The sequence below is a fragment of the Bradyrhizobium sp. AUGA SZCCT0431 genome, from assembly GCF_018131065.1.
GTDB lineage: Bacteria > Pseudomonadota > Alphaproteobacteria > Rhizobiales > Xanthobacteraceae > Bradyrhizobium.
The window spans coordinates 53854-109015 of record NZ_JAFCLR010000002.1 but is presented as its reverse complement, the minus strand read 5'-3'; the positions used below and the strand labels follow the sequence as shown (position 1 = coordinate 109015).

The 55162-nt window shown below is 63.0% G+C and carries 59 protein-coding genes (2 of these 59 running past the window's edge); 23 read left to right on the top strand and 36 right to left on the bottom strand.

Annotated elements, in window-relative coordinates:
• A protein-coding gene (locus JQ567_RS02235) for a tetratricopeptide repeat protein (protein WP_212437289.1) crosses the window boundary here: on the top strand, positions 1-520 show its 3' portion. It extends 308 nt beyond the left edge of the window; 520 of the gene's 828 nt are visible here — the last part of the coding sequence; its start codon lies off the left edge, out of view; it ends in the stop codon at positions 518-520.
• A gap of 210 nt (positions 521-730) precedes the next feature.
• On the opposite strand, the gene JQ567_RS02230 is transcribed toward JQ567_RS02235, so the two are convergent.
• On the bottom strand, positions 731-1210 hold the full coding sequence (locus tag JQ567_RS02230; RefSeq protein ID WP_212437288.1) for a hypothetical protein: 480 nt from the start codon (positions 1208-1210) through the stop codon (positions 731-733).
• A gap of 155 nt (positions 1211-1365) precedes the next feature.
• On the opposite strand from JQ567_RS02230, the gene JQ567_RS02225 reads away from it, so the two are divergent.
• On the top strand, positions 1366-2070 hold the full coding sequence (locus JQ567_RS02225) for a hypothetical protein (protein WP_212437287.1): 705 nt from the start codon (positions 1366-1368) through the stop codon (positions 2068-2070).
• A gap of 82 nt (positions 2071-2152) precedes the next feature.
• Complete coding sequence (locus JQ567_RS02220; protein WP_212437286.1) at positions 2153-3775, top strand: ABC-F family ATP-binding cassette domain-containing protein; 1623 nt, start codon at positions 2153-2155, stop codon at positions 3773-3775.
• A 44-nt stretch (positions 3776-3819) separates the two neighbouring features.
• Here the strand turns inward: JQ567_RS02220 and JQ567_RS02215 are convergent, their stop codons facing one another.
• Both JQ567_RS02215 and JQ567_RS02210 read right to left on the bottom strand, forming a co-directional pair.
• Positions 3820-4356, bottom strand: a complete 537-nt coding sequence (locus JQ567_RS02215) for an REP-associated tyrosine transposase (RefSeq protein WP_212437285.1) — start codon at positions 4354-4356, stop codon at positions 3820-3822.
• Between the two features lie 47 nt (positions 4357-4403).
• Positions 4404-5381, bottom strand: a complete 978-nt coding sequence (locus JQ567_RS02210) for a glycerophosphodiester phosphodiesterase family protein (RefSeq protein ID WP_212437284.1) — start codon at positions 5379-5381, stop codon at positions 4404-4406.
• Between the two features lie 161 nt (positions 5382-5542).
• Here JQ567_RS02210 and JQ567_RS02205 point away from each other — a divergent pair, with 161 nt between their 5' ends.
• Entirely contained in the window at positions 5543-6418 is an 876-nt protein-coding gene (locus tag JQ567_RS02205; RefSeq protein WP_212437283.1) for an MBL fold metallo-hydrolase, read from the top strand.
• 84 nt (positions 6419-6502) lie between these two features.
• Positions 6503-6886, top strand: a complete 384-nt coding sequence (locus tag JQ567_RS02200; RefSeq protein ID WP_212437282.1) for a cupin — start codon at positions 6503-6505, stop codon at positions 6884-6886.
• 8 nt (positions 6887-6894) lie between these two features.
• Here JQ567_RS02200 and JQ567_RS02195 read toward each other — a convergent pair whose 3' ends face one another.
• The 4 genes from JQ567_RS02195 to JQ567_RS02180 all read right to left on the bottom strand — a co-directional run bounded on the left by JQ567_RS02195 (position 6895) and on the right by JQ567_RS02180 (position 12849).
• Entirely contained in the window at positions 6895-7524 is a 630-nt protein-coding gene (locus JQ567_RS02195) for a DapH/DapD/GlmU-related protein (RefSeq protein ID WP_212437281.1), read from the bottom strand.
• Between the two features lie 125 nt (positions 7525-7649).
• Positions 7650-9731: a methyl-accepting chemotaxis protein gene (locus tag JQ567_RS02190; RefSeq protein ID WP_212437280.1), complete on the bottom strand. Its 2082-nt coding sequence runs from the start codon at positions 9729-9731 to the stop codon at positions 7650-7652.
• 299 nt (positions 9732-10030) lie between these two features.
• The gene (locus JQ567_RS02185; protein ID WP_212437279.1) at positions 10031-10270 is read right to left on the bottom strand and encodes a hypothetical protein; all 240 of its coding nucleotides are present in this window, start codon (positions 10268-10270) and stop codon (positions 10031-10033) included.
• Positions 10271-10386: 116 nt separating this feature from the next.
• On the bottom strand, positions 10387-12849 hold the full coding sequence (locus tag JQ567_RS02180) for a heavy metal translocating P-type ATPase (protein WP_212437278.1): 2463 nt from the start codon (positions 12847-12849) through the stop codon (positions 10387-10389).
• 50 nt (positions 12850-12899) lie between these two features.
• Between JQ567_RS02180 and JQ567_RS02175 the strand changes: the two genes are divergently transcribed.
• Positions 12900-13175: a metal-sensitive transcriptional regulator gene (locus JQ567_RS02175; protein ID WP_192739747.1), complete on the top strand. Its 276-nt coding sequence runs from the start codon at positions 12900-12902 to the stop codon at positions 13173-13175.
• Positions 13176-13187: 12 nt separating this feature from the next.
• Here JQ567_RS02175 and JQ567_RS02170 read toward each other — a convergent pair whose 3' ends face one another.
• From JQ567_RS02170 to JQ567_RS02160, 3 genes are all read right to left on the bottom strand, one after another.
• Positions 13188-13619 carry a hypothetical protein gene (locus JQ567_RS02170; protein ID WP_212437277.1) on the bottom strand — a complete coding sequence of 144 codons (432 nt, stop codon included), beginning with the start codon at positions 13617-13619 and terminating at the stop codon, positions 13188-13190.
• A gap of 190 nt (positions 13620-13809) precedes the next feature.
• On the bottom strand, positions 13810-14190 hold the full coding sequence (locus JQ567_RS02165; protein WP_212437426.1) for a hypothetical protein: 381 nt from the start codon (positions 14188-14190) through the stop codon (positions 13810-13812).
• 114 nt (positions 14191-14304) lie between these two features.
• Positions 14305-15909, bottom strand: coding sequence for an AMP-binding protein (locus JQ567_RS02160; RefSeq protein WP_212437276.1), 1605 nt, complete (start codon positions 15907-15909; stop codon positions 14305-14307).
• A 202-nt stretch (positions 15910-16111) separates the two neighbouring features.
• On the opposite strand from JQ567_RS02160, the gene JQ567_RS02155 reads away from it, so the two are divergent.
• The 4 genes from JQ567_RS02155 to JQ567_RS02140 all read left to right on the top strand — a co-directional run bounded on the left by JQ567_RS02155 (position 16112) and on the right by JQ567_RS02140 (position 18068).
• Positions 16112-16900: an SDR family NAD(P)-dependent oxidoreductase gene (locus JQ567_RS02155; RefSeq protein ID WP_212437425.1), complete on the top strand. Its 789-nt coding sequence runs from the start codon at positions 16112-16114 to the stop codon at positions 16898-16900.
• A 121-nt stretch (positions 16901-17021) separates the two neighbouring features.
• A complete protein-coding gene (locus JQ567_RS02150; protein ID WP_212437275.1) occupies positions 17022-17207 on the top strand; it encodes a hypothetical protein in 186 nt (61 codons plus the stop codon).
• Positions 17208-17276: 69 nt separating this feature from the next.
• Positions 17277-17417: a hypothetical protein gene (locus JQ567_RS02145; RefSeq protein WP_212437274.1), complete on the top strand. Its 141-nt coding sequence runs from the start codon at positions 17277-17279 to the stop codon at positions 17415-17417.
• A 60-nt stretch (positions 17418-17477) separates the two neighbouring features.
• The gene (locus JQ567_RS02140) at positions 17478-18068 is read left to right on the top strand and encodes an NADPH-dependent FMN reductase (protein ID WP_212262147.1); all 591 of its coding nucleotides are present in this window, start codon (positions 17478-17480) and stop codon (positions 18066-18068) included.
• A gap of 9 nt (positions 18069-18077) precedes the next feature.
• Here JQ567_RS02140 and JQ567_RS02135 read toward each other — a convergent pair whose 3' ends face one another.
• From JQ567_RS02135 to JQ567_RS02125, 3 genes are all read right to left on the bottom strand, one after another.
• Entirely contained in the window at positions 18078-18254 is a 177-nt protein-coding gene (locus tag JQ567_RS02135; protein ID WP_212437273.1) for a hypothetical protein, read from the bottom strand.
• An 8-nt stretch (positions 18255-18262) separates the two neighbouring features.
• Entirely contained in the window at positions 18263-18496 is a 234-nt protein-coding gene (locus tag JQ567_RS02130) for a DUF6894 family protein (protein WP_212437272.1), read from the bottom strand.
• Positions 18497-18902: 406 nt separating this feature from the next.
• Positions 18903-19085 (bottom strand): hypothetical protein, encoded by a 183-nt coding sequence (locus tag JQ567_RS02125; protein ID WP_212437271.1) that lies wholly within the window; start codon positions 19083-19085, stop codon positions 18903-18905.
• Positions 19086-19333: 248 nt separating this feature from the next.
• Between JQ567_RS02125 and JQ567_RS02120 the strand changes: the two genes are divergently transcribed.
• The 3 genes from JQ567_RS02120 to JQ567_RS02110 all read left to right on the top strand — a co-directional run bounded on the left by JQ567_RS02120 (position 19334) and on the right by JQ567_RS02110 (position 22071).
• Positions 19334-20740, top strand: coding sequence for an adenylate/guanylate cyclase domain-containing protein (locus JQ567_RS02120; RefSeq protein ID WP_212437270.1), 1407 nt, complete (start codon positions 19334-19336; stop codon positions 20738-20740).
• A 155-nt stretch (positions 20741-20895) separates the two neighbouring features.
• Positions 20896-21282 (top strand): YodC family protein, encoded by a 387-nt coding sequence (locus tag JQ567_RS02115; protein ID WP_212437269.1) that lies wholly within the window; start codon positions 20896-20898, stop codon positions 21280-21282.
• Between the two features lie 198 nt (positions 21283-21480).
• Positions 21481-22071 carry a septal ring lytic transglycosylase RlpA family protein gene (locus JQ567_RS02110; RefSeq protein WP_212437268.1) on the top strand — a complete coding sequence of 197 codons (591 nt, stop codon included), beginning with the start codon at positions 21481-21483 and terminating at the stop codon, positions 22069-22071.
• Between the two features lie 27 nt (positions 22072-22098).
• On the opposite strand, the gene JQ567_RS02105 is transcribed toward JQ567_RS02110, so the two are convergent.
• From JQ567_RS02105 to JQ567_RS02095, 3 genes are read right to left on the bottom strand one after another with little or no spacing between them, the layout of a single operon-like run.
• Positions 22099-22671, bottom strand: coding sequence for a histidine phosphatase family protein (locus JQ567_RS02105; protein ID WP_212437267.1), 573 nt, complete (start codon positions 22669-22671; stop codon positions 22099-22101).
• Between the two features lie 13 nt (positions 22672-22684).
• Positions 22685-23173, bottom strand: coding sequence for a DUF6644 family protein (locus JQ567_RS02100; protein WP_212437266.1), 489 nt, complete (start codon positions 23171-23173; stop codon positions 22685-22687).
• 6 nt (positions 23174-23179) lie between these two features.
• On the bottom strand, positions 23180-23536 hold the full coding sequence (locus tag JQ567_RS02095; protein ID WP_212437265.1) for a DUF6152 family protein: 357 nt from the start codon (positions 23534-23536) through the stop codon (positions 23180-23182).
• Positions 23537-23750: 214 nt separating this feature from the next.
• On the opposite strand from JQ567_RS02095, the gene JQ567_RS02090 reads away from it, so the two are divergent.
• Positions 23751-24815 carry an AI-2E family transporter gene (locus JQ567_RS02090; RefSeq protein ID WP_212437264.1) on the top strand — a complete coding sequence of 355 codons (1065 nt, stop codon included), beginning with the start codon at positions 23751-23753 and terminating at the stop codon, positions 24813-24815.
• Between the two features lie 423 nt (positions 24816-25238).
• Positions 25239-26213 (top strand): hypothetical protein, encoded by a 975-nt coding sequence (locus JQ567_RS02085; protein WP_212437263.1) that lies wholly within the window; start codon positions 25239-25241, stop codon positions 26211-26213.
• A 13-nt stretch (positions 26214-26226) separates the two neighbouring features.
• Here the strand turns inward: JQ567_RS02085 and JQ567_RS02080 are convergent, their stop codons facing one another.
• The 7 genes from JQ567_RS02080 to JQ567_RS02050 form a co-directional block, all read right to left on the bottom strand.
• Entirely contained in the window at positions 26227-27138 is a 912-nt protein-coding gene (locus JQ567_RS02080) for a ketopantoate reductase family protein (RefSeq protein ID WP_212437262.1), read from the bottom strand.
• Positions 27139-27145: 7 nt separating this feature from the next.
• Complete coding sequence (locus JQ567_RS02075) at positions 27146-27748, bottom strand: pyridoxamine 5'-phosphate oxidase family protein (RefSeq protein WP_212437261.1); 603 nt, start codon at positions 27746-27748, stop codon at positions 27146-27148.
• Positions 27749-27786: 38 nt separating this feature from the next.
• Positions 27787-28869 carry a helix-turn-helix transcriptional regulator gene (locus tag JQ567_RS02070; RefSeq protein ID WP_212437260.1) on the bottom strand — a complete coding sequence of 361 codons (1083 nt, stop codon included), beginning with the start codon at positions 28867-28869 and terminating at the stop codon, positions 27787-27789.
• Positions 28870-28994: 125 nt separating this feature from the next.
• Positions 28995-30059, bottom strand: a complete 1065-nt coding sequence (gene hisC / locus JQ567_RS02065) for a histidinol-phosphate transaminase (RefSeq protein WP_212437259.1) — start codon at positions 30057-30059, stop codon at positions 28995-28997.
• 132 nt (positions 30060-30191) lie between these two features.
• Positions 30192-30344, bottom strand: coding sequence for a bacteriocin (locus JQ567_RS02060; protein ID WP_212437258.1), 153 nt, complete (start codon positions 30342-30344; stop codon positions 30192-30194).
• Positions 30345-30466: 122 nt separating this feature from the next.
• Positions 30467-31324, bottom strand: coding sequence for a pyridoxal kinase PdxY (gene pdxY, locus JQ567_RS02055; protein ID WP_212437257.1), 858 nt, complete (start codon positions 31322-31324; stop codon positions 30467-30469).
• 766 nt (positions 31325-32090) lie between these two features.
• Positions 32091-32381, bottom strand: coding sequence for a hypothetical protein (locus JQ567_RS02050; protein ID WP_212437256.1), 291 nt, complete (start codon positions 32379-32381; stop codon positions 32091-32093).
• Between the two features lie 369 nt (positions 32382-32750).
• Here JQ567_RS02050 and JQ567_RS02045 point away from each other — a divergent pair, with 369 nt between their 5' ends.
• A complete protein-coding gene (locus JQ567_RS02045) occupies positions 32751-33812 on the top strand; it encodes a dipeptidase (protein WP_212437255.1) in 1062 nt (353 codons plus the stop codon).
• Between the two features lie 703 nt (positions 33813-34515).
• Here the strand turns inward: JQ567_RS02045 and JQ567_RS02040 are convergent.
• The 4 genes from JQ567_RS02040 to JQ567_RS02025 form a co-directional block, all read right to left on the bottom strand.
• Positions 34516-35133 carry a GyrI-like domain-containing protein gene (locus tag JQ567_RS02040; protein WP_212437254.1) on the bottom strand — a complete coding sequence of 206 codons (618 nt, stop codon included), beginning with the start codon at positions 35131-35133 and terminating at the stop codon, positions 34516-34518.
• A 223-nt stretch (positions 35134-35356) separates the two neighbouring features.
• Positions 35357-35572 (bottom strand): hypothetical protein, encoded by a 216-nt coding sequence (locus JQ567_RS02035; RefSeq protein WP_212262085.1) that lies wholly within the window; start codon positions 35570-35572, stop codon positions 35357-35359.
• A gap of 293 nt (positions 35573-35865) precedes the next feature.
• Positions 35866-36699, bottom strand: coding sequence for a hypothetical protein (locus JQ567_RS02030; protein WP_212437253.1), 834 nt, complete (start codon positions 36697-36699; stop codon positions 35866-35868).
• Positions 36700-36963: 264 nt separating this feature from the next.
• Positions 36964-37308, bottom strand: coding sequence for a tRNA-binding protein (locus JQ567_RS02025; RefSeq protein ID WP_212437252.1), 345 nt, complete (start codon positions 37306-37308; stop codon positions 36964-36966).
• Between the two features lie 251 nt (positions 37309-37559).
• Here JQ567_RS02025 and JQ567_RS02020 point away from each other — a divergent pair, with 251 nt between their 5' ends.
• From JQ567_RS02020 to JQ567_RS01995, 6 genes are all read left to right on the top strand, one after another.
• Complete coding sequence (locus JQ567_RS02020) at positions 37560-37829, top strand: hypothetical protein (RefSeq protein WP_212437251.1); 270 nt, start codon at positions 37560-37562, stop codon at positions 37827-37829.
• A gap of 878 nt (positions 37830-38707) precedes the next feature.
• Positions 38708-39085, top strand: a complete 378-nt coding sequence (locus tag JQ567_RS02015; RefSeq protein WP_212437250.1) for a helix-turn-helix transcriptional regulator — start codon at positions 38708-38710, stop codon at positions 39083-39085.
• The gene (locus JQ567_RS02010; protein WP_212437249.1) at positions 39078-39605 is read left to right on the top strand and encodes an arsenate reductase ArsC; all 528 of its coding nucleotides are present in this window, start codon (positions 39078-39080) and stop codon (positions 39603-39605) included. The genes JQ567_RS02015 and JQ567_RS02010 overlap by 8 nt, the downstream gene beginning before the upstream one ends.
• Positions 39605-40303: an MIP/aquaporin family protein gene (locus JQ567_RS02005; protein WP_212437248.1), complete on the top strand. Its 699-nt coding sequence runs from the start codon at positions 39605-39607 to the stop codon at positions 40301-40303. Before JQ567_RS02010 ends, JQ567_RS02005 begins: the two co-directional genes overlap by 1 nt.
• A complete protein-coding gene (arsC, locus tag JQ567_RS02000; protein WP_212437247.1) occupies positions 40300-40707 on the top strand; it encodes an arsenate reductase (glutaredoxin) in 408 nt (135 codons plus the stop codon). Before JQ567_RS02005 ends, arsC begins: the two co-directional genes overlap by 4 nt.
• A 49-nt stretch (positions 40708-40756) precedes the next feature.
• Complete coding sequence (locus tag JQ567_RS01995; RefSeq protein WP_212437246.1) at positions 40757-42016, top strand: adenylate/guanylate cyclase domain-containing protein; 1260 nt, start codon at positions 40757-40759, stop codon at positions 42014-42016.
• 93 nt (positions 42017-42109) lie between these two features.
• Here JQ567_RS01995 and JQ567_RS01990 read toward each other — a convergent pair whose 3' ends face one another.
• The 6 genes from JQ567_RS01990 to JQ567_RS01965 form a co-directional block, all read right to left on the bottom strand.
• Positions 42110-43327, bottom strand: a complete 1218-nt coding sequence (locus tag JQ567_RS01990) for a multidrug effflux MFS transporter (RefSeq protein WP_212437245.1) — start codon at positions 43325-43327, stop codon at positions 42110-42112.
• Positions 43328-43555: 228 nt separating this feature from the next.
• Complete coding sequence (locus JQ567_RS01985) at positions 43556-44809, bottom strand: MFS transporter (RefSeq protein ID WP_212437244.1); 1254 nt, start codon at positions 44807-44809, stop codon at positions 43556-43558.
• A 214-nt stretch (positions 44810-45023) separates the two neighbouring features.
• The gene (locus tag JQ567_RS01980) at positions 45024-47093 is read right to left on the bottom strand and encodes a peroxidase family protein (protein WP_212437243.1); all 2070 of its coding nucleotides are present in this window, start codon (positions 47091-47093) and stop codon (positions 45024-45026) included.
• 188 nt (positions 47094-47281) lie between these two features.
• Positions 47282-49048: a flotillin family protein gene (locus JQ567_RS01975; RefSeq protein ID WP_212437242.1), complete on the bottom strand. Its 1767-nt coding sequence runs from the start codon at positions 49046-49048 to the stop codon at positions 47282-47284.
• Between the two features lies 1 nt (position 49049).
• Positions 49050-49712, bottom strand: coding sequence for an OB-fold-containig protein (locus tag JQ567_RS01970; protein WP_249165174.1), 663 nt, complete (start codon positions 49710-49712; stop codon positions 49050-49052).
• Positions 49709-50839 (bottom strand): PspA/IM30 family protein, encoded by a 1131-nt coding sequence (locus JQ567_RS01965; protein WP_212437241.1) that lies wholly within the window; start codon positions 50837-50839, stop codon positions 49709-49711. The genes JQ567_RS01970 and JQ567_RS01965 overlap by 4 nt, the downstream gene beginning before the upstream one ends.
• A gap of 121 nt (positions 50840-50960) precedes the next feature.
• On the opposite strand from JQ567_RS01965, the gene JQ567_RS01960 reads away from it, so the two are divergent.
• Positions 50961-52358, top strand: coding sequence for an Nramp family divalent metal transporter (locus tag JQ567_RS01960; RefSeq protein ID WP_212437240.1), 1398 nt, complete (start codon positions 50961-50963; stop codon positions 52356-52358).
• A 108-nt stretch (positions 52359-52466) separates the two neighbouring features.
• Here JQ567_RS01960 and JQ567_RS01955 read toward each other — a convergent pair whose 3' ends face one another.
• The 3 genes from JQ567_RS01955 to hemB form a co-directional block, all read right to left on the bottom strand.
• Positions 52467-53243: an arginyltransferase gene (locus tag JQ567_RS01955; protein WP_212437239.1), complete on the bottom strand. Its 777-nt coding sequence runs from the start codon at positions 53241-53243 to the stop codon at positions 52467-52469.
• Between the two features lie 159 nt (positions 53244-53402).
• Positions 53403-53954, bottom strand: coding sequence for an RDD family protein (locus JQ567_RS01950; RefSeq protein ID WP_212437238.1), 552 nt, complete (start codon positions 53952-53954; stop codon positions 53403-53405).
• 315 nt (positions 53955-54269) lie between these two features.
• On the bottom strand, positions 54270-55162 hold the 3' portion of the coding sequence (hemB, locus tag JQ567_RS01945; protein ID WP_212437237.1) for a porphobilinogen synthase. 169 nt of this gene lie beyond the right edge of the window; the window shows 893 of its 1062 coding nt (coding positions 170-1062); its start codon lies beyond the right edge, outside the window; it ends in the stop codon at positions 54270-54272.

Here is a 55162-nt window from a genome sequence, read left to right as displayed (position 1 = left end):
CTCGACCTCGGCCATGGTCGAACTCGGTGTGCTCTACGGAACCGGTGCCGGCGTTGCGCGGGACGAGGCGCAGGCGCGCAAGCTGTTCGAGCGCGCTGCCCAGGCCGGCAATCCGCGTGGCATCAGCAATCTCGCAGCCCTTGGCGGCGGCGCGGGCGGACCGGCCGACCCGGCGCGGGCGCGCGATTTGCTGTCGAAGGGCGCCGAGACCAATGCGGAGGCGCAATATCAGCTCGGCATGATGCTGGCGGAAGGCGATGGCGGCGCCAAGGACGATGTTGCCGCGCGGGCGTTGTTTGAAAAGGCGGCGGCGCAAAATCATCCTGGTGCGCTGGAGCGCATGGGCGCGTTCGCACAGCAAGGCCGCGGCGGCGCCAAGGATTCCAACGCCGCCAAAGCCTACTACGAGCGTGCCGCCGCACTCGGCGATGAAGATGCCAAGAAGGCATTGGAGCGGCTGCGATGTCCCTACACAATCAAGGACAAGCGCGGCAACGTGGTGACCAATCTGTGCTTCTGAATTGCGGCGTGACGTTGGTGTGTCTCGCCACCCAAACAGTCGTCATACTCCGCCACCGGGTCTCGCCTGCGGCGAGCCCGATGACAGGCTCCAGCGGAGTATCCAGTACGCCGCGGCCTCTCGGCTCTTGCACCAACGTCACTGGAATACTGGATCACCCGCCCCCCGTGCGCAATTGCGCACTCAGGCGGGTGATGACAGGAGGGCGGACTACTTCATGTAATAGCTGATGTAGTATCGCGCCCGCTGATAGGTCAGTTCCAGATATCCGGGATAATCTCTTGCCGCCAGTTCGACCGCACGCTTGTAGCGTGCGCCGAACTCGCCCTTGATCTTGTCGAAGTAACCAAAACAGGCATCGTCGAATCTCACCGCGGCAATGATGGCCTGCTTCACTTCCGCTTCATCCATACCGGGATGGGTGAGTTGCAAGCGGTCGAAGGTCAGACCGTCTTCGGGATGATCGTGCTCGAATTTGACCTCGATCGAATTTTCCCCCGACGGCCGCGACCGGAACACGTCACGCACGTTCGGCGGCATCGCGCGCCACGCGAGCAAGTCGAGCTTGGAGCACTCCCGCCACAGCAAATAGGCCGCGTCCTTCAACGGCAGCTCGCTGGCCTCGGCGATGGTTCGGGCAATGGTCTCTTCATCTTCGGTCATCGGTATCACCGCTATGGATTTGCTCATTGGTCGGCTGCAGCGGCCAGCCGGTTCACGGCGGCGGTGCCGGCTGCGTGAGGTATGACACGGAAGGCCCAAAGCCTGCGCTGAAACGACCGCTGGTGCCGCTTCTCCGCTGGTGCTATGCCCCCGCGATGATTCAATAAAGCTGGAAATCTCCCTTGCTGGATGGGCTTTACAAGGCTGAGTACGGCGTGAACGACGCGTTCGGCCGCAGCATCATGTGCATGCATGAGGGCAAGCTTTTGGGCGGCAATTCCGCCTTTGCGCATCTGGGGACCTACCAGGAAAAGGACGGGGAGATTCTCGGCGAGGTCATCACCCAGCGTCACAATGAGGACCCGCATTACAAGCCGCTGATGGACACCGACGTCGCCGCGATCAGCGTGCGGGGCACGACGGACGGCAACAAGATCCGCTTCGAAGGCAGTGCCGCGCCGCGGCCTGGCGCGTTGTTCTGGGCCAATCTGACCCGGCTCGACGACGAGGCATTGCCGCCTGTCGGTGAAGTCGGGCCAGGCGGCATCGTCAACGGGCTCTATTCGATTCACATCCGCGCGCTCGACGGCGTCGATGCCGGGCTGTCAGGCGTCATGCTGCTGATGAACGGCCGCATCCTCGGCGGCGATGCGTTCTTCTATTATCTCGGTTCCTACAGCTCCGCCGATGGCCGCTGGAAAGGCGAGATCCTCAACCAGGAGCACACGCCCGCGAAGGGCGAAAATCCGGTGTTTGGCGGCCATGAGGTTGGCATCGGCTTTGCGGGCACCTGCGACGGTGAGGGCGCGGAACTGGAAGCCACCGCGCTCGCTGGAAAGCGCAGCCTGCGCCTGGCCGCCACCTTGAAGCTGATGCGGGCGGCCTAGCGGTATTATTGCCCCGGAATAGGCTTTCCCCTGCGCCCTACATGGAATAAGAGCGGCCAACAATTTTCATGTTTGGGCAACAATGATCCGTCTCGATAACGTCAGTAAGCAGGTCGGCCACCAGATCCTCTTCATCGAAGCTTCGGCAGCCCTGCAAAAGGGCGAGAAGATCGGCCTTGTCGGCCCGAACGGGGCTGGAAAGACCACGCTTTTCCGGATGATCTCAGGTCAGGAACTGCCCGACGAGGGTCAGGTGTCGCTCGATCGCGGCATTACCATCGGCTATTTCAGTCAGGATGTCGGCGAGATGGCAGGCCGCAGCGCGGTTGCCGAGGTGATGGACGGCGCAGGCCCCGTCAGCGTCGTGGCCGCCGAACTCAGGGCGCTCGAAACCGCGATGGCCGATCCGGACCAGGCGGATGAGATGGAAGACATCATCGCCCGCTATGGCGAGGTACAGCACCGCTTTGAGGAACTCGACGGCTATGCGCTGGACGGCCGGGCCCGCGAAGCGCTTTCGGGCCTCGGGTTCAGCCAGGAAATGATGGATGGCGACGTCGGCGCGCTGTCGGGCGGCTGGAAGATGCGCGTGGCGCTGGCGCGCATTCTATTGATGCGGCCGGATGTGATGCTGCTGGACGAACCGAGCAACCATCTCGATCTGGAAAGCCTGATCTGGCTGGAGCAGTTTCTGCGCGGCTATGAAGGCGCGCTGCTGATGACCTCGCACGACCGCGAGTTCATCAACCGCATCATCAACAAGGTGGTCGAGATCGACGGCGGCACGCTGACGACTTTTTCCGGCAATTACGAATTCTACGAACAGCAGCGTGCGCTGAACGAGAAGCAGCAGCAGGCGCAGTTCGAGCGCCAGCAGGCGATGCTGGCCAAGGAGATCAAGTTCATCGAACGCTTCAAGGCGCGTGCCTCGCACGCGGCCCAGGTGCAGAGCCGCGTGAAGAAGCTCGACAAGATCGAACGCGTCGAGCCGCCGAAGCGGCGCCAGACGGTCGCGTTCGACTTCCTGCCGGCGCCGCGTTCTGGCGAGGACGTCGTCAGCCTGAAGAACGTCCACAAGGGTTATGGCAGCCGCAGCATCTATGAAGGGCTCGACTTCATGATCCGCCGCCGCGAGCGCTGGTGCGTGATGGGCATCAACGGCGCCGGCAAGTCGACGTTGCTGAAACTGGTGGCGGGCTCGACCGAGCCTGATGACGGCACCGTCGTGGTCGGCGGCAGCGTCAAGATGGGCTATTTCGCCCAGCACGCGATGGATCTGCTCGACGGCGAACGCACCGTCTTCCAGTGGCTGGAAGATTGCTTCCCGCAGGCAGGCCAGGGCTCATTGCGCGCGCTGGCCGGCTGCTTCGGATTTTCCGGCGACGATGTCGAGAAAAAATGCCGGGTGCTGTCGGGCGGCGAGAAGGCGCGGCTGGTGATGGCGCAGATGCTGTTCGACCCGCCGAATTTTCTGGTGCTGGACGAGCCGACCAACCATCTGGATCTCGCGACCAAGGAGATGCTGATCAACGCGCTCTCCGAATTCGAGGGCACCATGCTGTTCGTCTCGCATGATCGCCACTTCCTGGCGGCGCTCTCCAACCGCGTGCTGGAATTGACGCCCGAAGGCATCCACCAGTTTGGCGGCGGCTATACGGAATACGTTACGCGTACCGGCCACGAGGCGCCGGGCCTGCGGAGCTGATGCTCGGAAATTCGTAGCCCGGATGGAGCGAAGCGCAATCCGGGTCAGTCTCCGCGCTCGCCGAAGTTTCTGTGATCCGCGCGGCCGTCCCCACCCCAATCGGGGGCCAATATCCCGGTACGGATATATCGATGCAGCGAGGAAAACGGCCATTCAGACGGCGTTGCGACCAATCGATGCTTAACCGGATTGTAATGGATGTAATCCACGCAACGTTCGAAATCACGATCGTCGCGAATTGTGTGTTCCCAGAAGCGTTTTTGCCAAAGTGAATATTCGCCGCGATGATCGCTTGAAACAGGCACGCCGGCCGCGACGATGCTTCGCGTGAAGCGACCCTTGATCCGACGCAATCGGTTCGAAAAGTCCGCATCATCGGGCGGCAATGTCAGGATCGTGTGCAAGTGATCGGGAAGAATGACGATGGCATCTATCGAAAACGGCCGTTCGCTGCGCGTCTCCCGGAACGCAGCGCGCAGCGATGCTACGTGGTCGACCAGCGCCGACGATCTTCGATCATCCAGCGTCAAGGTGAAGAAGAACGTCCCACCTGGGATGAAATTGCGTCGATAACGGACCATTCTGGCAGTCTACCCCGGATTTCGCTTCGCTTCATCCGGGCTACGAACTATCTCCGTCGCGCCAGCGGGGCGATTGTTTCGATTTCGTTGGTCCAGATCCCGCCGGAGTATTTATCGGGCAGCCGTTGCAAGAGCTCAGGCGTGTCAATGCCGGACGAAAACTCGCCGCCGCTGTAGGGGCCCAGCACGAAGACCGCGCTGTTCGCGGCGTCCATGCGGTTCAGGAATCGGTCCGGCCAGCCCCACAGCCACGGCGCGACATTGATCGGCACCAGGACCATCGCATTTGCGCACGCCCGCGGTACCATGCCGGTCCAGCCGTAGCCGATGTAGCTGACAAGACAGCTCTTGATGGCCGCGCGCGAAATCGTCCTGATGTCCGGCACCAGCCGCCGGACCGCTTCGATCGGCTCGTCGCCGCCATAGACCATGATGAGGCGGCGGCGCTCGGCGGGGAGGGCTCTCAGCACGGCCGCCAGCTTCTCGCCTTCGGACCGATCGCGGCTCTTCACATTGACCAGCAAGCGCTTGTCCGGGAAGGTCGCGAGCGTCTCGCCCAGCGTTGGCATCTGGCCGATACCCTTGCCGCGGAATGGAAAGGTCTTGCCGTTGTCGGCCGTGTAGCCGTAACCGATATCGCGCAATTTCAGCTCGGCCATCGCATGTTCGCGGGTCACCCCGCGTCCATCGGTGCGGCAGTCGAGCGTCCAGTCGTGAAATACCGCAAACTCTCCATCGGTTGTGGGATGGACGTCAATCTCGACAATATCGGCGCCGGCCGCAAACCCTGATCGCATCGAACGAATGGTATTCTCCAGATAGTCATGCGTCGGCGGCAACATCCGTGCCGCCGTGCAGGTGTCGTTCTTCAAATCGCGTTCGTCGAAGCGCTGCGCCACGCCCCGGTGTGCGAGAAGGACGGGAGGGCCTTCGCGATTCGCGGTCAGGAGATTGGTGTTGTTGATGTAGATGCAAGCGGCGATCGCAGCGATTGCTGCGGCGACGTACTTTGTCTTCCTGCCCAATATTACACCTCTTTTGAGATGTGCTGCTAAGCAGTATTTCTGTTCGATTTGCGGCGACGGAAAGCGACAGGACCAGCCAAACGCATTGGGGGCACGCGTACACGCTGGCTTGAACCATCAGTGTCTGCCCGATACGCTTCTTGCAAAAATCGGGGGAAACGATGCGGCAGATCAGGATCGGCGACATCACCATCGACGCGGTGATCGAGCGCGAGGGGCCGTGGCGGCGGCCGCAGGATTTCTTTCCGGCCTATGACGAGGCGGTCTTCAGGCAGCATCTGCCTGATATGGAGCCGGAATTCTTCGACGCGGCATCCGGCAAGATGTTCATCACCTACCAGACTTTTGTGGTCCGTACGCCGCGCCATACCATCCTGGTCGACACCTGCACCGGCGAGGACAAGGGCCACCCGCCGCCGTTCGATTTCCCGGGCAAGGAGCGCTGGCGCAAGGAACTGTTCGCGCTCGGCGTCAGCTTCGAGCAGGTCGATTACGTGTTCTGCACCCATCTACACATCGACCACACCGGCTGGAACACCACGCTGCGCGACGGGCGCTGGGTGCCGACATTCCCGAATGCGAAATACATATTTCACAAGAGGGAATACGCGGTGTGGGAAGCCGAATACGCCAGGGGAGCCGAGCCGCCCGGCAAGGTGTTTCGCGACAACTGCCTGCCCATTGTCGAGGCCGGGCAGGCGCTATTGGTCGATGACGACTACGCGCTGGACGATACCGTCACGCTGACGCCGACGCCGGGGCATTCACCCTGCCATTGCTGCGTCAACATCTTCTCGAAAGGACAGCGCGCGGTGGTGGCCGGCGACTTGATGCATCATGCGATTCAGTGCCGCGAGCCCGACTGGTCGCCCGGCGTCGACTGGGACCCAAAACAGTCGGCGGTGTCGCGCCGCACGTTCTTTGCCTCCGTCGCCGGCACCGATACGCTGATCCTGCCGGTTCATTTCCCGAACCCGACGGTCGGCCTGATCACGGCCGATGGCGATCGCTTCGATTATCGTTTCAAACGGGATTAGCGCTATTGACTGATCGCTCACCGAATGGCGACTTCGTGCGCCATGTCGGGTTCGACGACTAGACCAGCAACACAGGACAGCATCATGGATCAGCGCGACCCAAGGACCGGAAAGGAACACCGGGAGTTCTTCAACATAGATCTCTCCTCGGGCTGGGAAACGATCGCGCCGGGTATCGAAGCGAAGACGCTGGCTGGATCGCTCGATGAAGCGGCCGGCAAGGGGCATCTCAATCGCCTTGCGCGCTGGGCGCCGAATGCCGAGATCGATGCCGTGCGCGCGCACGCGTTTTACGAGGAGGTCGTGGTTCTGCGAGGAACGTTGCTTGTTGCCTCGCAGGAGCCGCCCCATCGCTTCGAGGCGTTCCACGCTCCGGCTTTCGCCTGCCGTCCTCCGCATGCCAAACACGGCCCCTTCAAGGCAGGTCCGGAAGGCTGTTTGCTGCTTGAAACATCGTTTTTCTATTAGGGCTGGGATTAACTCCAGCGCGCGCAGAATCCCTCGACGTCGCCGGTCTGGAATTCCGGCAGGCGCTGAAAGATGGTCTCTGCGGGCCAATCCCACCACGCCATTCGTGAGAGTTGCGCAGCGATATCGCGGTTGAAACGCTCTCGGATCTGCTTGGCCGGAACACCGCCCACGATGGTGTAGGGCGCCACATCACGGGTAACCACGGCGCCGGCCGCCAGCACAGCGCCGTCGCCCACCGTAACGCCCGGCATCACAATGACGGCGTGACCGATCCAGACATCGTTCCCGATCACGACGCGGTCGGCGCGGCGCTGCCGGAAGAAGCCGTGGTCGCGCTGCGCATCCGCCGAGTAATATTCGGGGCAATAGGTGAAGCGATGCTGTGACGGGCGGTCGAGAGGATGGTTCGGCGCCCCGATGCGCACCTGCGCCGCGATTGCACAAAATTTTCCGATCTCTGCGTCCGCGACCATGCAGCCCGGGCCGAGATAAGAGTAATCGCCGAGCTCTGTGTATTCGATGGCGGTATCGCCGAGAACCTCGCAGCAACGGCCGACGGTGACCTCGCGCAATTTGACTGTGGGCTCAATGACGGTTTCGGCGAGCTTCGGGCGCGGGGGAGCCGGTTGATGCATGTGGACTGCTCGTTCTGAAGCAAGCGGCCTCGTGCCGCGACCGTCATCTACCACAGCAGGCAGGCGGCGGCGCGAGAAGGTTCGGACTGCCAAGCATGCGCTGCCTGCAACGATCCCCGCCTGACTTAGGCGGCGCGAACCTCGCTGAGGAAGCGGTTGACCTGGCCGGCGAGGTCCTTGGACTGCGACGACAATTGCTCGGCTGCGCCCAGCACCTGGGTGGCGGCTGAACCGGTCTCGTCGGCCGCCCGCTGCACGCCGGAGATGTTGGCGTTGACTTCCTGGGTGCCGCGCGCAGCCTCCTGGACGCTGCGGGAAATCTCCTGCGTCGCCGAACCCTGTTCCTCGATAGCCGAGGCAATCGCAATGCCGATCTGGTCGATCTCGGCGATGACGTTGGCGACGTTCTGAATGGCCGTCACCGTCTCGTCGCTCGCGGCCTGAATGGCGGCGATCTGTTCGGAGATTTCGGTGGTCGCTTTCGCGGTCTGGCCGGCCAGCGATTTGACCTCGGAAGCGACGACCGCAAAGCCGCGGCCGGCATCGCCGGCGCGCGCGGCCTCGATGGTGGCGTTGAGGGCGAGCAGGTTGGTCTGGGCCGCGATGCTCTGGATCAGCGTCACGACGTCGCCGATCTTCTGCGCGCCTTCAGCCAGCGAACGGGCGGTGTCGCCGGTGCGGCGCGCATTGTCGACGGCGCGGGCCGCGATCTCGGTGGACTGCGCGACCTGGCGGCCGATCTCCGAAATCGAGGAGGTGAGTTCTTCCGTGGCGCTCGCAACGGTCTGGACGTTGGTCGAGGTCTGTTCGGAGGCGGCGGCCACGACACCGGCCTGACGGTTGGTGGCGGCGGCGGTCGAGGACATCGAGCGGGCAGTGTCTTCCATCACGGATGAAGCTGACGACAATCCGCCGACGAGTTCGCTGACCTTGGCTTCGAACGAGCGGGTGAGTTCATCGAGCACCTGGACGCGCCGCATCTTGACGTCGTTCTCGGCGGCCTTTTCCGCCGACAGGCGTTCCGCCTCGATCATGTTGTCCTTGAAGACGCGCACGGCGGCCGCCATCGCGCCGATCTCGTCGTCACGCTCGGCGCCCGAGATTTCGTCTGAAACGTTGCCGCCGGCAAGACGCGTCATGGTGGCGGTAAGGTCGACGATCGGTTTGCAGACGCGGCGGCGTACCATCAGGATCAGGCCGGCGCTGGCGCCGATAACGGCGATCAGGCCTGCGAGCGCGATGATGAAGCTGAGGCGCGCCGAGGAGTAGGCGGCGCCCAGGACCTCCTCGGCATTGTCGTAGAACGCGTCGCGCAGCGTAATGACCGCGCCGAGGCCCTTCTGCGATTCCGCGAAGAACACATCGACGTCGTGCTCGTATTTGCCGCTGATCGCGCCGTCCTTGACGAGCTTCAGCTCCTTGCCGAACCGATCGACATAGGCCTCGTTCATCTTGCCGAGGGCGGCTGCCACATTGGCTGGCGTTGCGGGATTGCCGCGCAAGTCCTGCAGCGACATCAGGATCTGGTCGGCGCGGCCTTGCGCGCGGCTAAGTTCCATTTTCTCGGCGTCGGTCGCGACGCGGTTGGCGCCGACCAGGTTCTTGTGCAGGCTGGCGTTGTAGCCGCCGACATCGCGCAGCGCCCAGGTGATGTTCGCGTAGGTCGCCTGGCGATAGGCGTCGCCGTCGAGCAGAGCCATGCGGCGGACCTGTTCTTCGAGCAACGCGGTGATGGCGGCGTTGAAGGCCGCGTTATCGGCGACGATCTTTCTGGCGGCGTCCTTGCGGGCCTCCGCGGGGCCGGCGATCGCCTTGTCGATGGATTCGCGCAGGGCATTGAACTTCGCGTTCAGCGCATCGATGCCGCTGCCGACGGACGCGCCATCGTCGAGCGCGCCGGGCAGCGCCTTGCGGATTGCGTTCATCTTCGCCAACGCGCCGTTGGTATCCTTGCGGTATTTGTCGAGGTCGGTGAGCATCTTCGGCTCCACCACCGCCGGCCCATACAGGATGTTGGTGGAGAAGCCGCGTTCGGGGTTCATGTAGCGCGGGATGTCGCCGACGGCCCGCACCACTTCGAGCCGGCTCTGGGCGACGGACACCTTGTCCATTGTCTGGTATTTCGTGACGGCCACATAGACGGCAAGGCCACCGCCCACGGCGGAAAGCGAGACGATGGCGGCGGTCAGGAGGGTACCGATTTTCATGGGATTTGGGCCATTCACGATGGTATGGGAGTGCTGGCCTCCATCCTAAGTGGTGCGCATTAATCTTGGGTTACGGTGCGGGCAGGGGCCTGCCGTGTGCGTTCAGCGTGGCGGGAGCGAGTAGGTGAGATGGCCGGTCCACCAGCCATCGTGGCTGGACTCGATCTCCTCGTCGTCCCGGCGAAGGCCGGGACCCATATGCCGCGGCCGCTATCTTGAAAGGCACGGTTCGACGACTTTGCCTAACCACGAAACCCTGTGGTTATGGGTCCCGGCCTTCGCCGGGACGACGGATAGGTTCAGCGGTCCTCTTCGTCCGTCTTTCGCGGCGAGGATTTGCGCGATGGGGTGGGCGCGCCGAGTTCCTGGCAGGGCAGTTCGGTCCATGATCCATCTGATGTCTGCTGGTAGGAATGGCAGGACGATGACGCCGGCTGCTCGCTGGTCTTCGGCGTGTCGGCGTTTTTGGCAAGCCCGGGTACTGCCGCCGCGAGCAGGGCGGCTGTCGTCGCCACAAAGATCGCGTGTCCTAACCGCATGGAAATTCTCCTTTTTGAAAATGAAGTTCCTTTCGTAGCGGACATTGTGGAATTTTTTGGACGGGCGTTGCGTGCGCGATAGTTTGATTAACGATCTCCAAATCATGCGCGCTCGTTCACAGCTGCGTGACGCGCAACCGCAGGGCATTGCCGACGACGCTGACCGACGACAGCGCCATGGCCGCGGCGGCAATGATCGGCGACAGCAGGATGCCGAAACCGGGATAGAAGATACCCGCGGCAATCGGGATGCCGGCGGCGTTGTAGATGAAGGCGAAAAACAGGTTCTGCCGGATGTTGCGCATGGTGGCCTGCGACAGTTTTCGTGCGCGGACGATGCCGCCAAGGTCACCCTTCAAGAGCGTGATGCCGGCACTTTCCATCGCCACATCGGTGCCGGTTCCCATGGCGATACCGACTTCGGCTGCCGCCAGCGCCGGGGCGTCGTTGACGCCATCGCCGGCCATGGCGACGATCCGCCCCGCCTTCTGCAGCCTGGCGACCACCGCGCTCTTCTGATCCGGAAGCACTTCGGCCTCGACGTCTGATATGCCGAGCTGCCGCGCGACCGCTTGCGCGGTGGTCCTGTTGTCGCCGGTCAGCATGATGACCTTGATGCCTTCTTCCGCCAACACCTGCAACGCCGCTTGTGTTGAAGCCTTGACGGGATCGGCGATGGCGAACAATCCGGCAAGTTTGCCGTCCACCGCGATATTGATGACAGTGGCGCCATCGGCGCGCATGCGGTCGGCATCAGAATCCAGCGTATGGGTATCGACGCCAAGCGAACTGAGGAACCTCGAATTGCCGAGCAGAACCGATTTGCCGTCGACCTTGCCGGTCGCACCTTTGCCTGTCGGCGAGTCGAACGCCTCGACCTTGCCGAGTTCCAGTCGACGTTCCCTTGCGGACCGCACTATGGCGTCGGCGAGCGGATGCTCGCTGGCAAGCTCGACGCTGGCGGCAAGCCGCAGGATTTCGTTCTCGTCGAATCCCGAGGTCGCCACGATTGCTGTAACCTTCGGCTTGCCTTCGGTCAGCGTGCCGGTCTTGTCGACCACCAGCGTGTCGACCCTTTCCATGCGCTCCAGGGCTTCGGCGTTCTTGATCAGCACGCCGGCCTGCGCGCCGCGCCCGACGCCGACCATGATCGACATCGGCGTCGCAAGGCCGAGCGCGCAGGGGCAGGCGATGATAAGCACGCTCACGGCGGCGACGAGACCGAACGCCATGCGCGGCTCCGGCCCGAAATATGACCAAACGCCGAAGGCGATCAGCGCCACGGCAATGACCGTGGGCACAAACCAGCCCGCAACCTGATCGGCGAGCCGCTGGATCGGTGCGCGCGAGCGCTGCGCATCCGCCACCATCTTGACGATCTGGGACAATAGCGTGTCGCGGCCGACTTTCTCCGCGCACATCACGAACCCGCCGGACTGGTTCAGCGTGCCGGCGATCGCCTTGGCCCCGGGCTCCTTGGTGACCGGCATGGATTCGCCTGTTACCAGTGATTCATCGAGCGAGGAGCGGCCTTCGAGAATGACGCCATCGACCGGCACTTTTTCGCCGGGACGGACGCGCAACATGTCCCCGACCGCGAGGCTGTCGATTTCGACTTCATGGTCGGCGCCGTCCTCGCTGATGCGGCGCGCGGTCTTCGGCGCCAGTTGCAGCAGGGCCTTGATGGCGCCCGACGTCGCTTCTCGGGCGCGCAGCTCCAGCACCTGGCCGAGCAGGACGAGCACGGTGATGACGGCCGCGGACTCGAAATAGACCGCGACCGCGCCGCCATGGCCGCGGAAGGTGGCCGGGAAAATTTGCGGGGCGATGGTGCCGACCAGGCTGTAGAGATACGCGACCCCGGTGCCGACAGCGATCAGCGTGAACATGTTGAGATTGCGCGTCAGCAGCGATTGCCAGCCGCGCACAAAGAAGGGCCAGCCGGCCCAAATGACAACAGGCGTCGCGAACGCGAGTTGAATCCAGTTTGACAGCGCCGGGTCGACGAGGCCGTGACCACCGACCAGATGCCCACCCATCTCCAGCACCATCGGTGGCACCGACAGCACGAGGCCAATCCAGAAGCGCCGCGTCATGTCGGCGAGTTCGGGGTTGGGCGGCGTATCGAGGCTCGCAACCTCCGGCTCCAGCGCCATGCCGCAGATCGGGCAACTTCCGGGCCCGACCTTGCGGATTTCGGGATGCATCGGGCAGGTGTAGATCGTGCCGTCGTCGGCGCCTTGGGGGACGTCGGGCTTCGCCGATGATTTCTCGAGATACTTCCTTGGATCGGCGGCGAATTTGGTTTTGCAGCCCGCCGAGCAAAAGTGAAAGGTCTTCTCCTCGTGGTCGAAGCGATGCTTGCTGGTGGCGGGATCGACCGTCATTCCGCAGACGGGATCGAGTACCTTGGCAGCGGCGTGGTGATCATGATGGCTGTTGTGCCCGTGGTCGGTGTGGGCGTGATGATCGTGGCCAGCGCAACACGACTTGGAAGTTGCGCCGTCCGGATTGGCCTTTGTGTCCGAGGTCTTGCTTTCCGGATTCTTGCTTGCCGGATTCTTGTCGTGGTGGCTCATCGCGAATGCAGTCCCTTGCAACCCATACCCTGTAGGGGTATATAGGCCGCATGAGAAAAGACATCAAGGCATCCTGTCAAAAACGTCTGAGCCGCATCGAGGGCCAGGTCCGCGGCCTGTCCAGGATGGTGGACGAGGACCGCTACTGCATCGATATCGTGACGCAGATATCGGCGGTGCGCGCCGCGCTCCGGCGCGTCGAGGAAGAGGTGTTGAAGGATCATGTCTCGCATTGCGTCGAGCACGCGATTGCGAGCGGTGACAAGACGGATCAGCGCCAGAAGATATCGGAGTTGATGGCGGTCATCGGCCGGTCTGACCGATAAGACGCGATCGTGTCACCCCCGGCGACGTGCAATCGCGCCGGCAACGGTCTGCATGGTGATTCCCAAGACCCAGCCGACCATGATCATCCAGGTCCAGGCGAGGTGCGGATCGTGACGGAGCACGATCACGCTGACGGAGGCAAAGGCTGCGGCGGCGGCGAGGAACGTGCCGACCGCGCTGAGCAATTCCGGCGCGTCGATCTTGCCATCCCAATGCCCGTCCGACGGCTTACCATTGGTGTAGAAGGGACGTTGCGGGGTGTCGATGCCCAGATAGAATCCGACTGCGCCGCCGAGCATCATCAAAAGCAGGAAAGCCTGTGACGTGAACTGCGCGATGCTGGTGCCGACGAGTGCAGCCACAAACAATCCGCTTGCAGCCCCGGCCATCGCAAGGCCAAGGCGCTCCAGGATGTGCGCGGTCTTTCTGACGCGGGTTCGCATGCTGGCTCCCGCAGACTGTGAGCAGGGAGGTTAGGCCGTTTTTGTACCGGTTGAAAGACGTCTACAAGTTGAAAGACGTCTACAAGGAGAAGTGATACGCGCCGACGGATCCGCGTAAACGGTGGCTACGGATACGCGTGATGCGCCAGCCCGGTGAATCAGGCCGCGCCACCGTCCTGCGAAACGGTTGCTAGTTCTTGGCGCGGATAAAGCCTGCAAGCCTGCCCTTCTGGGTCTCGCACCAGGTCGTCATGCCGACGCGCCTCTGGTCGAGGTCCGTCGTCCTCGTCGCGATGGCGACCTCCTGCAAGAGCCCGTCATCCGGGCGCTCACCCATTTTTCCGCCGGTATGCACGTACGCAATCGCCTTTCGGACTTGCTCGGTGGTGCCATCCGGCTGCTGCATCTCCTGGGCCTTCTGCACCAGATCCTGATAGACGACATCAGTGCCGGGGCATTCCACCTTGGCCGCGAACGCCTGCAACACCATCGTTACATATTCCGAGCGAGGGCCGGCATGCGCCGTCGTCGCAACGAGAACCAAACCAACAAGCAACGCAGCACCGCGCATCATGACCTCTCCCTGACACTTTTCCTTACGCTTTTCCGGTTTTGGGCTTTTCCGGTTTTGGCGAGGCTAGCGCCGACGGCAGCCCGGCACAACCTTCGAAAAGCGTCCGGCGCATCAAAGCGCCGTCAGCTCGCCCTTTGCCCAGATCTCGCGCAACTTGAACTTCTGGATCTTGCCGGAGCCCGTCAGTGGAAACGCCTCGACCACGAACCAGTGCTTTGGCGTCTTGTGCGGAGCCAGTGAGGCCCGCATGTAGGCTGACAGTTCCTCCTTGTCGATCACGGCACCTTGCGCCGGGCGGATAAAGGCGGCGACTTCCTCGCCCCATTTTTCGTGCGGCAGTCCGACCACGGCGATCTCGCTGATCTTGGGATGGCGGAACAGCAGTTCCTCGAGTTCGCGCGGATAGATGTTCTCGCCGCCGCGGATGATCATGTCCTTGAGCCGGCCCTCGACGGTGCAGTAGCCGCGGGCGTCCATCGCGCAGAGGTCGCCGGTATGCAGCCAGCCATCGGCGTCGATGGAAGCGGCCGTGGCGTCCGGCATCTCGAAATAGCCGAGCATGACGTGGTAGCCGCGCGTGCAGAACTCGCCGATCTCGCCGATCGGCACGGTCTTGCCGGTGTCGGGATTGACGATCTTGTTCTCCATGTTCGGCAGCGGCAGGCCGATAGTGCCGGCCTTGTCCTCGATGGTGTCTGACGTCCTGGTCATCGCCGCCACCGGCGAGCATTCGGTCTGGCCGAACACGATGGTGAAGGGCGCGCCGAGTTCTTTTTCGAACCGCGTCACCAGTGCGGCCGGCACGGTCGAACCGCCCGAGCAGATGGCCTTGACCGACGACAGGTCTGTCGTGGCGAAGGAGGGATGCTCCAGCATCGCCACCAGCATGGTGGGAACGCCGACCATGGCGTTGCCGCGATAGGTCGCAAACATTTCCAACACGAGGCCAGGCTCGAACGCTTCGATCAGCACCTGGGTTGCCGCGCGCGACACCGCGCCGAGCACGCAGCAAACGCATCCGCCGGTGTGGAACAGCGGCATCGTGCTGATGAAGACGTCGCCGGGCTCGACCCCCATCTGCACGGCGGTATCGGCGCCGTTGTTGGCAAGCCCGCGGTGATGCAGCAGCGCGCCTTTCGGAAATCCCGTGGTGCCTGACGTGTACTGGATCATGACCGGATCGGTCGGCTTGACGTCCGGCAGCGCGATACTGTGGTCGTCGCCGGTGGCGATGAAGGAAGCCCAGTCGTCGAACGAGATGATCTCGCGCAATTCCGGGCAGCGGGCGGCGACCTCCCGCACCGTTTCCAGCATCGGATTGCCGCGGAACGCCGGCACCACGAAGACGCCGGCCGCGCGAGACTGCTTCAGCACGTATTCGACCTCGTTGGCGCGAAAACCCGGATTGACGGTGACCAGCACCATCCCGGCCATCGCGGTGCCGAACTCCATCATCACCCATTCCGGCAAATTATACGCCCAGACGGCGACCCGTTCGCCCGGCTTGAAGCGGCGGAGCAGGGCGCGCGCCGTGCGCTGCGCCTCGGTGTGAAGCTCCGCATACGTCCACTGGCGGCGCGCAGCGGGGTCGGGGACACCCGCAATCAGCGCGAGCCGGTCCGGCGCCGACCGCGCGGCCTGCTCCAGCAACTGGCCGAGCGTGACGTCGCGGACGGTGGTGGAAACACCTGCGACGTGAGATTCCTTCAAGGCCATTGTCTCTCCCATGGGTCTTTGCCGGTATGATGCCGATTTGCGGCAATTGACCGGACTATGGCATCCGCCGCTTGTGTTTTGCAGCCGGGTTCCGAAAGAAATTGTGGTTCTTTCCGGTTGATACGGTTCGTTGCGCTGGGCGTATTGGCGCAGACCGGTGCGCCGACTTATGCTTGATCGCGATACCGTCTGGGAGAACGCCATGAGCCTGCTCGGCAATCCATTCGACCCCGCACGCGAGGCGGCACTGGTGACGGGCGCCGGCAACGGCATTGGCCGGGCCATCGCGCAGGCGCTGGTCGGCGAGGGCGTGCGGACCGTATTCGCCGATATCAGCGAGGAGCGGGTCGCGGCCGCGATCAAGGCTTCGCCGCGGCCGGAACTGGCCGTGCCGTGGGTCGGCGATCTCGCCAACGCCGCCGCGCGAGAAGCGCTGCTGAAGGACGCGCAATCCGCCGTCGGGCGGGTGACCCATTTCGTGCACAGCGCCTCGCCGCCGCGGCGCGAGGCCGATCATGCCATGGCCGTCAGCACCGAGACCTGGGCGCAGATGCATGCGGTCAATCTCGAGGCCGGCTTTCACCTTTCGCGCGAACTGGCGCGGGGGCTGATCGCGGCGAAACAGCCCGGCTCGTTCCTGCTGCTGACCTCGCTGCACGCCGGCACGCCGCGCAATCTGCCGCATTATTCGACCGCAAAGGCCGGGATGGCGATGCTGGTGAAGGAGCTCGCAAAAACGTTCGGCCGCTACGGCATCCGCGTCAACGCGCTGGTGCCCGGCGCGATTGCCGCCGGCGGTTTTGTTGCCGATCCGTCGCTGGCAAAACACATTCCGCTCGGCCGTCTCGGGGAAGCCAGCGACCTCGCGCCGCTGGCGCTGGCGGTGCTCTCGAACCGGGTATCGGCCTATGTCACGGGCTCGGCGATCACGATCGATGGCGGCTTGTCGCTGACCAACTGGTTTGAGCCGCCGGAGCTCGGAGAAATGTGAGGCGGAACCCGGATGAGGGGTGCCCGGCGTGGAACGAGCAGGCCGGTTCGGCGCTTCTCACAACAGGCCGCAGCCCTGCAGGGGAACCGGTTCCTGCGGCGCCAACCTCAGGGAGCGCGACATGACATTCGAGATGCAAATCCACACCATCGCGCGGCAGATGCTCGAGAAGCATGGCCCGGCGGCGATTGCCCAGGCGGCGCAGAATGCGATTGCCTGTGAGCGCAAGGGCGAAGCCGAGGAGGCCAGCGAGTGGCGCCATATCGAAGACGCCATGAAGATGATGCGGGGACCGCATCAGAGCTGACGGTGCCCCGCGTTCGGTCCCGGCGGATGACGGCAGTGAACCCTTTTCCATCCACCGCGACCAAAGGGCATGGAAAACATATCTCAATACATCGGCGTGACGCTGATACTCGGCGTCTTTGTCTGGGGCATGATCGGCTTCTATCGCGGCCTGTCGATGCCCAAGAACGAGCATCGTCTGGATCACACGGGCGATACCTGGTTGAGCTAAGTCCGGTGCGGCTGACGCCGGCTCGCGCGCACCCGGCAGTCGTGTTAACCTGCCGGCACCATGACCCATCGCATTCTGGTCCTCTACGGCTCCTATCGCTCTGACCGCATGGGCATCCGTCTGGCCCAGTTCATCGTCGAAGGCCTGCGCGGCCGCGGCGACGATGTCGAGCTGATCGACGCCAAGGCGGTCGGCCTGCCGATGCTGGACCGGATGTACAAGGAGCATCCGAAAGGCCAGGCGCCGGCGGTGCTCGAAGAGCTCGCGGGAAAGATCCGCGGTGCCGATGGCTTTGTCTTCATCACCGGCGAATACAATTGGGGCATGCAGCCCGGCCTCAAAAACCTCACCGACCATTTTCTCGAAGAGTGGTTCTGGCGCCCGGCCGCCATCGTCAGCTATTCGGCCGGCCGTCTCTCCGGTGCCCGCGCCGCGACCGCCTGGCACGGCACGCTCTCCGAGATGGGCATGGTGGTGATCTCTTCCACGATCGGGGTCGGGCCGATCGCGCAAACCCTCTCGGACGACGGCAAGCCGACCGGCGAGGCCGGCAAGGCGCTGGAGCGGGCGTTCCCCCGCTTTGCGGATGATCTGGCGTGGTGGGTGGAAGCGGCAAAGGCGCAGCGGGCGAAGAAGGCGCCTCCGTATTGAGCCGCTAAGTCAGATTGCAGCAGCGCCTGCCGCGCCGTGCTTGGCGTACCATTTCGGCCCCGGGCCGCGCATGTAATGCCGCTCGGGCCGGTAACCGTCGAATGCGCGGTTGACCAGGCGATGCCAGCCCGTGACGATTCGGTCGAGGCGGCGGAACAGCGGCATGGTGATTTGCGCGGTGCTCATGACACCCCTCAATTCGGCTTGCCGAGAACGGACGAGAAGGAGACTTCGAAGATCTCGTCGTCGAAATCGTCGCTGACATGCACGACCCAGTCGCGCCAGTCTTCCGCGCTCTCTTCCATGATCAGCGATCGCACCACGCAGGCGGCGCGGTCGCGCGCCTCGGCGAGGTTGCTCACGACAGCGCCGAACTGATCGACGCGAACTTCGCGGGAGCTGGAGCAGTGGAAATAGACCTGGGCCATGTCGGTCTCCTTCACCAAGCGAATCGAATCTCTGTCTCAAAGTAACAGCGGCGGATTCCGCTGGATATTCCGGTAGATTCCCGACGGGGAATTACGGGGATGTCCCGCAACGTGACAGCAAACCTACCGGGACGAATCGTGCCCTTCCGTGATTCACATCACGCCGATTCTGTTAACGTTCGATTAACCAAACTCCCGCAGGATTTCCGCCATGGGATCGCAGCGGAACCGGATTCGAGCCGGCAGTTGCAAGAGAAGGTCGGTGGCGTAACGCCCGCCGGCCTTTTCTCTTGGTGGCACGTGATTGACTTCCGGTTCGAGCTTCAAACAAGCGTGATTGCTAATCCCCTCCAGGGATGCGCTCGCGCAGGGATGACGGCGGCATAGCGGAGGAGCAGGCGATGACTTACGCCCGCGAATTGCGCGCAAAGGTCATGCTGATCTCGGCCCGCGTCTTGCTGACGTTGGAGAGGATCTCGCCCATCAGCTTCAGGTTGGCCATCATCTCCTGGATCAGGAACCCGCCCGCCACGCGTTCGAGCTGCTCGGCGGTAAGCTCCTGCACCTGTGCATCGCGATCGTGCGTCATGACGGTCTCCTGTGGGTTGGGGTTAAGTGGATTACATCCGCGTGCATAGGTTGGCCTGGAGGCGCGGACCCGGCCGTGATCCGGATCACGTTCTGGCGGAATTCCGCCTTTTGCTTCCCCGGCTCGTTGAGCTTCAGCGAGGCAGGTCGCTGGTTGGATTACTTGCGGCGGACAAGTCGCTTAGTTGTGTGTGCAAGGGGATCGCTTAGCGGGTGTTCGCGTCGCCTTCTTTCAGGTAGCATCGGCGCATGAGCGAAACCGAGACCCTGTTTGCCGCCCTGCGCCAGTCGGCCGACGAAACCATCGTGGACATGTTCGAGCGTATGGTGCGGGACGCCCCGGACCATGCCCTGAACAAAATGAACGCGTTGGAGATCGCAACCAAAGAGGGCCTCGACGAGGAGCGGGTCATTGCAACACTCCTGAATGCGGTCGGGCTCGGCATGTTCGAGATGACATGGAACGTGATGTGCCCGAGTTGCGCCGGGGTGCTTTCCGCCAATAGGAGCCTGAAGACGCTCAACAGTGCGCAGTACAATTGCGCTTTCTGCGCCGCGGGCTATGAGACGACGCTCGACAATCTGGTCGAGGTGACCTTCACGGTAAGCCCGCGCGTGCGGAAGATCGCGGCCCATAGCCCTGACGAATTGTCGGCGGCCGAATATTATCGCCAGATCTTCTGGAGTTCGGCGATCGATCTTCCCGGCGACGTCGAGAAGCTGCTGGGTGAGGTCACGCTCGAAATGGTCGATTTGCCGCCGGGCGAAAGGGCCATCCTTTCCCTGCACGCGCCGGAGGGCACGTTGATCGTGTTCGATCCCGTGACGCATGCGGCCCAGTTCATCGAGGTAAAAGGCGAGGAGACCGCCGAGCGCCAGAATCTGTCCGTGATGTTCAACAAGGTCCAGGTGCCCGTCGATACCGTCGCCTTGCGCCCCGGGCCGCTGCGGCTGGCGCTGGAGAACCGTACCGACGGCCGCGTGTTGCCGGCGGTATGGGTGGCGAACGCGGCGCTGGACGCCATCCTGACGCGACGCAAGCCCGTGCTCACCGCAACGCGCCTCCTCACCAACCAGACCTTTCGCGACATCTATCGGACCGATACGCTCGCGATCGGCCAGAGGCTCAAGATTCTGAGCCTGACGTTCCTGTTCAGCGACCTCCGGGGCTCCACTGAACTCTATGAACGCGTTGGCGACCTCACGGCGTTCGATCTCGTCAACGAGCATTTCAGGCTGTTGCAGGAGATCATCGCGTCCGAACGGGGCGCCGTCGTCAAGACCATCGGCGATGCCGTGATGGCGACATTCGAGACGCCGGACCGCGCCATTGCCGCGGCGATCCGCATGCGCGAGGCGATGAGCGACCTTGGCGCGGAGCGGCAGCATCAGAGCCTGAGCCTGAAGATGGGCATCCATGAAGGGTCGTGCCTCGCGGTAACGCTCAATGCCCAGCAGGACTATTTCGGTCAGACGGTGAACATCGCCTCGCGGGTCCAGGGGCTTGCGGCGTCACGCTCGATCGTGGTGACGGAATCTGTGGTGGAGAACGCGCGAGCCCGGTCCCTGCTTGAGACCAAGGGGCTGAAGCCAACACCCAGAAGCGTGGCGTTGAGCGGGATTGCGGACAAGGTGTCGGTCTACGAGATATCCTGAGCAGGCCAAGGCCATTTGCTGTGAGCTATGGAACCGCGATCGGGCAAGTTCCCTGTAGCCGCCGGCGCGAGATCTGCTCCAGGCACCTTTAGCGTGCTGCCGCGATTTGCTATTGTTGCGGTGCAACCGCCTCGATTCGACCCAGGGTTTTACCAATGACCGTTATCAAGTCAGGCGATCTCGTGGTGCTAAAATCCGGCGGACCGACCATGACCGTCGACACCGTCAACACGGATATTTTTGACGACAACAAAATCACCGGTGTGCTCTGCGTATGGTTTGTTGGGACGAAACTCGAGCGCGTGCGGTTCGATCATGGAGCTATCGAGCCTGTCCAAGTACAGTCAGCGCAATTGGAGAAAGCCCTTCCCAAGGATGCGCCTTCGCAGGAAGCGAGTGTTGATTACAAAGCGGTCCTCGATGAGATGGCTGATGCCATGAACCTCCCGGCGGAGGAGGCGAAGCCAGTCTGCAGCGCTGTCCCCCGAAAATCGAAGCGCGCGAGGGCTCCCAAGCAAAGCGAAATTGTCCGTCATAACTAACTGACGACGTCCGTTCACCGGGCAAAAGCCGGCATCCAGCCGCGCTGCGCGCTGTGGCCCAATCACCACACCTGAACGGAATTGTGCTGGCGTTACCGGGCCTGACTTCTTCTGGCCGCGGTTCCGCCCCGATTGGATTCGGAACATTGGGCGTGGTGGTTTTCGGCTTGGGCTGGGGCGCAAGTTGGGGATTGCAACATGTCCATCGAGCGCACTGGTATCTCGTACGTCGACATCCGAACGGGCCGGACTCACATCAAACCGCTTTTGGTGCCGGCCGCGCGTGCCCGGAAATTCATTCGCTGGCTTGCCGTTGGTGTGGCAGCGGCATCGCTGGCGGCCTGCACGCAGACCTCGGGCGTCAGTCAGAAATCCGAACTTCGCGCCAGCCGAGTGGCATCGCTGGACCACGATCGAATGTCATCGCCCATGATCAAGAGGCGCGTGGCGGCGACAAGAAAGCACACCCGGTTCGCGTCGCGCAAAGATGCCGGCCGCACCAAGACGACCGCCTCGCAGGGGGTGGCGAGCTTCTACACCGAGGGAACCAAGACCGCGAGCGGTGAAAGATTCAACACGATGGACATGACCGCGGCGCATCCGACATTGCCGTTCGGCACCAAGCTGCGCGTGACGGATGTCTCAAGCGGCAAGTCCGTGACTGTGCGGGTCAATGACCGCGGTCCTTACGTTCCGGGGCGTGTCGTCGACGTCTCCTATTCCGCGGCGGACGCGCTCGGAATGGTCGGCAAAGGCCTCACCAATGTCAAACTCGACGTGGTGCAGTAGGGGACGGGGACAGGCTGTCGCTGCACGTCAATCGAGCAGCAGACGGCCGACAGGCTCGCTGCGGTCGGCGCTTCCGCTTCGGACCACCACGATCTCGCCGCTTGCCGGCGAGGTGCTGGTGAGGGCCAGAATGTTCGCGCCGTGCGTTACGACCAGAAGGTTTCCACGGCCGGTCCATTTGCCGATCACCGCGCGGGCACCGGCGGTCAAAGCCTCTTTCTGATCGCGCAGCACGACCACATTGCCGAATGTCGGCGCGGCTTCGACCGGTCCCAGTTCCAGCAGGGTTGCCGTGTCCATGCAACGACACCATGGCGAGGCGAGGATTTGATCGACCGCGATCCCCTCCGACTTGAGCCGTGCGCCGATCCTTTTGGCATCGGCGCGGCCCTTGGCGCTGAGATTGCGCTGGGTGGCGCAGTCATCGACCCGGAAGCCCGGCGGATCGCCGACGCCACCCGGCGCATCGGCATGGCGCATCAGCGCGACATGCCCGCCCGCGCGCAACGCGGACCAGGCGGCCTCGTCGGCGCGCGCGGTCGCCGCCGCGGCGGCAAAGCCGAGGAGGAGGGCGACGACGGCGAAGCGGTTGCGGCGCATAGCGGCGACCTTCTCAGAGATAGGCGATCAGACGCCCGGCGCAGACGGCGCCGAGCCACAGCAGCAGCGACACCAGCGCGGTAACCTTGGCGCCGGCGGGGGCTTCTTCGTGCCAGAGCGCCACGCGCCGCCACTGGCCGGCATGGGCGATCACGACGTTGACCAGGGCGGCTGCGATCAGCAACAGCTTGGCCTGGAATGCCGGGTTGCGCACCACGTGCGACGCGTCCGCGCTGAACAACAGGAAGCCCATGCTGATCGCCAGCAGAAAACCGATGCGCGACAACGGCAGCAGCAATTTCGCCATCGGCGCGATCGGGATTGCGCGCCCCCATCCGAGTAGCCTCAAATCGAGTGCCAGGATTGATCCCACCAGCACGACGAAGCCGAGGATATGCAGGATTTCGACCGCCGGATAAAGCGCGGGCGACGAGCGCATCAGATGACCCAGCGCACTTTCCTGCAAGGCCAGGAAGATCGACGCGGCGGGCTGCTGTTCCACGCGGGCTTATCGCAATTCGATGCGCTTGCCGTCGAGAACGACGTATTCGATGCGCGCTTCGTCCGGCTTGCTGGTATGGGGATAGCCGAACACGGTGCAGGTCTTGCCGGGCGCGATTAGGTCCGCGGTGATGCCGCGCGCCTGCATGCGCGAGGGCGGCGCCAGCACAAAGTGCCAGTGCTTGCCATCGACCTCCATCTCGATCTCGCAGTGCGGGTTCTCGAAGGTCGATTTCAGGATCTTGCCGGTCACGGTGAACGATTTCGAGGTGTCGTATCCGCCCCAGCCGTGATGGGCGGCCGCAGCGGCTGGCGCAAGGGCAGCCGCTAGCGAGAGGAAAAGGCGTCGGGTGATTGTTGTCATGACGGCCTCTGCACGATGGAGGACAACACCGATCCGCGCCGGATTCATAGCGCGTTTTGCGTGACCATTCAAATGATCCGGAATAATGCACGTCGCCATCAGGGCGCCCGAGGAGGCAACGATTGAGCCCGTCAAAAGTTCTATACGCGAAGTTCGAGAAGTGCCGTCCGGTTCATTGCCGCGGCAGTGCGGCAAAGCCACAAGGAGACCGGCGGTGCGCAGGATTGAGGATCAAAGTTTTCTGCTGTTGCTGCTCGTGGTCAGCATCGCGTTTGGCTGGGTCCTGAAACCATTTTACGGCGCCATTCTCTGGGCCACCGTCGCCGCCGTCATTTTTGCGCCGCTCAATCGGAAGCTGCTGGTCAGGACGGGCGGGCGGCCAGGGATCGCTGCCCTGGTTACGGTCCTGATCATCATCGCAATGGTCATCTTACCCCTGGCGATGATCGCGGCCTCTCTGACGCAGGAAGCCTCCAGTCTTTACGCCAAGGTCCAATCCGGAGAGTACGACTTCGCCCGCTACATTCAGCGGATATTCGATGCACTGCCGGCCTGGGCCACAGGTCTGCTGGATCGCTTCAACCTGAACAATCTTCCGGCGGTTCGCGACTGGCTGGCATCCGGCGCGATGAAGGGTGGACAGGCCCTGGCGCCCCAGGCGCTCAGCATCGGCATGAACACTTTCGACTTCGTGATTGGCCTCGGCATCATGCTGTATCTTTTGTTTTTTCTGTTGCGTGACGGTAAAGCGCTGGCCGAACGGATCAAGCGGATCGTTCCCCTTCGCGCCGATCAAAAGGCGGCACTGTTCGGCAGATTCGCCGATGTCGTCCGCGCGACGGTGAAGGGCGGCATCCTGGTTGCCATCGCCCAGGGCACGCTTGGCGGGCTGGCGTTCTGGTTTCTGGGGATTCACGCGCCGCTTTTGTGGGCGGTGTTGATGGCCTTCCTGTCCCTTCTGCCGGCCATCGGATCCGGCCTGGTCTGGGTGCCCGTTGCAATTTACCTGTTGGCAAGCGGCGCCGTGTGGCAGGGCGTCAGCCTGGTTGTGTACGGGGTGCTCGTCATTGGACTGGTTGACAATCTTCTCCGTCCATTCCTGATCGGGAAAGACGCCAAGCTGCCAGACTATGTCGTGCTGATTTCCACGCTGGGCGGCATTGAAGTGTTCGGCTTGAATGGCTTTGTGATCGGCCCGGTGATTGCAGCGATGTTCATGGTGACCTGGGAGAGTTTCTCCGCCTCCCGGCAGGGCAACCACGCCGGGGTTACCAGCTAGCTCGGCAATTGGCCGCTTGCTGGCCGTTGTCACCGTTCTGTCATAGTCCTTGCTTGGCCGCATACAAGCTATGGAGAATTTTATCGGTAGTGGATCGGTCGATGCGTCGACGTCAGTTCTTGGAGGCTATATCTGCCTGGATATATCGAGGTTTGGGATATATTTGAATAGATATATCGGGGTACGCCGAACACGTGCGAGTTCCCAAAGGTTCCTGTGAATAGAATATTAAGATCAACCAGTGATGGAAAGTTCCATCGGCGCACTTGTCGATGCAACTTAAGGTTTTTTTAAAGCGCTCTCCCTCAAATCGCTGCCAGGCGTCTACACAACCAGAGCGATCTCGCGTCGGTCTGTCGCCGCCGGCATTGCATCGGGTGATGACGATGGCGGGTCGTGGACACTGTCCTGGAGTTGCAATTCATGAACTTCCCTGCAGCGCTCATCTCCGCAGGTCTGGGCGCAGCATTCTTGGCGGCCGAGCTCACCTTCTATTATCAGCCTGCCTGGATCGATCCCGACTACGCATTGGGCTTGATCTTCTCCATGAGCCATTCGAAAGCGCGCACCGCAGTCTCGCGTTTGCTGATCAACCCGCAGTCGGCGGAATTCAGTACGCTGCGCTCGGTGGAGGAAAACGCCGCGAAATATGTTTGCGGGGCCGTCAAGGCCAAGGATAAATCCGGAAAATATGCCGACTTCCGCAGCTTCGTTTACACCGTGGCGACCGACTCTGCCCGCATCGATGACGATGGTTTGATCTCGCAAAGGCACGTCGCGTTCAGGGCTTGCCCGAGTTCGCCGGAAGACAAGGCATCGCCCGACGGGCAATCGATGGTGAAAACCATTGAGAAGGTCGTCCCGTCCGTCGTCTCCTCGGCGATGTCGACCATCGGGACACAAATGCCGTCGGGAGGCGGGTCCGGTGGGTCACTGGAACAACAGGTTGGCCACATGGCCAACCAGATGACGGGAGGCCCGCTGCCGGGAAGCTCGTCGGGCTCCGGAAGCTATTCCGGTTCTGCAAGCTCTTCCGGCTCGGCCTCAAAGTCCGGTTCGGCGGGACAACAGGCCAATTCGTCCTCCAAGGCCGCGCTCGGCAACGAGAGCGGCTGGAGCGGTGACCGGCCGCCGGCCGCATGGCCGATGTTTCCCCCGGATCACCCGCTGGCGCGGTCGGCGCCGAAACGGACCGCGGGCCAGGCGATCGCGCTCGCCAAAAAGATCGAGGACCGCTGGGAGCAAGCGAAATCCGGTAACGCGAAGGCCCGTCCTTCATCCGACGAGATCCAGGAAGCCTGCCGCGCGCTGCTTACGATCAGTCCGAATGACAGCAAGTTTCCGAAGGCGTGGGCCGCCTTCGTGCGCTTACGAAAAATCGACCGCGAGGCAGCTTGACGTTACCTGCATGCTACGTCCGCATCCCGGACAATTCCCTGCCGCGCTCCGCCAATTTCACCATCACCTGCAGCGCCTGATTGGTCGGCGTGGGAATGCCGAGTTCCGCACCCTTGCGCACCACATAGCCGTTGAGAAAGTCGATCTCGCTGGGTTTGCCGCGCGCCAGATCCTGCGCGGTGGAGGACATCTGGTTCGGCATGTTGGCGGGGATCTTCATGATGTGCCCGGTGATGTCGTCGGGGATCGCGACCCCGCTGGCGCGGGCGACCGCGATTGCCTCCTGCACCGCGCGGGCGACGACATCCCGGGTGCCTTCGACTTCCAGCATCGGTCCGTAGGAAATGCCGGCCACGGCGGACAGCGCATTGAAGGCGCAGTTGATGATCAACTTGCTCCACAGCGTGACTTCGATGTCGTCCGATATCGTAATGCCGACACCGGCGGCTCGCAGCGTTTGCGCCAGCGCTTCGCTGGCGGCCGAGGCGCCGATCGCAAGATCGCCGCCGCCGTGATGCCGGACATGGCCGGGCCCGGCCATCTCGCTGCCGACATAGACGACGACGGGAATTACGGCGTGGCCGATGACGGCGGCGAGGCGCGGCGCGTTGTCGACGCCGTTCTGCAGGCTGAGCACGGAGGTTTCCGGCCGCAAGCGACCGGCCAGCGACCGGCCGGCCTGCTCGGTATCGGCCGACTTGACACACACCAGCACCAGATCCGGCGAGGCGAGGGCGCCAGCGTCGGTTGCGGCTTTGGCGGGCAAATGTCCCTTGAACGACTTGGTGTCGAGCAGCAGGCCGTTTGCGTTGATGGCGTCGACATGCGGCTGCCGGCCGATGAACGTCACCTCATGTCCGGCCCGCAGCAGCAATCCTCCATAGTAGCAACCGACCGCTCCGGCGCCGACGACCGCGACTTGCATGCTGTTCCTAGCCCTTGAAGGTGGGCTGGAGTGGATGCACGTAATCCTTAAAACTGTCAAAGCCCTTCCACACCGGCTCGGGCGCCTCATATCCGGCGCGCGGCGCGTAAACCGAGGGATCGTTGAGCTGCATGTCCGGGATGTAGCGCGGACAATTCGGAAAGATCACGCGCGCGGCGACGCGGACGATCAGCTGCGCGCCGACGGTGCTGGCGAGCAGCGGATCTTCGCGGCTGACGGTTGCCGTGCCGTTGACACGAAGGCGCTGCGGCCTGCCATGCATGGCGATGAACAACAGGCCGACGTCGGCGTTCACCAGAATATTGCCGAGGCTCTTGAACATGCCATTGCCATCGTAATCGGGGAAGGCGAGCTCGGACGGCCCGGTGACGGTCACGAAGCCCGGCATGCCGCCCTTGAACGAGCAATCGGGCCGGCCCTCGGCATCGGCGGTCGCCAGGAAGAAGTACGGCTGGTTCTCGATGAACACCCGGTCATCAGGTGTGAATTCCTCGCGGGAAAATTCCTCCAGACGGTCGGATATCCGGCGGCTGTCGAACTGATCCTGCAGCCGGCGATTGCCCTCGTGAAACATGACGGTATCGGTCATCGCTTGCCTCCTCGGTCACAGGGCGGTTGGGCAGGTGCTTACAGCAGCTTTGCCAGCACCGCGACCAGCTCGGCCTGCCGGTGCACGCCGGTCTTGGCGAAGATGCTCTTGAGCTGGCTCCGCGCGGTCTCCTTTCCGATCCCGAATTGATCGGCGACGTTTTCCAGGGACTCGCCGAGCGCCAGCTGGGTCGCGAGCCTGGCTTCCGCCTGGGTCAGGCGAAACACCGTACGCAAGTTCGTTTCAGGCGTTGAAGATCGGCTATCGGGATCGATCAGAATGACCATGGCCTGGCAATCGGCCAGTGCATTGGCGGTCGAATTCGAAAGTCTCGCCGGGTACGCAAGCAGCGGCCGGCCGGTCGCACGAGGCAACGCGACCGGCGCGGAAAGTCCGCTGGTCGGACGCCACAGCAAATTGTGAAGGGCGCGGTTCAAGGCCGTCGTCGCCCGCGTATCTCTTGCGGTCAGCTGGCCCTTTACGATCCTGATATCATCAACCAGAAGGCGTTCGGCCGACGCATTGGCCTTGAATACGTGGCCATGGCGGTTGATCAGGACCACCGCCGTGCCGCTCATTTCAAATGCTTCCAGCGCGCCCGCGGCGGCCGAAGCGCTGAGCGCGCGGGCGATCGCGGCGCCGGTCGAAAGCCGGCTCGATATCCGCGCCAGTTCGTCCTTCTCGTCCGCCGAAAACGGCCCCTGATCGATCGTGCGCTGCAGTGCCACCGCCCACAGGTCATCGCCGCAGGCAACCTTGACACCGGCGTACCAGCGCAGGCCGTGTGGTGCGAGGAACTCCTGGTAGTAGGGATGTTTGGCGATCTCATCGGCGCTATGGCCGTCGAAATCGTCCGCGACCCCGCATTGCGTCAGGGTCGGGACGGTGCGCATGCGCTCGTCCTGCGAGTGCCAACCATCCCGGAAATAGTCTTCCATCACTCTGGAAACATTTTCGGTATAGGGAACATTCGGGAGGGCATCGCCCGACAGGGGCAGCATGACTGCGCCAAAGCTCCCGGTGGCCGCAGCCACGGAAGTGAGCGCCTGGACCCAGCGCGTAGGATCAAGGCCGGCTTCGGCAAATTCCTGTTCGGCGGGGCCGAAATTCCACGCTGGCAAGGGCTCTCCCGGTCGCAAGCTAGAATCTGAAGCTACTCAGAAATACGCCGGGGTCGCTGGGAAGGCAATAACAAGCCCAAATTTGCGGCGCTTACCGTATTCCAACGGGTTAAGATTGATCTCCCCTAGGCGCTACCCAGGATATCCGACAGCGCCGACAACAGCCGGTCGGTTTGCCCGTCGGTGCCGACGGTGATCCGCAGATAGTCTGATATCCGGGGCGCTGCGAAATGGCGGACAATGACTGCGCGCTGGCGCAGCGCTGCGGCCAGCGCCGCGCCCTGATGCGCGGGATGACGCGCGAACACGAAGTTGGCGGAGGACGGCAGCACGTCGAAGCCAAGCCGGGCCAAGCCCTGGGTAAGCCGCTCGCGGCCTTCGATCACGCTGGCGCGGCTCTTCTGAAACCAGGCTTCGTCCTCCAGTGCGGCGATCGCGCCGGCCTGGGCGGGGCGGCCGAGCGGATAGGAGTTGAAACTGTCCTTTACCCGCGTCAGCGCCTCGATCAGGCCAGCGTCGCCGATCGCATAGCCGACGCGCAAGCCGGCGAGCGCCCGCGATTTCGACATGGTTTGAACGACCAGCAGGTTCGGGTGCGAAGCGACCAGCGGGATCGCGGTCTCGGCGCCGAAATCGACATAGGCCTCGTCGATGACAACGGGCGCGTCGGGATGTTGCTCCAGCAGGGAAGCGATCTCGGCCCGCGACAGCGCCACCCCGGTCGGCGCATTTGGATTGGGCACGATGATCGCGCCGGCGGTGCGGCGATAATCGGCGAGCCGGATCCGCATGGCCTCATCGAGCGGCACGGCCTCATAGGCGATGCCGAACAGGCGGCAATAGACCGGGTAGAAGCTGTAGGTGATGTCGGGGAATAGCAACGGCGCATCGTGCTTCAGCAATGCTGCGAAGGCGTGGGCCAGCACCTCGTCCGAGCCGTTGCCGACGAACACCTGCTCGGGGCGCACCTGGTGGTAGGTGGCGAGCGCCGCACACAGCGCGGACGCCTGCGGGTCCGGATAGAGGCGCAAGCTATCGGCAGCCTCGCCACGGATTGCTTCCAGCACGCGCGGGGAAGGGCCCAGCGGGCTTTCATTGGTGTTGAGCTTGACCAGATCTGCGATGCGGGGCTGTTCGCCCGGCACATAGGGTTTCAGGTCGTGCGTCAGGCGGCTCCAGAATCGGCTCATGTCTTCTCCAGCGAGTACGGCGGATTCCGCCGTCTTTGGAGTAGCACAACAGCAGGCCGATCGGCATCCGCCGCCCACCTCTTCCGCATGCGGAAGAGGTGGGCGGCCGTCATTCGATCCCTAATGTCGGGCTCACTTCAAATTGGCGAACATCATCTTGACTTCGAGGATCTGTTCGTACTGCTCCTTGGTCACCTGCACGCGTTTCTTGCCGCCCGACACGGCGTTGAGTTCTTTGTCGGAAAGCGCATCGGTCTGAGCGGTCTGGGCGTTATCGACTTTCATGGCATTCCTCCCTCTGGCAGGTGGGGCGCGACCACCGCGTCCCTTTCTGTGATCTGGAGCATGCCTCGCGCCGAACACGGGTTCTGTGACTCACATCACGCCTGACCTGTCGGCGCTTGAACCTACGATCCGCCAATTGCGACCGCCTCGAACCGCCGCTTCGGATTAACGAGTTCCGGTCCGCTCTCGACGATCCGCATTTCCTCCGTGCCGCGCGCCGCGGTGCGCTCCAGCACGGCTGATATCGCTGACGCCGCGTGGCCGAGCGCTTCCGGTGTGGCTTTGTTCTGAACGCGCGCGGCGGTGAACAGCGCGGCGAACAGGTCGCCGGTGCCGTTCGGGCTGATGGGAACTTTCGGCGTGCGCACGCGCCAGGCGTTTGACTGCTCGATGGCGAGGGTCTCGATCTCCCCATCAGGCGTATCAGACAATTCGGCCGACGTGACGACAACCGTCGATGGACCGCGCGCCATCAGTGCGCGCGCCGCATCCAGCATTTGAGCTGACGTCGTGGACTTCGCCCCGCACAGCCATTCGAACTCGAAATGATTGGGCGTGATGATGTCGGCGAGGCCGCACAGCCGGTCGCGCACCAGCGGCGGGATGTCGGCTTTCACGAACAAGCCGCGGTCGCGATCGCCGAGCACGGGATCGCAGACATAGCAGAGGGCAGGGTTGCGAGCCTTGGCGCGCGCGACGAAGTCGGCGACGACGGCGGCAATGTCAGCCGAGCCGAGATAGCCCGACAGGATCATCTCACAGGTGTCGACCGCCCCGCGCTCCTCGATCCCGAGCAGGAGATCAGCGACCAATTGCGCCTCCAGCACCCGGCCGCGGATGGTTGGATAGCCCGGCCGGTTGCTCAGCAACGTCGTCGGCACCGCAATGACGTCGATGCCATGCATCTGCATCGGAAACACCGCGGCCGAGTTGCCGACATGGCCGTAAGCGACCTGGGACTGGATGGAGATGACGGTCATGGCATTGAATGTAGCCCGGATGAAGCACAGCGCAAAACTGTCATACCCCGCGAAGGCGGGGTATCCAGTACGCCGCGGCCTCTCGGTTCTATCATCGATGTCTCTGGAATACTGGGTCACCCGCCTTCGCGGGTGACGACAGTTGAATATGTGTTCGCGATCTCGCGACGCATTGCGCCCGAGCTTTGCCAGAAATTCCTTGCCCTCGAAAATGAAGAGGGCGCAGGGAAGACCGGGTGCGCGCTGCACCCGCGGTCTCGCGTGCGATTTGCACAAAACAAAATGCACACGAGCATACAGGTCCAGCGGAGAGCATCCGGCCTTCCCTGCGCAGTGGCTTTACGACTTATATCGTGCTCTCCCTGGTGAACGGGCTTTCTTGCCACCATTGCCCGCAAGAAGCGTTTGGCTCCTCGCGAACGTGACGCCAGCAACGGGGCGCCAGGACCACCGTGACGACGGCCGACGCCCTCTGAGTGGGACGGGATGGCGATATATGTGCCCCTGATTTGCCTTCTGGAAAAGCGAAATATTTTTTATTTCAGGGCTTGACATCGTTTCCGAAAATCAGAATTGATTTGCCCCGGCTTCGCCAAGGCTACGCCGGGCGCGGCCGTCGGGTTGATTTGCCGCAGGTCTGCAGCGGGATTTGATTTGCGCCAGGGGCGACGCAGTTGATGTAGCCCGGATGAGCAAAGCGATATCCGGGGTGGCGTTGGAGTGGTCCCGGATGTCGCTTCGCTCATCCGGGCTACTTGCTTCGGCCCTACGGCCTACGGACTACGTCCTTCTTCGAAATCCGGATCGACACGGAGCCGCGGCGCATGTCGGTGATCCCTGACGATCTGAGAAATGCGCGCCGCTGGACGAAACCCTCATCGGGGTCCGCGGTAATACAGCCATCCTGCAGCTGATCGTCGAGGAATACGCTGACATCATAACCGTCCGCGATCAGCGCCAGATGATTGCGGTAGCCGGGATCGAACATCACGGACGATATGCGGCCAAGGAAATGCTGTTGTACAAAGCGGCGGAGTTCAAATGCGTCCGCGGTCATCACACATAGCTCCAAATCGATGCGTGATGCTGGCTGAACAATGCGCTTGTCCCGGATTTGTTCCTCCGGAATCCACCCCCCGTTAAGCTGTCGTCCCTGCGTACGCAGGGACCCATACGCCGCGGCGGAAGCTATCTGGGCACACTGCTGGACGACTTTCCTTGCAACAACCGCTCACTGTGGCTATGGGTCCCTGCGTACGCAGGGACGACAAGCAGCGACATCCGGGATGGCGTTGCAGTGGTCCCGGATGTCGCTGCGCTCATCCGGGCTACTTGCTGACGGATAGAGGTTGCGCAGGGACCGGTTCTGCGGAAAATGGCAGGCGATCTCGCAACTCGCGATATCTGTCACGGGCACCGGTAAACAATGACCACCAACATTTCCATCTTCGACGGCCATAACGATGTTCTGCTGCGTCTTTACAAGTCGGCTTCCAGCGACGTGGTGTCCGATTTCTTGGGCGGCGAAGACGCCGGCCATATCGACCTGAAAAAGGCCAGGGCCGGAGCTTTTGTCGGCGGTCTGTTCGCGATGTACTCGCCATCGCCAGGCAATTTTGCGTCGCTCAGCAAGCAGATGACGGGCGGCCGTTATGCGGTGCCGCTTCCTGATCCGCTTCCCATCGAAGAGGCACGGAAATCCGTTGCCGGTGAGCTGGCGATCCTGATGCGGGTTGTCAGGAGATCGCGGGGCGCCGTGGCGCTTTGCAAGACGACCGCGGAGATCCATTCGGCGATCGCGCGCGGAGCGCTGGCGGTGGTGCTTCATCTGGAAGGCGCCGAAGCCATCGACGGTGATCTGCATTTTCTGGAGGTGCTGTACGCGGCGGGCCTGCGCTCGCTGGGACCGGTCTGGAGCCGGAACAACATTTTTGGTCATGGCGTCCCGTTTCAGTTTCCCGCCGGACCGGATACCGGCGATGGCCTGACCGCTGCCGGTGAAAAGCTCGTCAGCGCCTGCAACGAAATGAAGATCCTCGTCGACCTCTCGCACATCACCGAAAAGGGCTTTTGGGATGTCGCGCGCCTCTCCACAGCGCCGCTGGTCGCGACGCATTCCAACGCGCATGCGTTGTGCCCTTCGCCGAGAAACCTGACCGACCGGCAATTGGCCGCGATCCGCGATTCCGCAGGCATGGTCGGTCTCAACTTCGCGACCTGCTTTCTTCGCCCTGACGGCAGCATGATCGCGGATACGGATGTCGAACTGATGGTGCGTCAGCTCGACTATCTCATCGACAAGCTCGGCGAGGACCATGTCGGATTTGGATCGGATTTCGACGGCGCAACCGTGCCGGCGAAAATCGGCTCGGCGGCCGGGCTGCCCGTGCTGATCGAGGTTCTCCGGCAAAGTGGATACTCCGAGCCGCTGTTGAAGAAGCTGGGCTCGACCAATTGGTTCAATCTGCTCGAACGCACGATTGGCTGAAACCGGGAGTCGTCGACCTCCTGGCGACCACGCCGCCACCTGCCGCCCGCAACGGGCTTCGGCTGACATGCGCTCTTTGAGTTCGCGCGTTCCTTGGAAAATTCGGGGTGCTCCGAAAGAGTAGCTGTTGTTCGCGCTTCGGAATGCGACCTGCTTCACGCAAACAGGTCGGGCGCCGGCGCGCGTGAACTTCACGTCGGGGGCGGACTCGCGTTTCCAGAGCCAGTCCTTGGCGAACGGCCCCGCGATCCGTTATTCGAGATCGGGGTGATAAAATCTCTGTGCAGGGCAGTTGGTCTGTTGGCGCCATCGAACAACACGGTAACGCCCGTGTTGCTAGGGCTCACCTCGACAACGATCCCAGTCTGCCCGGCCAGTTCCGGGCATCGAGCGGCTCCGAGTTCACTCATCTTAAAACGAGTGCCGACGACCAATCTGGTGGTTTTCTGATCCATCCCTGAAGCTATTCAATAGTGAAAAGGTCTTTCTGCTAAAATGTAATGGTGCCAACTGGTTATAAAAATTAATTGCGCGACTCAGGTAGCGACCAATTTAAATCGTTCCGGGTTTGGTCGTCTGTTCGATACCCGACATTTCGGGCAGGTGCCACTTTTTCCCGGGAACCCGAATGAAGCGAGGGGCGTGTACGGCGCTAATTAGTATTGGTCGCAGGCCGCGTTCTTTTGGTTCAAAGGGCGGGGCCTCAGCCAGCGCTTCTGACCGGTTGCCGCAGGATCGTCTTGAGCTTTTCCGGCGGCGTCCGGCGTGCATCGCTGAGATGGATCTCGTGATGCGGCCCTGAAAACGTCACCCCCATCGCAGGCATGATGTCGTGGTGAAGCCTGGCGAGCACCGGGCCCTCGTCGTCATAGCTGCCGACATGCAGCGTCTGCAGGCATCGCCCTTCGTCCAACGGCTCGAGGCGCAGCGAGACCGGAGGCTCTCCGAGCTTGTCCCGCGATCTTGCGAGCGCAGCCTCGTACAGGGGCCGCTCGACGAAGTCGGGCACCATGATCATCATCGTCCATTGCCACAGATGCTCCCGCCGCCCGACAAAATCGTCGGGATTGTCGGCCCACCAAAGGCCTTCGAGCGGCGGAACGACGTAGTCCTTTCCCGATGCGGTCTTGCTGGCAAATTTCATCGCGTAGCTCAGCGAATACAGCCACTCGATGGCGCGCTGATAGGCTGGATCACGATTGGGGTCGCCTTCGCCGTTGATCTTGACGAATTGCATGGCTGGCATGTCGACGGTGGCAAAACTGCCCCTGGGCGCGCTGTAGAATGTTGCGAGCTGCTTCTTGAAATCGATCTTGTCCACGTTCGTCGCGGTTCGCTAGATGCTGCGCTGTGTCGCGTTCCGGTCCAATCCGCATGCAATGGTACAATCCACCGCTTGAGACAGGTAGCGGCGGATTGCGCAACGCGAATCCGCCGTACGAGCTACGGGCTGCGAATGGTTGGCAAGCATGTCGCCAACGTCAAGCGCGACGTGGTGCGCTAGCAGGCGAGGGCGCCTCTCATCCGAGAGGCGGCGCATTCCATCATGCTTCGTCTTTGGGCACGTATTTGCCCGCGATGCATTTGTATCTCTGTAGTTTCCATTGGTGATACGGACCCTTGGCGAGCCATTCGGCAATGCCGATTTGCGCATTGACCATACAGGCGGTCATGGTGATGCCTGACTGCTCACTGTTGGTGACGACTTTCTCCAGGCATAGCTGGCCGTTGCAGAGAACGGCGACAAGAGTAACGAGCATGGCGTCCTTCGTTGATAGGAAATTCCCGGTCAACTAACTCCATGCAGGCTTCATGCCATGATTCTGCATGCGCCGTACGCAGCCAAAGGCTTTCCCGGTAATACTACGGGCGCGCGAAACCAAACGCCGCAAGCGCGCTACTCGGTGGGAGATTAGCGCAACGGGTCCGTCCAATGCGCGGCCCGATGACAGGCTCCGGCGTAATGCGCCGCTTTAGAAAAATACGTAACGGCAGATTACGCCTTCCGCCTTCGCTCTTCGAGCTACGGCGGACAAGCCGGCTCCAATCCGCTCTACGGGCTACGGGGTGACCATGGCCATGACACTGACGGTTGCGGTTTTTTGGCTTGCGGCCGCACCTGACTTGGCGCCGGCTTTTGCGTCTGGGCGACATTGGCCGACTGCCGCGGACGCGGCAGTGGTGTTCCGGGCATCACCTTTGGCTCTTCAGGGATCATCTTTGGCTCTTCGGACATCGCCTTTGGCTCTTCGGGCAGCGCGTTTAACTCCGAAGCGCTGGCGATGATGCGGGCGAGTTGTTGCTGGCTTGCGTTGACGCGATCGGTCAGCGTCTGGCTTTCGCGCGCCATCTGGATCTGGGTCGCCCTGAGCTGGTCGATGATGCCGTTGTTGCGCGCGATTTCCTCTCGCCCCGCCGCCAATTGGCTTCTGAGATTTTCATTGTCGCGGACCAATTGTTCTTGCGTCACCCTGAGCTGTTCGACCGTTTGCCTCAAGGCAGCGAGATCGCGCGCCATCGGTTGGAGTTGCTGCTCCAATCCGGCAGACGCGGCAACAGCAGCCGGTGCGGCGTCTTTCGGCGCAGCGGCTTCCGGCGCAGCCTGTGTCAGAGCTATCGGATTTGAGGGGGCCGTCATCGCCGTATCGGCGGAGGACGACCACCACCAGGCGACGACACCAATGGCTGCTGCCAGCAGGCAACCGGCGAAAGCCACATGGCGCCAATCCGTCAATCGGCGACTCGTTGGCGGCGGGACGCTCGACGTCTTCATGCTGGGCGGCGGGGCCGAAGCATTAAATCCCGCTTCGCGCGCCAGGTTCGAAAGCTGCTCCTCCAGGCTCGCGATCTGCCCTTCGGCGAGCCTGTCGCTCATTGTGGAACTCATTTGGTGCTCCGTATCAAATGCAATGGCACCCGCCTGAAAGCGATCCGCACATCTGCGTTTTAACGCAGCCGAGGAGGCGGAACTATGTTCACGGCCGGAGAACTACGGAAGGAACTCTGACCCTTTGCGGGCGCGCTTCATTCATCGCCTGGTGGGATAGGCGGATTGGCCCAACGGTTCCGCGCAAGGCGCGGCCGGATGACAGGGTTCCGGCGTGGTACGAGCAGCCTGCTACGTGCACTGGCCTCGACGCCGCACCAAGCGTCAAAAGATCGGCTCGCCGATCGCGACCTCGCTGCGCGGACCAAGCACGATCACGTTGCCTTCGGCATTCCTGGCGCCAAGGATCAGCAGTTCGGACGTGAAGCCGGCGATGTTCTTCGGCCCGAAATTGCAGACGCACACGACCGGCGAGCCGAGCAGGTCGGCGGGCTGATAGTTCGTGATCTGCGCGCTCGACCACATGATCCTGTCAGCGCCGACGTCGACGCCGACCTTGACGGACGGATTGCGCGCGCGGGGGAACGGCTGGACGTCCACGATCTTTCCGATCCGGATGTCGAGGCGGGCGAAATCGTCGTAGGTGGCCTGGGGTTTCAGGACAGTCATTTATCGCTCACGGTTGGTGCGGACGGCGGCTACATGAGGTAGCGAGCGCAGCTTAAGCAAGCGCCTTGCGGCGACCGCGCAAGTCCCCACCGCGCGCCCCGAAAATTCCAGCGAACCTCCACGGCTCCTCGCGCGACCAACACGCGGTTCTGCATTCCATCATCACGTTTTTGTGCGTTGCAGCATTGAACTATTGCATTGCAACAATTGACATATAGATCAGCATTCCAAGCCATCGAAGGAGAATTGCCGTGAAGAAGATTTCCCTGTCCATCGCCGCCGCTGCCGTGTTCGCCATGACGGCTGCTGGCGGGGCTGTCGCAGCCGAGTTGCCGGCTTACGAAAAGGCAGGCGTGCCGGTCTCGGCCGTGCAGGTTCAGGTGCTCGGCGCTGAAGGCGTCCAGCAAGCGTCGCCGGCCGCCACGTCGGTCACGCCCGTTCAGCTCAGCGTCCTGACACCGCGGAACAAGATCACGACCGCCCAGGGCCGCACCGAAACCATCGGCCGCGCCATTCAGTGAGGACAGATGCTTGATCGGCGCTTCGACCGGCGCCGATGCATGAGCACCTTGTCGCGTTTGCAGAAAGCCCGCGATGTCGTCGCGGGCTTTTTGTCGTGATGAGGGCGCATAACGGCGAAGCAATGTGTTGTTAGGAATTGATCCGCGCTGATTTGCGCGATTCCGATTCGTTCCTTGCGAACAAACTGGAGTCGGATGGAGAACAAAGCCGCCTTGGCTGATCCATACTGCGTAGGGGCTAGGCCAGCAGGGCGCTTTTGTTGTGTCGATCATGACAATGATGGTCCATACGTCCGCGATCTCGCGGCGTGAAGCGCCCGAGTTTTGCGACTTGCTGACCCTCCCCAAGTGAGAAGGGCGCAGGGAATGCCGGATGCGCGCTGCACCCGCGGTCTCGCGTGCGGTTTGCACAAAACAAAGTGCACACGAGCATACAGGGCAGCGGAGAACATCCGACATTCCCTGCGCAGTGGCTTTACGGCTTATATCGTGCTCTCCCTGGTGAACGGGCTTTCTTGCCACCATCGCTCCTGATCAGCGTTTGGCTTCTCAGGAACTTGACGCCAGCAACGGGGCGTCAGGACCACACGGCTTCGCCGTACGCCTCTGTCGCGTTACGTCTCCGCAACATCGGCGTCCACCGCAACCCGTCCAACGTCCGTGACGACGGCCGACGCCCTCTGAGTGGGACGGGATGGGCAATATATGCCCCTGATTTTCTTTCGGGAAAAGCGAAATATTTTTTATTTCGGGGCTTGACATGGATTCCGAAAATCAGAAGTGATTTGCCCGTCGGGCACCAATTCGCGGATTGTCGTCGGCAAGGCATCGCCCTGGACCGGCTTGACAAGCGTACCTATATCCATAAGTCTGGATATATGGAATCTGAACAAGCCATTCTCGCGCTCGCCGCGCTGGCGCAATCGACCCGGCTCGAGGTGTTTCGCCTGCTGGTGAAGCACGAACCTCAAGGGCTGGCGGCCGGCGATATCGCCAAGGCGCTGGCGGTGCCGCAAAACACGATGTCGTCGCATCTGGCGATCCTGTCGCGCGCGGGGCTGGTGACGGCCCAGCGCTTCAGCCGCTCGATCGTCTACCGCGCCGATCTCGACGCGTTTCGGGCCGTCATGCTGTTCATGGTCAGGGATTGCTGCGACGGACGTCCTGAAATCTGCGCGCCGCTGATCGAAGACCTGACGCCGTGTTGTCCGCCGAAACCGAAGAGCAGGAAAGCCCAAAGGAGAATTCATGTCTGATCGCATGTACAATGTTCTCTTCCTTTGCACCGGAAATACCGCCCGTTCGATCCTGGCCGAGGCGATTCTGCGGAAGGATGGCCATCGCTACTTCCGCGCCTTCTCGGCGGGAAGCCAGCCGAAGGGAACGGTAAATCCGTTCGCGATCAGGGTCTTGAATAGCCTCGATTATCCGACCGGCGATTTGCGCTCCAAGAGCTGGGAGGAGTTCGCGCGCCCCGGCGCTCCCGTGATGGATTTCATTTTTACGGTTTGCGACAACGCTGCAGGCGAGTCCTGCCCGGTGTGGCCCGGCCGGCCGATGACGGCGCATTGGGGCATTGCAGACCCGGCGGAGGTTGTTGGTACCGACATCGAGCGCGAAGCGGCATTCGTCGAGGCATTCCGGTACATGAAGAATCGTATCGCCGGGTTCACGAGCCTGCCGCTGAGCAGCATCGATGCCCTGTCGCTGGGAACGCGGCTGCGCGATATCGGCCGCATCGATGGTGCCAGTAACGGTCACGAGAAGGCGAGTTAATGTCCGATTTTGATCTTCCGCGCCGCCTGACCGCCGAAGCCCTCGGCACCGCGATATTGGTCGCAACCGTGGTTGGCTCCGGCATCATGGCGGAAACGCTGACCAAGGACGTTGCGCTCGCGCTGCTCGGCAACACGCTGCCGACCGGCGCGATCCTTGTCGTGCTGATCAGCATTCTCGGGCCGATCTCGGGCGCGCATTTCAATCCCGCGGTTTCGCTGGTGTTTGCGCTCCGGCGCGAGCTGACCGCGCGCGAGGCGTTGTCGTATGTGGCGGCGCAGATCGCCGGCGGCATCGCCGGAACCATCATGGCGCACGCGATGTTCGGCCTGCCGCTGCTGGATGCCTCGCTGAAGGTCCGAACCGGCGGCGCGCAATGGCTGGCCGAAGGCGTGGCCGCGTTCGGCCTGGTTGTCACGATTCTCGCCGGCATCCGGTTCAATCGGCCGGCGATCCCCTGGCTGGTCGGGCTTTACATCACGGCCGCTTATTGGTTCACGTCGTCGACCTCGTTTGCCAATCCCGCGGTCGCCATTGCCCGATCTTTCACCAATACGTTTTCGGGAATTCGTCCGACCGATCTGCCCGGCTTCATAGCCGCCGAACTTTTGGGCGCCATCCTTGCGATGATGCTGATGGGCTGGCTGCTGCGCGGGGCAGGCGAAGTGACCGCAACTGCGAAGGAAGCTCATACATGAGCGTGACCATCTATCACAACCCGTCCTGCGGCACTTCACGCAATACGCTGGCAATGATCCGCCAAAGCGGCGAAGAGCCCGAGGTGATCGAATACCTGAAGACGCCGCCGAACCGCGCCCGGCTGGTCGAACTGATTGCCGCCTTGGGCATCTCCGCGCGCGAATTGTTGCGCGAGAAGGGCACGCCCTATGCGGAGCTCGGCCTTGCCGATCCCAAATGGAGCGACGACGAACTGATCGATTTCATGCTCGCCCATCCGATCCTGATCAACCGGCCGATCGTGGTGACGCCGAAGGGGGTGCGGTTGTGCCGGCCGTCGGAACTGGTGCTCGACCTGCTCGACCGTCCCGTGGCCTCCTTCGTGAAGGAAGACGGCGAAGTCGTCGTAGCGGGGAAAACGTAAGGGCTGCGGCAGGCTTCCGTCTGTCACGATTGCGCGGCATAATGGCGGCATGGAACTCACGCCCCGCCTGCGCCTGATGAACTGGATCGCCCATCAGAGCCTGACAGGCCTGCCCGAGAACGATCTGCTCCGTGGCTTTTGCGAGCGCTGCCGCGCACATGGCATGGAACTGTCGCGCGCCATGGTCATCATCGATACGCTGCACCCGGTGTTCGAGGGCCGCGGATTTCGCTGGAGCGATTCCCAGACCAACGAGAGCGACAGTTTTGAATATGGTTCGAGCAGCGAGGGCGCCGTTGCGGAAAACTGGCGGCGCTCGACATTCTACCATTTGCTTGAAACCGGCGGCGACGAACTGCTGATCGATCTGTCCGATTGCGCGGGGCTCGATTTCAACATGATCGAGGACCTGACCGCCAAGGGTCACAAGCATTTTCTCAGCTTCGTTCACCGTTTCGGCGAAGCCGGCACCATGGGCCAGATGGACTGCTTCTACTCGACATGGGTGACCCGGCGCGACGAAGGTTTTGGCGAGCAGGGGCTCGCTGCCTTGCGCGAGCTGGTGCCGGTGCTCGGGCTTGCGATCAAATCCGCCGCACAGGCTGAAGTCGCGCGGACGCTGGGGCGGGTCTATCTCGGCCGCGATGCATCCGAGCAGGTGCTGCGCGGCCGCATTGCCCGCGGCGTCACCGAGCGTATCAACACGGTGCTGTGGTTTTCGGATCTGCGCGGCTCGACCGCGATCAGCGAGAGCATCGAGCCCGGCCAGATCATCCCGTTCCTGAACGATTATGCGCAAGCCTCGATCGACGCCATCCATGATGCCGGCGGCGAGGTGCTGAAACTGATCGGCGATGGCGTGCTGGCGATGTTCACCAACGAGAACATGGCCGTTGCCAAGCGCACGGCGCTGCGCGCCGAGCATCGTTTCCGGCACAACATGGCTGCGGTCAGCGCTCGCCGTGCCGCCGAAGGCGTGGCGGTGACGACGGCCCATGTCGGCCTGCATGTCGGCGAGGTCTTCTACGGCAATATCGGCAGCGAGGACCGGCTCGACTTCACCGTGGTGGGGCCGGCCGTCAACGAAGTCAGCCGCATCGCCTCGATGTGCCGTTCGGTCGACCGCGAATTACTGACCTCGGAGGCGTTTCGCACCGGACTGGACGCAGCCGGCCGCAACTATCTGGTTTCCACCGGCCGCTACGCGCTGCGCGGCATCGGCCGCGCGCAGGATCTTTATACGCTCGATCCGGACATTGCGTCGGATGAAGTCGTGGCTGGGAAGTACGAGCGGTATCTCGGCAGTTAGGCCGCGTCTTGTAGCCCGGATGAAGCGCAGCGAAATCCGGGAATCTTCGGTTGCCGCGGTTGCGGCCCCGGATTGCGCTTCGCTCCATCCGGGCTACGGATGTGCGGCTTTGGCGCGCAGCGTGTAGAGCCCGACCGCGACAAAGGAAAACACCGTCAGCACCACGCCGAGCGCGAACAGCGCTTCACGCGAGATCGTCGCCGCGAGCCAGACGCCGATCGCCGCCGTCATCATCTGCCAGAAGCCGACCAGCGCGGAGGCGGCGCCCGCTTTCTCGCCGAACGGGGAGAGCGCCTGCGCGGTGCCCAAGGGGTTGACGATGCCCATGCCGAGCAGGAACACGCTCATCGCGCCCAGAAATGGCAGGAAGGTCGGGCTATACAGCGACACCAGCAGCATCGCCAAGCTGCCGGCAGCAGCCGCGAACAATCCGCCGCGGATCGAGCGGTCAAGCCCGTAGCGCGGCGCCAGCTTTGTCGCCAGCATTCCGGCCGCGAATACGATCAGCACGGTGCCGGCGAAGAACAGGCCCAGCTGGATCGGCGTAAAGTGCATCGCTTCGATCAGCACGCGGGGCGCGGCCGAGAACATCGCGAACAGACCGCCCATGATCAGGCTCACGGTCGCGGCCGGTACCACAAAACGCCGATCAGCGATCAGGCCAAGATAGTTTTTGGCAATCGCGAGCGGGTCGAGCGGTGTCCGCGTCGCATGATGGGTCTCGCCCAGAACCATGCCGTAGGCGAGCGCGCCGAGCACCGCAAAGGCGGCGACGAGCGCGAATTCGGAACGCCAGCCGAAATAGTGGTCGAGCGCGCCGCCGAGCAGCGGCGAGAAGCCAGGCGCCGCCGCCATCGCAATCATGATCAGCGCCATCGCGCGCGCCAGCGCGGCGCCGGAGAACAGGTCGCGCGCAATGGCGCGTGACAGCACGGAGGTGGCGCAGGCGCCGGCGGCCTGGACCACGCGGCCGGCGAGCAGGTTGGGCAGGTCGGTGGCGAGGCCGCACCAGACGCTGCCGGCGAAAAATACGGCGAAGCCGATCAGCACCGGCCAGCGGCGGCCGTAGCGGTCCGAGATCGGCCCGACCACGAGCTGGCCGACCGCGAACACCGCGAGGAAGATCGTGATGGCCGATGTGACCGCAGCGCTCGTGACGTGCAGCGAGGCTGCCATCTGCGGCAGCGACGGCAGCAGGATATTGGTCGCCAGCGTCCCGGTGGCGGCCAGCGCCGCCAGCACCGCGATCTGCAGCACGATGGAAGAGGCCTCGGGACGGGGGCTCGCGATCGCTACGGTCTGGTCGGCCATGGAGGGTTCCCGTTTTGATATGAAATGATATGTATCATATAAAGTGGAACGTGAAAGCCGAAAGGACGTCGGTGGATATTTTAGAAGAAAATGCCCGTTAAGGCCGTCATTGCGAGCCACCGGGTCGCGCGAATGCGCGCCCGATGACAGGCTCCGCGAAGCAATCCATCCCTCCGGGGAAAGAAAGAATGGATTGCTTCGCTGCGCTCGCAATGACGGGGAGGGGCCTCAGCACGCCCGCAGCGCCGGTCCGTCGCCGACCATGTCCGGCTGCCGCGTCAGCGAGACCGCCGGCGACATCAGGATCACCAGCGCTTGCGCGGCGAAGATCGCGGCCGCCAGATAGAGGCAGGCTTCGGCGCTGTAGAGGCCGCCGACGATGGCGCCGAGCGCCGAGCCGAGCGGGCGCGCGCCGTAGCTCATGATGTTGATGGCGGAGACGCGCCCCAAGAGCGACGGCGGCGTCACCGATTGGCGGAGCGTGGTGGTGGAGATCACCCACAGGATAGGACCGACGCCGAGCAGGAAGAAACTCAGGCCCGCGAGCAGCGGTGACGGAACGACGGTCGTCAGCGCCATCACGGTGGCAGCGACGAAACCGGTCACCGGGCCGAGCCCGATCACGGTGCCGAAGGCAAGGCGCTTCATCACCCGCGTTGCCAACAGCGCCCCGACCACCATGCCGACGCCGTACATGGCGAGCGTCGTGCCGACACCGGTGGCGGAGAGGCCGAGGTGACGCACGGCATAGGGCACGAACACCGCAAGCAGCAGGAACGAGGCCGTGTTGAAGATGAACTGGGTGATGAACACCGGCCGCAGCAGCTTGTGGTGCAGCACGAAGTCAGCGCCTTCCTTGATCTCCTGCAGTGGATGGCGGCGCGGGGCGGGCGCGCGGGCGGGCTCATAGATACCCGACAGCAGCACCACCGCGATGACCGACAGCGCCGCGGCAAATCCGAAGGCCGGCGCCGCACCGACCCATCCGACCAGCACGCCGCCGAGCGCGGGGCCGCTGGCGAACGCCACGGTGCGCGCCAGTTCAATCCGCGCATTGGCCGCGGGCAGTTGCTCCGGGTTCACCAGCGACGGCACCAGCGCCGGCGCGGCGACGCTATAGGCGACCGTGCCGCACACCGCGATGAAGCCGAGCAGAGCCAGCAGCGGCAGCGTCATCCAGCCGAGCCAGATCAGCAGCAGGATTCCGCCGAGCGCCGCTGCACGCAGCGCTTCGGAGCCCGCCATCAGCCAGCGCCGCGAGATGCGGTCGGCGAGCAGGCCAGCCGGGATCGCAAACAGGATGAAGGGCAGCGTCAGCGCGGTCTGCAACAGGCCGGTCTGGCCTTCGCCGACGCCCAGCAGCAGCACCGCGACGATGGGGGCGGCGGCCAGCGCTACCTGCTCGGCCGATTGCGCGGCGAGGTTGGACCAGGCGAGGCGGTTGAAGGTCGGCGGCAGGCGCGTTGCATCGGCGGCGGACATGGCGTCATTCCCTGATGGCTTTATCGGCCGTCATTGTCCGACGACAGGACGGTCCAACCCACCCGTTTCCCGACAAGCTGTGGGGCAACGAAAAAACCTCCACACGTGGTCGTGTGGAGGTTTCTCACCTTGATGTGTCAGCGATGTCTCCCAACACCTGTCAGTGATCTGTCCGGGCTAAACTTGTTCCGGCCATCCACGTCTTGCTGACCCATCAGACGTCGAACAGAAAGTCGTGCCTGCTGAGCTCATAGGGCCGCACACCCATCAATTCGATCCAGTCGTCGCCGACCTGCACGATCGTGTTGCCGTGGTTGCTCGAGATTTTCACATCTCGAAAGTCGAGGCGCCCGGCATGTTCGAACACCAGCAGGTCGACGCCGGGATCGAAGTCGGTGATCTTGGCTTTGGTGGTGCCGGAATCGAACACGAAACGATCCGAGCCGGCATGGCCTGTCATGGTTTGCTTGCCGGTTCCGGCGAACAGGTAATCGCCCTGCGGACCGCCGATCAGGGTGTCGGTGCCATCGGAGCCGATGACGATCTGGCGGGCGTCGGGGTCTTCGGACTCGACGCCGCCGGCAAGGCCGGTGTGCCGGACATAGGTGACGAACACGTCGTCCTGGATGTGCTTGGTGTCGGTGTTGCGCAGGATGATGTCGGCCAGCGTCGTGCCCTTGATCTCGGACAACGTCCGGGCGTCAAAACCCTGGTTCTCGAACCAGAGCCGGTCGCCATCGCGCAGCGCCTCGAACTGCATCGTCAGGATGGCCTGGAAGGTTTCGCCAACAAGCGCGCCGGGGACATGGTTTTCCGACAGGCCGCCGGTCCACAGGCCGACATTGTTGACATTGCCGTAGGCCGCCTTCAGCCCGGCCAGCGTCTCCGGGTCGCTCGTGATCTGGCTGAAATCCGTGTAGGGGTCGAGGCCGAGCGCTTCGCGGGTCTGGTTGAGCGTGCCGAGGCCAAGGTCGCGTGCGCGCTGGATATTGATCGCGGCGAGATCCATCGACACCGGCGCATCGACCAGAAAATTTCGCAGATCCTCGACGATGCGCGCATCGAGCGCCTGCGAGGGATCGGCGGCCAGATGGCGCAATTGCCCGTCGGCGCCGCCATTGTCGATGAAGTCTGCCGCCGGCTGGAAGAACACGTCCTTGAGGTCTTCCTCGGAGCCGGCGATGACTTCGCCGTTCTCAGCCAGGCCTTCGGTTTCACCCGACACGATCGAATGTCCGAAGCGGAATGCCGCGGCGACGAATTCCAGCGTCAAATGCGGATCGACATTGGGGTCATAGCCGTCATAGGGCGTGAGCGCGTCCTTGCCGACGAGGTTCGGCAGGAATTCGGAATAGGTGATGTTGGCGATTTCCGCCGACACGATGGCGCGGGCGTAATTGTAGAGCTGGTCGCCGCTCCAGTTCGGATGCTCATGATGCAGTTTGTCGACCTGGTAATTGTGTTCGCGCACGAACAGCGTCTGCAGCGCGGTCAGCGCCGGATTTTCTGCGGCACGGCCGTCGCCGGCCACCACCATGCCGTTGACGATGGGCAAATTGTCTCCCGCGGACGTCTTCATGTGGCCGTCGGCGGTACGCAGGCTGGCGGCGATCGCCGCGCTCGACCCGTAGACCATCGAGGCGTCGAGCCATGCGGAGTTGGAATTGACCGCCATCGCCGGATTGGATGTGCCCGCACCGGTCGTGGGATCGATGACGGCGCGGGTGATCCGAATGATGGTGCCGGCGGGGAATACAGGATCGCCCACGGGGACCACGACGCTGATGTCGTTGACGCCGTCGGTTCGGGTCAGCGTCATGTCGTGATCGATGAACTGGCCCCAGGCGTACATGAACGCGGAAACACCTTCCGGGTTCGCCACGTCGGCATCGCCGGCGCCGACCACGAGATTGCTGATGGTGCGCGGATTGTTGCCGCCCAGCGGCACGGAAATGCCGTCGGCAAAATGCGCCGTGCCGATGCGCGCGAATTCGGTGCCGGCGGCGTTGAGGGTGGAATCCGACCGGTTGTTCTGCGAGCCGTCGAAGCTCCGGTACTCGATTTTTACCGGCTGCGGACCCGGTTGGCACGACGGGCCATCATGCGGGCCATGAGAACCGTGGCCTCCATGAGAACCCTGGCCCCCGTGAGAGGGGTGGGCGTCGTGCGAGCCATGTGAACCGTGAGGCTGGTGCGGCAGGAAAAAATGCTGGGAAAAATTGCCGAAGTGGAAATCGTCATGGTCTCCGTCCTTGCCGCCAAAAGCCCGCTTGAGCTGACGCATCGACCGCCTCCCTGACTTGCAATTGAGAATTATTCGCAACTAGTGTCACTAATGAGAAGCATTTGCAATAAGGAAATGAAGAGGGACGAATGCGCCGTGCCCGGCAGGCGTAAAAAAAGCCCGCCGCATCGACTGCGGCGGGCTTCTCTCTGTTTGCGATCTGACGGCGGATCAGGCCGTCATGACGGCTACGACTTCGGTCCGAGCGTCGCCTTGCCTGTGCCCGAGATGGTGTTGGGTGGGGTATCCGCGGAGGCAACCGGCGCCGCTGGCGCCTCCACTTCAGTCAGCGGGCCGCTGCCGGCACGCAGCGCAGTCAACAGGCTGGTCATGGCGTCCGGGCCAGCCGGGAAGCCGGCCTCGCCGAGAATCTTGTCGATCATCGGCTTGAACGCCGATACCGACAGCAGCTGCGCGGCGAGACCGTCGCCGAGTCCGAGACCGCCATTGCCGCCGCCATTCATCGCGCCGTTGCCGCCGCCACGACCGAGCATGCCGCCGGTGTCGAAGATCCGGATGTCGGAGATCTTCTCGATCGGCTTGACCGCTTCGGCCAGCGCGCCCGGAATGATGTTGATGCGGGCGAGGTTGAGGTCGTACTCGATCATCTCGGCACCGAGCTTGTTGCGGGCCTCGGCCTTGAGCGCCGCCACCTCGGCTTCGGCCTCGCCGAGCGCCTTGACGCCGGTCGCGCGCGTGGTCGCGGCGGTGGCGTCGGCCTGGGCCAGCACGTTGATCGCTTCGGCCTTGTTGGCGGCGGCCTGCCGTTCGGCTTCCGCCATCACCGTGATCGGCATCGCGTCGGTTTCCGCCACCTTGCGCGCCGCGATCACGTTGATGATCTTGTCGCGCTCGGCGATTTCGGTGGCGCGCGCTGTCGTGACCTTTTCTTCGGCTGCGATCGCCAGCGCGCGCGCCGTTTCTGCGATGGTCTGCGCTTCGGATTGCTCTTTGTTCTTGGTGGCGACGACGATCGCCGCTTCCTGCGCCACGATCTGCAGATCACGCTCCATTTCGGTGGTGCGGCGCTTCACCGCCAGATCAGCCTCGATCTTCTTGGTGTCGCGGGCCTGGTTGGCCTCGGTCTGGACGTTGGCGACCGCCAGTTCCTGCTGGATGCGGTATTCGGCCTCGTTCTGCAAAGCCGTCTGCTCGACCTGCGCGGTCTGCGCGCGCATCGCGGCGGTCTTGTTGGCGATGTCGCGCTGCTGCGCCAGTTCCGCCTCGCGCTTGGTGCTCTCGATCGTCAGCGTGGTCTGGCGCGCGACCAGGTCCTGCTGCGCGATGTTCACCTCGGTGGTGCGGACGATCTGGTTGCGCTCCTGCTCACGCTCCTTGGTGATCTTGGTCAGCGTGGTGAGGCCGTGCGCGTCGAAGAAATTGCTCGGATTGAAATGCTTGATGTCGCTCTGGTCGAGCCTCGTCAGCGAGACCGATTCAAGCTCGAGGCCGTTGTTCTGGATGTCGGCGCCGACCGCGTCCTGCACCGATTTGACGAACGTCGCGCGCTGTTCCTGCAGCTCTTCGAGATGCATGGTGGCGGCGACCGAGCGCAGGCCGTCGACGAATTTCGCCTCGATCAGTTCGCGCAGTTCAGCAGCGTCGTTGGTGCGGTTGCCGAGCGTCTGCGCGGCCAGCGCGATCGACGACATGTCCGGTTTGACGCGGACATAGAATTCGGCGCCGATGTCGACGCGCATGCGGTCCTTGGTGATCAGCGAGTCCGGACCGCCGCGGGCGACCTCCAGCCGCAACGTCTTCAGATTGACGGCTGCCGTGGAATGGAAAACCGGAAGCACGACGGAGCCGCCGTCGAGAACGACTTTCTGGCCGCCGAGGCCGGTTCGCACATAGGCTTCGTCGCGGGTCGAACGCCGATACAGCGTCGCGAACATGAAACCGATGATGACAAAGAGAAGGACGCCGATAGAAACCGGTACTGCAAGTTCCCACATGTTATGCCCTGTCTGATGACTGCTGTTGTGCAATGAGGTCGGCTGGTGCGGAGATGGCGATAAAGCTCTTGGTGTCGCGGTCGACCAGCAACACGCTGCTGCCGACCGCAAGCGCTTTCGAATCGTGGCTGGCGCGCGCCGGCACAGAGTGCCAGTTGCCGAAGACATCCTTGAGACGGACGCGGCCGGGCAGTCCCTGGTCGAGCGGACCGATCGAAACCACGGCGATCTGGCCGACGAAGTCGGCTTCATCGACCGCATAGGTCTCATCGCGCGGGATCACGCGTGCGATGCCGCGACTGGTGGCCCGGACCGCCGGTATGGTGCCGATGATGGCGGCGACCGCGGCGATCGAGGCCGGGAGAGAAATTCCGACGCTGTGTGCGACGGCCTGAATGAAAAATCCTGCGATCGAAAAGATGCCGAGCGTCAGCAGCAGGAGAATCAGAAGCGGAACGCGCCCCGCATTGATCCAGAAAAACAGGCCGGAGATGGCGCTGTGGCCGTCGGCCTGGATCTCGACGTCCTTGCCGACGATGTGGCTGAGCGAAAACCCAACCATCGTCGACAGCAGTTCGATCACGGCCAGCACGATCACGATCGCCGCGGCAACCGTGAAGGGCCGGACGTCGGCCGCCAGCAGGAGGTCGATCACGGCGCTCATTGCGAGGATTTGATCCGCGCGAGACGTTCGCTGATCGCCTTCTCGCGATGCAGCCGATCGAGCTCATCAAGGTCCTTGTCGCCGGATGCGCTGCCGGCGGGAACGCCGGTCACGCGCGAGATCGCGGCCATGGCCCGTTCGGCTTTCGCCGTTTTCGAAGCCGGGGCGGAGCGGCCGGCCTCCTGCGGGGCATGTTGCGCGATGCTTTTCTCGAGATCGGCAAGCCGCGCCTCGGCTTCCCGGCGCGCGCCCAGCATCGCCTGCAGCGCCTGGGTCTGTTCCTCGATTTCAAGCTGGACGAATTCCATCGCCCGGCCCAGCGCCGTACCCTGGGATTCCAGATCGATCTGACGCGCGACGCCGGCGCGCGCGAGGTCCTCGCGGTTCTCGGAGACCGCCAGGCGGACCTTTTCGGTCAAGGCGGCGACTTCGCCGTCCAACTCCTCACGTCGCCGCTTGAGACGGAATTCTTCGGCGCGGGACTTGCCGAGCGCGCTGCGCGCTTCGTCGGCGCCGGCGTCGATCTCGCGGATCGCCTGTTTGACGAGGGCCACCTTGTTGTTGTCTTCCACATCGTCAATCGCCTGACTGGCGATGGCGGCAAGCAGGCGGCCGCTGCGTGCGAGGATACCTTCGTGTACCATGGTCTTCTCCTCCGGTTGGATTGATGTCGATTTGACGCCGATGTGGATCTCGTAAGCGTGGCCGTCTGAGACCAGGTGAGCCGGGAAGGGACTTTCCCAACCGGCGAGGTAGCCCGGGACTTCGAATGGAACCATGACGCGCCCTCTGACTGTGCTGATGGTCAGCGTTGTTGGTCCCTTGATCGCGAACAGTTTGTCGTCGAGTGGGATTCGGCGGTTCATGGTCCCGGCCACGTAGCTGGCGCGGTCGCGCAGGCCGAGGGTCACCAGACGTGCGGGCAGGCCGGTCTCGACGCGAATTTTCTCGTAGGCCTGCGCATGGAGCGACACCAGGTTCGCGCCTGATGGCGCGACGTCCTCCAGGATCTCCATCATCCGGTGATAGGCCGCAAACGTCGCCTCGATGGCTTCGACGCCGGCTGCGTCGGGAGCGAGCGCGTAGCGCAGTGTGGCGGCCGGGGTTTCGGCAGGTAATTTGATCATGACTGGATCATAAAGCACTTCCTGAGTGCTTTACAATGCGCGCACCGGTATCATTTTCGTGATCATCAGATGCAGTTGCAAATTAGTTGCAATAAGGGCGAATTTCGACCATCCTGTTGAGATGGATGCGCGAACGCCCGAATTGGGCCGAGGGACTAATTCGGAGAAACGGACTGTGGCCTTGCAGGACGCTGCCGGCTGGCGCGCCGACGCCGCCGCGAACAGGCAGCGCAGTCTGGCGGAGGTCAACGCGACCATCGCAGTGCCGCTCGGTGGCCATTGGACGCGCCGGCTGCTGGCGTTTCTTGGGCCCGGCTATCTGGTTTCCGTCGGCTATATGGATCCCGGCAATTGGGCGACCGATCTCGCCGGCGGATCGAAGTTCGGCTACACGCTGCTGTCGGTGATCCTGCTGTCGAACCTGATGGCGATCCTGCTGCAGGCGCTCGCCGCACGGCTCGGCATCGTCACCGACCGCGATCTCGCACAGGCCTGCCGCGCCAGCTTTTCGCGTCCCGTCAATTTCATGCTGTGGCTGGCCTGTGAGGCCGCGATCATCGCCTGCGATCTGGCGGAGGTGATCGGCACCGCGATTGCGCTGAAACTGCTGTTCGGCATTCCCCTGATCGGCGGCGCGCTGATCACCGCGCTTGACGCCTTCCTGCTGCTGCTTCTGATGAACAAGGGTTTTCGCTTCCTCGAAGCCTTCGTCATCTCGCTCCTGATCGTCATCGCGGTCTGCTTTGCGATCCAGATCTTCGCCGCTGCGCCCCCCGTTGCCGCGCTGCTGCGCGGTTTCCTGCCGTCGACCGAGATCGTCACCAATCCGGAGATGCTGTACATCGCGATCGGGATCATCGGCGCCACCGTGATGCCGCATAATCTCTATCTGCACTCCTCGATCGTGCAAACCCGCGCCTATCCGCGCACCGACGAGGGCCGGCGCGATGCGATCAAATGGGCGACCACGGACTCGACCATCGCGTTGATGCTGGCGCTGTTCATCAACGCCGCGATCCTGATCGTTGCCGCCTCGACGTTCCATTCCAGCGGCCGCACCGATGTGGCCGAGATCGGGCAGGCGTATGAACTGTTGTCGCCGCTATTGGGCCTCGGGATCGCCTCGACGCTGTTCGCCGTCGCGCTGCTGGCGTCCGGCCTCAACTCGACGGTGACCGCGACGCTGGCCGGCCAGATCGTGATGGAAGGCTTTTTGCACCTGCGCCTGCCGAACTGGGCGCGGCGTCTGGTCACCCGCGGCGTCGCCATCGTCCCCGTCGTCATCGTCACCGCGCTCTATGGCGAGAAGGGCACGGCCAACCTGCTGGTCTTCAGCCAGGTCATCCTGTCGATGCAATTGCCGTTCGCGGTGATCCCGCTGGTGCGGTTCGTTTCCGACCGCCGCAAGATGGGCGATTTTGCGATCTCCCGTTCGGTCGCCACGCTCGCATGGATCGTCGCCGGGATCATCGTGACGCTCAACGTCAAGCTGCTCTACGACACGCTGTTCGGCGGCTGACAGCTGGACCCGTAGCCCGGATGAAGCGAAGCGCAATCCGGGAATCCCTCAGGCGGTAGCAGTGGCCCCGGATTTCGCTGCGCTTCATCCGGGCTACAGGCAGAAGCCCTAATCCTGCGGCTCGGTCAGTACTTCGCCTGACGCGTCGACGCGCAGCCAGCCTGAGGGCGCCAGCCGCTGCTGCGGCAGGAAGCGGCCCTTGTAGTCCATCTTCTTGGAGCCCTCGATCCAGTAACCGAGATAGACGTAAGGCAGCCCCAGCCGTCTGGCGCGGGTGATGTGGTCGAGGATCATGAAGGTGCCGAGCGAGCGGCTTTGCTCCGACGGCTCGAAGAACGAATACACCATCGACAGCCCGTCGCTGAGCACGTCGGTCAGCGCCACCGCGATCAACTCATCGCCGCGGCCGGTGATGCCGGAATCGACGCTGCGCTTGCGGTATTCGATGATGCGGGTTTCGACATGGCTGTCTTCCACCATCATGGCGTAGTCGAGCACGGTCATGTCGGCCATGCCGCCATGGCGGTGGCGGCGGTCGAGATAGGCGCGGAACACCGAATATTGTTCCGAGGTCGGGACCGCGCTGCGCTGCTCGCCGATGATGTCGGCATTGCGCGCGAGAATTTTGCGGAAATTGCGCGAGGGCCGGAACTCGTTGGCGACGACGCGCACGGAAACGCAGGCGCGGCATTGGTCGCAGGCCGGCCGGTAGGCGATCGACTGGCTGCGCCGGAAGCCGCCATGGGTCAGCAGGTCGTTGAGGTCGCCGGCCTTGTCGCCGACCAGATGCGTGAACACCTTGCGCTCGTGCCGTCCCGGCAGATAGGGGCAGGGCGAGGGCGCCGTCAGGTAAAACTGCGGGGTATCACGCGAATGCTGGGTCACGTCGGGTCGTCAGGCCTCCGAAACTCGAACGATAACGCTTTCCGGTGAACAATTGGTACCGGTGAGGGAAGTTCGGCCCCGATCCTGATCCGGGCCGAACAAACCTCAGCATCGCGCCGCGCGGGCTGACGGTCAATCAATTTGCAGTGTGACATCCCTTCAATACGCGCGCGCGGGAGGTACAACCTGTGTGCGAACCGAGCTGTTGATGACAACGGTTCCCAGCACGATGTCATGCAGCAGCCGGCGGCGGCCGTTGAACAGGCCGATCAGGAGCACCAGCGGCGTCAGGAACGAGATCGACACCCAGAACAGTACGGCATGGGTGGCGCCGAGCACGAAATAGCCCGGCGCGCCGTACCAGGTGCGCAGTTCCAGATCCATCACGCGCATGCCCATGGTCGCCGAATGCGGGCCGCCGAGGGAAGAGCCGTAATAGACGATGGCCCAGACGATCGTGGCCGGCCAAGCCAGCCAGAACAGCGCCCAGCCGAGCCCAAGCGTGATCAGACCGAACACCGCGATGAAGATGTAGCCCAGGATCACCGGGACCGACAGCACGACGAGGTCAATCAGAAATGCGAACACCCGCCGCGTCAGCAGGCCGCGAAACAGTTCCGGCTGCAAATCGGGATCGAACGCATGCGGCTGCACGCCGCCATCGTTGCGCCAGCCGCCGCCACCGGTATTACCCGAACCGCTATACGACATGATCAGTCCTCCAGACCGTGCATATTCCCGCAAGCCTACACATCAAGCCAAGACATTCAGCCAAGACATTCAGCCGAGGCATTCAGCCGAGACATGGGAACCGCCCCCGCGCGCGCAAGCCCTGCGACGGTTACGAAACGGCAATATTCAGGCGATTCGGGGGCTGGGTTATTTGTCGTCCCGGCGAAGGCCGAGACCCACGCCGCGGCCCAGATTGTTGGAAAAGGAAGATAACAACCAGCGTGCAAACCAATTATCGCCGGTGGTTATGGGTCCCGGCGTTCGCCGGGACGACCGATGGAGAGAGGCAGCCCCTCAGCTCTCCGCCTTGATCTTCTCCGCCGCCTTCGGCGCAAAGTAGGTCAAAATACCGTCGGCGCCGGCGCGCTTGAAGGCGAGCAGGCTTTCCATCATCGCGCGTTCGCCGTCGATCCAGCCATTGCCGGCGGCTGCCGCGATCATCGCGTACTCGCCCGACACCTGGTAAACAAAGGTCGGCATCGCAAAGGTGTCCTTTACCCGCCGCACGATGTCGAGATAGGGCATGCCGGGCTTCACCATCACCATGTCGGCGCCTTCGGCGATGTCGAGTTCGACCTCGCGCAGCGCCTCATTGGAATTGGCGCTGTCCATCTGATAGGTGCGCTTGTCGCCGGTCAGCGTTTTTGCCGAACCGATGGCGTCGCGGAACGGGCCGTAGAAGGCGGAGGCATACTTCGCCGCGTACGACATGATCTGCACGTCGGTAAAGCCTTCATCGTCCAGCGCCTCGCGGATGGCGCCGACGCGGCCGTCCATCATGTCGGAAGGCGCGATCACGTCGCAGCCGGCTTCGGCCTGCACCAGCGCCTGCCGGACCAGCACGGCGACGGTTTCGTCGTTGAGAATTTTGCCGTCCTCGATCAACCCGTCATGGCCGTGGCTGGTGAAGGGATCCAGCGCGACGTCGCAGAGCACGCCGAGGCCCGGGAATTCCTTCTTGATCGCGCGCACCGACTGGCAGACGAGGTTGTCCGGGTTCAGCGCCTCGGACCCCTGTTCGTCGCGCAGCGAAGGGTCGGTATAGGGGAACAGCGCGATGCAGGGGATGTTCAGCTTCGCTGCGCGCTCGGCATCACGGACCGCCTGGTCGACGGTGATGCGGTCGATGCCGGGCATCGAGGCGACAGCGGTGCGCGTATTGTGGCCGCCGACGATGAACAACGGCC

Excerpts from the sequence above, each read along its gene's own strand:
- JQ567_RS02230 (WP_212437288.1), bottom strand. The coding sequence starts at position 1,210 with ATGAGCAAATCCATAGCGGTGATACCGATGACCGAAGATGAAGAGACC.
- JQ567_RS02220 (WP_212437286.1), top strand. The coding sequence starts at position 2,153 with ATGATCCGTCTCGATAACGTCAGTAAGCAGGTCGGCCACCAGATCCTC.
- JQ567_RS02215 (WP_212437285.1), bottom strand. The coding sequence starts at position 4,356 with ATGGTCCGTTATCGACGCAATTTCATCCCAGGTGGGACGTTCTTCTTC.
- JQ567_RS02205 (WP_212437283.1), top strand. The coding sequence starts at position 5,543 with ATGCGGCAGATCAGGATCGGCGACATCACCATCGACGCGGTGATCGAG.
- JQ567_RS02200 (WP_212437282.1), top strand. The coding sequence starts at position 6,503 with ATGGATCAGCGCGACCCAAGGACCGGAAAGGAACACCGGGAGTTCTTC.
- JQ567_RS02195 (WP_212437281.1), bottom strand. The coding sequence starts at position 7,524 with ATGCATCAACCGGCTCCCCCGCGCCCGAAGCTCGCCGAAACCGTCATT.
- JQ567_RS02190 (WP_212437280.1), bottom strand. The coding sequence starts at position 9,731 with ATGAAAATCGGTACCCTCCTGACCGCCGCCATCGTCTCGCTTTCCGCC.
- JQ567_RS02185 (WP_212437279.1), bottom strand. The coding sequence starts at position 10,270 with ATGCGGTTAGGACACGCGATCTTTGTGGCGACGACAGCCGCCCTGCTC.
- JQ567_RS02180 (WP_212437278.1), bottom strand. The coding sequence starts at position 12,849 with ATGAGCCACCACGACAAGAATCCGGCAAGCAAGAATCCGGAAAGCAAG.
- JQ567_RS02175 (WP_192739747.1), top strand. The coding sequence starts at position 12,900 with ATGAGAAAAGACATCAAGGCATCCTGTCAAAAACGTCTGAGCCGCATC.
- JQ567_RS02170 (WP_212437277.1), bottom strand. The coding sequence starts at position 13,619 with ATGCGAACCCGCGTCAGAAAGACCGCGCACATCCTGGAGCGCCTTGGC.
- JQ567_RS02165 (WP_212437426.1), bottom strand. The coding sequence starts at position 14,190 with ATGCGCGGTGCTGCGTTGCTTGTTGGTTTGGTTCTCGTTGCGACGACG.
- JQ567_RS02160 (WP_212437276.1), bottom strand. The coding sequence starts at position 15,909 with ATGGCCTTGAAGGAATCTCACGTCGCAGGTGTTTCCACCACCGTCCGC.
- JQ567_RS02155 (WP_212437425.1), top strand. The coding sequence starts at position 16,112 with ATGAGCCTGCTCGGCAATCCATTCGACCCCGCACGCGAGGCGGCACTG.
- JQ567_RS02150 (WP_212437275.1), top strand. The coding sequence starts at position 17,022 with ATGACATTCGAGATGCAAATCCACACCATCGCGCGGCAGATGCTCGAG.
- JQ567_RS02145 (WP_212437274.1), top strand. The coding sequence starts at position 17,277 with ATGGAAAACATATCTCAATACATCGGCGTGACGCTGATACTCGGCGTC.
- JQ567_RS02140 (WP_212262147.1), top strand. The coding sequence starts at position 17,478 with ATGACCCATCGCATTCTGGTCCTCTACGGCTCCTATCGCTCTGACCGC.
- JQ567_RS02135 (WP_212437273.1), bottom strand. The coding sequence starts at position 18,254 with ATGAGCACCGCGCAAATCACCATGCCGCTGTTCCGCCGCCTCGACCGA.
- JQ567_RS02130 (WP_212437272.1), bottom strand. The coding sequence starts at position 18,496 with ATGGCCCAGGTCTATTTCCACTGCTCCAGCTCCCGCGAAGTTCGCGTC.
- JQ567_RS02125 (WP_212437271.1), bottom strand. The coding sequence starts at position 19,085 with ATGACGCACGATCGCGATGCACAGGTGCAGGAGCTTACCGCCGAGCAG.
- JQ567_RS02120 (WP_212437270.1), top strand. The coding sequence starts at position 19,334 with ATGAGCGAAACCGAGACCCTGTTTGCCGCCCTGCGCCAGTCGGCCGAC.
- JQ567_RS02115 (WP_212437269.1), top strand. The coding sequence starts at position 20,896 with ATGACCGTTATCAAGTCAGGCGATCTCGTGGTGCTAAAATCCGGCGGA.
- JQ567_RS02110 (WP_212437268.1), top strand. The coding sequence starts at position 21,481 with ATGTCCATCGAGCGCACTGGTATCTCGTACGTCGACATCCGAACGGGC.
- JQ567_RS02105 (WP_212437267.1), bottom strand. The coding sequence starts at position 22,671 with ATGCGCCGCAACCGCTTCGCCGTCGTCGCCCTCCTCCTCGGCTTTGCC.
- JQ567_RS02095 (WP_212437265.1), bottom strand. The coding sequence starts at position 23,536 with ATGACAACAATCACCCGACGCCTTTTCCTCTCGCTAGCGGCTGCCCTT.
- JQ567_RS02085 (WP_212437263.1), top strand. The coding sequence starts at position 25,239 with ATGAACTTCCCTGCAGCGCTCATCTCCGCAGGTCTGGGCGCAGCATTC.
- JQ567_RS02080 (WP_212437262.1), bottom strand. The coding sequence starts at position 27,138 with ATGCAAGTCGCGGTCGTCGGCGCCGGAGCGGTCGGTTGCTACTATGGA.
- JQ567_RS02075 (WP_212437261.1), bottom strand. The coding sequence starts at position 27,748 with ATGACCGATACCGTCATGTTTCACGAGGGCAATCGCCGGCTGCAGGAT.
- hisC (WP_212437259.1), bottom strand. The coding sequence starts at position 30,059 with ATGAGCCGATTCTGGAGCCGCCTGACGCACGACCTGAAACCCTATGTG.
- JQ567_RS02060 (WP_212437258.1), bottom strand. The coding sequence starts at position 30,344 with ATGAAAGTCGATAACGCCCAGACCGCTCAGACCGATGCGCTTTCCGAC.
- pdxY (WP_212437257.1), bottom strand. The coding sequence starts at position 31,324 with ATGACCGTCATCTCCATCCAGTCCCAGGTCGCTTACGGCCATGTCGGC.
- JQ567_RS02050 (WP_212437256.1), bottom strand. The coding sequence starts at position 32,381 with ATGACCGCGGACGCATTTGAACTCCGCCGCTTTGTACAACAGCATTTC.
- JQ567_RS02045 (WP_212437255.1), top strand. The coding sequence starts at position 32,751 with ATGACCACCAACATTTCCATCTTCGACGGCCATAACGATGTTCTGCTG.
- JQ567_RS02035 (WP_212262085.1), bottom strand. The coding sequence starts at position 35,572 with ATGCTCGTTACTCTTGTCGCCGTTCTCTGCAACGGCCAGCTATGCCTG.
- JQ567_RS02030 (WP_212437253.1), bottom strand. The coding sequence starts at position 36,699 with ATGAGTTCCACAATGAGCGACAGGCTCGCCGAAGGGCAGATCGCGAGC.
- JQ567_RS02025 (WP_212437252.1), bottom strand. The coding sequence starts at position 37,308 with ATGACTGTCCTGAAACCCCAGGCCACCTACGACGATTTCGCCCGCCTC.
- JQ567_RS02015 (WP_212437250.1), top strand. The coding sequence starts at position 38,708 with ATGGAATCTGAACAAGCCATTCTCGCGCTCGCCGCGCTGGCGCAATCG.
- JQ567_RS02010 (WP_212437249.1), top strand. The coding sequence starts at position 39,078 with ATGTCTGATCGCATGTACAATGTTCTCTTCCTTTGCACCGGAAATACC.
- JQ567_RS02005 (WP_212437248.1), top strand. The coding sequence starts at position 39,605 with ATGTCCGATTTTGATCTTCCGCGCCGCCTGACCGCCGAAGCCCTCGGC.
- arsC (WP_212437247.1), top strand. The coding sequence starts at position 40,300 with ATGAGCGTGACCATCTATCACAACCCGTCCTGCGGCACTTCACGCAAT.
- JQ567_RS01995 (WP_212437246.1), top strand. The coding sequence starts at position 40,757 with ATGGAACTCACGCCCCGCCTGCGCCTGATGAACTGGATCGCCCATCAG.
- JQ567_RS01990 (WP_212437245.1), bottom strand. The coding sequence starts at position 43,327 with ATGGCCGACCAGACCGTAGCGATCGCGAGCCCCCGTCCCGAGGCCTCT.
- JQ567_RS01985 (WP_212437244.1), bottom strand. The coding sequence starts at position 44,809 with ATGTCCGCCGCCGATGCAACGCGCCTGCCGCCGACCTTCAACCGCCTC.
- JQ567_RS01980 (WP_212437243.1), bottom strand. The coding sequence starts at position 47,093 with ATGCGTCAGCTCAAGCGGGCTTTTGGCGGCAAGGACGGAGACCATGAC.
- JQ567_RS01975 (WP_212437242.1), bottom strand. The coding sequence starts at position 49,048 with ATGTGGGAACTTGCAGTACCGGTTTCTATCGGCGTCCTTCTCTTTGTC.
- JQ567_RS01970 (WP_249165174.1), bottom strand. The coding sequence starts at position 49,712 with ATGAGCGCCGTGATCGACCTCCTGCTGGCGGCCGACGTCCGGCCCTTC.
- JQ567_RS01965 (WP_212437241.1), bottom strand. The coding sequence starts at position 50,839 with ATGATCAAATTACCTGCCGAAACCCCGGCCGCCACACTGCGCTACGCG.
- JQ567_RS01960 (WP_212437240.1), top strand. The coding sequence starts at position 50,961 with ATGGATGCGCGAACGCCCGAATTGGGCCGAGGGACTAATTCGGAGAAA.
- JQ567_RS01950 (WP_212437238.1), bottom strand. The coding sequence starts at position 53,954 with ATGTCGTATAGCGGTTCGGGTAATACCGGTGGCGGCGGCTGGCGCAAC.